49 protein-coding genes and 1 tRNA gene (1 of these 50 running past the window's edge) are annotated in these 57,671 nt (G+C 47.5%); 42 read left to right on the forward strand and 8 right to left on the reverse strand.

Translation table 11 applies throughout. The features are described 5' to 3' along the window. The 8 genes from ACFQ3W_RS22420 to ACFQ3W_RS22455 form a co-directional block, all read left to right on the forward strand. Nucleotides 1-1,903, forward strand: a 1,903-nt coding sequence (locus ACFQ3W_RS22420) for a dynamin family protein (RefSeq protein ID WP_379321466.1), incomplete at its 5' end; no start/stop codon positions are given. Between the two features lie 200 nt (nt 1,904-2,103). Further along, the gene (locus ACFQ3W_RS22425) at nt 2,104-3,873 is read left to right on the forward strand and encodes an ABC transporter ATP-binding protein (RefSeq protein WP_379321467.1); all 1,770 of its coding nucleotides are present in this window, start codon (nt 2,104-2,106) and stop codon (nt 3,871-3,873) included. After that, complete coding sequence (locus ACFQ3W_RS22430) at nt 3,870-5,726, forward strand: ABC transporter ATP-binding protein (protein WP_379321468.1); 1,857 nt, start codon at nt 3,870-3,872, stop codon at nt 5,724-5,726. Before ACFQ3W_RS22425 ends, ACFQ3W_RS22430 begins: the two co-directional genes overlap by 4 nt. Nucleotides 5,727-6,106: 380 nt before the next feature. Then, a complete protein-coding gene (locus ACFQ3W_RS22435) occupies nt 6,107-6,697 on the forward strand; it encodes an RNA polymerase sigma factor (RefSeq protein WP_379321469.1) in 591 nt (196 codons plus the stop codon). Then, nucleotides 6,663-7,835, forward strand: a complete 1,173-nt coding sequence (locus ACFQ3W_RS22440) for a DUF4179 domain-containing protein (RefSeq protein WP_379321470.1) — start codon at nt 6,663-6,665, stop codon at nt 7,833-7,835. The genes ACFQ3W_RS22435 and ACFQ3W_RS22440 overlap by 35 nt, the downstream gene beginning before the upstream one ends. Nucleotides 7,836-7,870: 35 nt before the next feature. After that, entirely contained in the window at nt 7,871-8,842 is a 972-nt protein-coding gene (locus ACFQ3W_RS22445; protein ID WP_379321471.1) for a DUF5643 domain-containing protein, read from the forward strand. Between the two features lie 198 nt (nt 8,843-9,040). Next, nucleotides 9,041-10,222, forward strand: coding sequence for a formate-dependent phosphoribosylglycinamide formyltransferase (gene purT / locus ACFQ3W_RS22450; protein ID WP_379321472.1), 1,182 nt, complete (start codon nt 9,041-9,043; stop codon nt 10,220-10,222). Next, a complete protein-coding gene (locus ACFQ3W_RS22455) occupies nt 10,219-10,680 on the forward strand; it encodes a GNAT family N-acetyltransferase (protein ID WP_379321473.1) in 462 nt (153 codons plus the stop codon). Before purT ends, ACFQ3W_RS22455 begins: the two co-directional genes overlap by 4 nt. Nucleotides 10,681-10,768: 88 nt before the next feature. Here ACFQ3W_RS22455 and ACFQ3W_RS22460 read toward each other — a convergent pair whose 3' ends face one another. After that, nucleotides 10,769-11,371 carry a hypothetical protein gene (locus tag ACFQ3W_RS22460; RefSeq protein ID WP_379321474.1) on the reverse strand — a complete coding sequence of 201 codons (603 nt, stop codon included), beginning with the start codon at nt 11,369-11,371 and terminating at the stop codon, nt 10,769-10,771. Nucleotides 11,372-11,589: 218 nt separating this feature from the next. Here ACFQ3W_RS22460 and ACFQ3W_RS22465 point away from each other — a divergent pair, with 218 nt between their 5' ends. The 10 genes from ACFQ3W_RS22465 (at nt 11,590) to ACFQ3W_RS22510 (ending at nt 23,056) form a co-directional block, all read left to right on the forward strand. Further along, nucleotides 11,590-13,257, forward strand: a complete 1,668-nt coding sequence (locus ACFQ3W_RS22465) for a response regulator (RefSeq protein WP_379321475.1) — start codon at nt 11,590-11,592, stop codon at nt 13,255-13,257. Continuing rightward, nucleotides 13,254-15,044: a sensor histidine kinase gene (locus tag ACFQ3W_RS22470; protein WP_379321476.1), complete on the forward strand. Its 1,791-nt coding sequence runs from the start codon at nt 13,254-13,256 to the stop codon at nt 15,042-15,044. The genes ACFQ3W_RS22465 and ACFQ3W_RS22470 overlap by 4 nt, the downstream gene beginning before the upstream one ends. Continuing rightward, nucleotides 15,044-16,024, forward strand: a complete 981-nt coding sequence (locus ACFQ3W_RS22475; protein WP_379321477.1) for a substrate-binding domain-containing protein — start codon at nt 15,044-15,046, stop codon at nt 16,022-16,024. Before ACFQ3W_RS22470 ends, ACFQ3W_RS22475 begins: the two co-directional genes overlap by 1 nt. A 271-nt stretch (nt 16,025-16,295) precedes the next feature. Beyond that, the gene (locus tag ACFQ3W_RS22480; protein ID WP_379321478.1) at nt 16,296-17,117 is read left to right on the forward strand and encodes an MBL fold metallo-hydrolase; all 822 of its coding nucleotides are present in this window, start codon (nt 16,296-16,298) and stop codon (nt 17,115-17,117) included. 224 nt (nt 17,118-17,341) lie between these two features. Continuing rightward, the gene (locus ACFQ3W_RS22485) at nt 17,342-18,376 is read left to right on the forward strand and encodes a galactose ABC transporter substrate-binding protein (protein WP_379321479.1); all 1,035 of its coding nucleotides are present in this window, start codon (nt 17,342-17,344) and stop codon (nt 18,374-18,376) included. Nucleotides 18,377-18,535: 159 nt separating this feature from the next. After that, the gene (locus ACFQ3W_RS22490) at nt 18,536-20,047 is read left to right on the forward strand and encodes a sugar ABC transporter ATP-binding protein (RefSeq protein WP_379321480.1); all 1,512 of its coding nucleotides are present in this window, start codon (nt 18,536-18,538) and stop codon (nt 20,045-20,047) included. 24 nt (nt 20,048-20,071) lie between these two features. Further along, complete coding sequence (gene mglC, locus ACFQ3W_RS22495; protein WP_379321481.1) at nt 20,072-21,079, forward strand: galactose/methyl galactoside ABC transporter permease MglC; 1,008 nt, start codon at nt 20,072-20,074, stop codon at nt 21,077-21,079. Nucleotides 21,080-21,218: 139 nt separating this feature from the next. Next, complete coding sequence (locus ACFQ3W_RS22500; RefSeq protein ID WP_379321482.1) at nt 21,219-21,740, forward strand: CAP domain-containing protein; 522 nt, start codon at nt 21,219-21,221, stop codon at nt 21,738-21,740. 97 nt (nt 21,741-21,837) lie between these two features. Next, a complete protein-coding gene (locus tag ACFQ3W_RS22505; protein WP_379321483.1) occupies nt 21,838-22,509 on the forward strand; it encodes a PspA/IM30 family protein in 672 nt (223 codons plus the stop codon). Between the two features lie 40 nt (nt 22,510-22,549). Further along, entirely contained in the window at nt 22,550-23,056 is a 507-nt protein-coding gene (locus ACFQ3W_RS22510) for a DUF4178 domain-containing protein (RefSeq protein ID WP_379321484.1), read from the forward strand. 560 nt (nt 23,057-23,616) lie between these two features. On the opposite strand, the gene ACFQ3W_RS22515 is transcribed toward ACFQ3W_RS22510, so the two are convergent. Next, nucleotides 23,617-23,689: transfer RNA gene (locus tag ACFQ3W_RS22515), tRNA-Lys, on the reverse strand. Between the two features lie 170 nt (nt 23,690-23,859). Between ACFQ3W_RS22515 and ACFQ3W_RS22520 the strand changes: the two genes are divergently transcribed. The 5 genes from ACFQ3W_RS22520 (at nt 23,860) to gyrA (ending at nt 31,244) form a co-directional block, all read left to right on the forward strand. Beyond that, nucleotides 23,860-24,666: a GDSL-type esterase/lipase family protein gene (locus tag ACFQ3W_RS22520; RefSeq protein WP_379321485.1), complete on the forward strand. Its 807-nt coding sequence runs from the start codon at nt 23,860-23,862 to the stop codon at nt 24,664-24,666. Between the two features lie 54 nt (nt 24,667-24,720). After that, complete coding sequence (locus ACFQ3W_RS22525) at nt 24,721-25,704, forward strand: ABC transporter ATP-binding protein (protein ID WP_379321486.1); 984 nt, start codon at nt 24,721-24,723, stop codon at nt 25,702-25,704. Further along, the gene (locus tag ACFQ3W_RS22530) at nt 25,697-26,686 is read left to right on the forward strand and encodes an ABC transporter permease (protein ID WP_379321525.1); all 990 of its coding nucleotides are present in this window, start codon (nt 25,697-25,699) and stop codon (nt 26,684-26,686) included. Before ACFQ3W_RS22525 ends, ACFQ3W_RS22530 begins: the two co-directional genes overlap by 8 nt. Nucleotides 26,687-26,806: 120 nt before the next feature. Further along, a complete protein-coding gene (gene parE, locus ACFQ3W_RS22535; protein ID WP_379321487.1) occupies nt 26,807-28,792 on the forward strand; it encodes a DNA topoisomerase IV subunit B in 1,986 nt (661 codons plus the stop codon). Nucleotides 28,793-28,808: 16 nt separating this feature from the next. Then, entirely contained in the window at nt 28,809-31,244 is a 2,436-nt protein-coding gene (gene gyrA, locus ACFQ3W_RS22540; protein ID WP_379321488.1) for a DNA gyrase subunit A, read from the forward strand. Between the two features lie 743 nt (nt 31,245-31,987). Here the strand turns inward: gyrA and ACFQ3W_RS22545 are convergent. Further along, a complete protein-coding gene (locus ACFQ3W_RS22545; RefSeq protein ID WP_379321489.1) occupies nt 31,988-32,860 on the reverse strand; it encodes a LysR family transcriptional regulator in 873 nt (290 codons plus the stop codon). Nucleotides 32,861-33,020: 160 nt separating this feature from the next. Here ACFQ3W_RS22545 and ACFQ3W_RS22550 point away from each other — a divergent pair, with 160 nt between their 5' ends. After that, nucleotides 33,021-34,073, forward strand: coding sequence for a branched-chain amino acid aminotransferase (locus tag ACFQ3W_RS22550; RefSeq protein ID WP_379321490.1), 1,053 nt, complete (start codon nt 33,021-33,023; stop codon nt 34,071-34,073). Between the two features lie 158 nt (nt 34,074-34,231). After that, nucleotides 34,232-34,642 (forward strand): MarR family winged helix-turn-helix transcriptional regulator, encoded by a 411-nt coding sequence (locus ACFQ3W_RS22555; protein WP_379321491.1) that lies wholly within the window; start codon nt 34,232-34,234, stop codon nt 34,640-34,642. Between the two features lie 98 nt (nt 34,643-34,740). On the opposite strand, the gene ACFQ3W_RS22560 is transcribed toward ACFQ3W_RS22555, so the two are convergent. Continuing rightward, entirely contained in the window at nt 34,741-35,511 is a 771-nt protein-coding gene (locus tag ACFQ3W_RS22560) for an RluA family pseudouridine synthase (protein ID WP_379321492.1), read from the reverse strand. A gap of 2 nt (nt 35,512-35,513) precedes the next feature. Then, nucleotides 35,514-36,377 (reverse strand): class I SAM-dependent methyltransferase, encoded by an 864-nt coding sequence (locus ACFQ3W_RS22565; protein ID WP_379321493.1) that lies wholly within the window; start codon nt 36,375-36,377, stop codon nt 35,514-35,516. 278 nt (nt 36,378-36,655) lie between these two features. On the opposite strand from ACFQ3W_RS22565, the gene ACFQ3W_RS22570 reads away from it, so the two are divergent. From ACFQ3W_RS22570 to ACFQ3W_RS22590, 5 genes are all read left to right on the forward strand, one after another. Next, complete coding sequence (locus ACFQ3W_RS22570; RefSeq protein WP_379321494.1) at nt 36,656-37,435, forward strand: ABC transporter ATP-binding protein; 780 nt, start codon at nt 36,656-36,658, stop codon at nt 37,433-37,435. 124 nt (nt 37,436-37,559) lie between these two features. Then, on the forward strand, nt 37,560-38,420 hold the full coding sequence (locus ACFQ3W_RS22575) for a prohibitin family protein (protein WP_379321495.1): 861 nt from the start codon (nt 37,560-37,562) through the stop codon (nt 38,418-38,420). 209 nt (nt 38,421-38,629) lie between these two features. Beyond that, complete coding sequence (locus ACFQ3W_RS22580; RefSeq protein ID WP_379321496.1) at nt 38,630-39,643, forward strand: spore germination protein; 1,014 nt, start codon at nt 38,630-38,632, stop codon at nt 39,641-39,643. Nucleotides 39,644-39,669: 26 nt separating this feature from the next. Continuing rightward, complete coding sequence (locus tag ACFQ3W_RS22585) at nt 39,670-40,350, forward strand: Ger(x)C family spore germination C-terminal domain-containing protein (protein WP_379321497.1); 681 nt, start codon at nt 39,670-39,672, stop codon at nt 40,348-40,350. Between the two features lie 327 nt (nt 40,351-40,677). Further along, the gene (locus tag ACFQ3W_RS22590) at nt 40,678-41,721 is read left to right on the forward strand and encodes an HD-GYP domain-containing protein (RefSeq protein ID WP_379321498.1); all 1,044 of its coding nucleotides are present in this window, start codon (nt 40,678-40,680) and stop codon (nt 41,719-41,721) included. 43 nt (nt 41,722-41,764) lie between these two features. Here the strand turns inward: ACFQ3W_RS22590 and ACFQ3W_RS22595 are convergent, their stop codons facing one another. Further along, nucleotides 41,765-42,472, reverse strand: a complete 708-nt coding sequence (locus tag ACFQ3W_RS22595; protein ID WP_379321499.1) for a L,D-transpeptidase family protein — start codon at nt 42,470-42,472, stop codon at nt 41,765-41,767. A gap of 302 nt (nt 42,473-42,774) precedes the next feature. Between ACFQ3W_RS22595 and sigI the strand changes: the two genes are divergently transcribed. From sigI to ACFQ3W_RS22610, 3 genes are all read left to right on the forward strand, one after another. Further along, nucleotides 42,775-43,497, forward strand: coding sequence for an RNA polymerase sigma-I factor (gene sigI, locus ACFQ3W_RS22600; RefSeq protein WP_379321500.1), 723 nt, complete (start codon nt 42,775-42,777; stop codon nt 43,495-43,497). A gap of 20 nt (nt 43,498-43,517) precedes the next feature. Then, nucleotides 43,518-45,044, forward strand: a complete 1,527-nt coding sequence (locus ACFQ3W_RS22605) for an anti-sigma-I factor RsgI family protein (protein ID WP_379321501.1) — start codon at nt 43,518-43,520, stop codon at nt 45,042-45,044. A 159-nt stretch (nt 45,045-45,203) separates the two neighbouring features. Next, complete coding sequence (locus ACFQ3W_RS22610; protein ID WP_379321502.1) at nt 45,204-46,175, forward strand: HD-GYP domain-containing protein; 972 nt, start codon at nt 45,204-45,206, stop codon at nt 46,173-46,175. A 51-nt stretch (nt 46,176-46,226) separates the two neighbouring features. Here ACFQ3W_RS22610 and ACFQ3W_RS22615 read toward each other — a convergent pair whose 3' ends face one another. Next, complete coding sequence (locus ACFQ3W_RS22615; protein ID WP_379321503.1) at nt 46,227-47,249, reverse strand: N-acetylglucosamine kinase; 1,023 nt, start codon at nt 47,247-47,249, stop codon at nt 46,227-46,229. Nucleotides 47,250-47,254: 5 nt separating this feature from the next. Beyond that, a complete protein-coding gene (locus ACFQ3W_RS22620) occupies nt 47,255-48,550 on the reverse strand; it encodes a 6-phospho-beta-glucosidase (RefSeq protein ID WP_379321504.1) in 1,296 nt (431 codons plus the stop codon). 249 nt (nt 48,551-48,799) lie between these two features. Between ACFQ3W_RS22620 and ACFQ3W_RS22625 the strand changes: the two genes are divergently transcribed. The 9 genes from ACFQ3W_RS22625 to ACFQ3W_RS22665 form a co-directional block, all read left to right on the forward strand. Next, nucleotides 48,800-49,663 carry a MurR/RpiR family transcriptional regulator gene (locus tag ACFQ3W_RS22625; RefSeq protein WP_379321505.1) on the forward strand — a complete coding sequence of 288 codons (864 nt, stop codon included), beginning with the start codon at nt 48,800-48,802 and terminating at the stop codon, nt 49,661-49,663. 210 nt (nt 49,664-49,873) lie between these two features. After that, nucleotides 49,874-50,788, forward strand: a complete 915-nt coding sequence (murQ, locus tag ACFQ3W_RS22630) for an N-acetylmuramic acid 6-phosphate etherase (protein WP_379321506.1) — start codon at nt 49,874-49,876, stop codon at nt 50,786-50,788. Nucleotides 50,789-50,818: 30 nt separating this feature from the next. Continuing rightward, complete coding sequence (locus ACFQ3W_RS22635) at nt 50,819-52,261, forward strand: ABC transporter substrate-binding protein (RefSeq protein WP_379321507.1); 1,443 nt, start codon at nt 50,819-50,821, stop codon at nt 52,259-52,261. Nucleotides 52,262-52,356: 95 nt separating this feature from the next. Beyond that, nucleotides 52,357-53,274, forward strand: coding sequence for a carbohydrate ABC transporter permease (locus ACFQ3W_RS22640; protein ID WP_379321508.1), 918 nt, complete (start codon nt 52,357-52,359; stop codon nt 53,272-53,274). 21 nt (nt 53,275-53,295) lie between these two features. After that, a complete protein-coding gene (locus ACFQ3W_RS22645) occupies nt 53,296-54,156 on the forward strand; it encodes a carbohydrate ABC transporter permease (RefSeq protein WP_379321509.1) in 861 nt (286 codons plus the stop codon). Continuing rightward, a complete protein-coding gene (locus ACFQ3W_RS22650; protein WP_379321510.1) occupies nt 54,156-55,364 on the forward strand; it encodes an anhydro-N-acetylmuramic acid kinase in 1,209 nt (402 codons plus the stop codon). Before ACFQ3W_RS22645 ends, ACFQ3W_RS22650 begins: the two co-directional genes overlap by 1 nt. Before the next feature lie 54 nt (nt 55,365-55,418). Further along, entirely contained in the window at nt 55,419-56,384 is a 966-nt protein-coding gene (locus tag ACFQ3W_RS22655; RefSeq protein WP_379321511.1) for a GNAT family N-acetyltransferase, read from the forward strand. A gap of 3 nt (nt 56,385-56,387) precedes the next feature. Continuing rightward, complete coding sequence (locus tag ACFQ3W_RS22660; protein ID WP_379321526.1) at nt 56,388-57,092, forward strand: PIG-L deacetylase family protein; 705 nt, start codon at nt 56,388-56,390, stop codon at nt 57,090-57,092. A 36-nt stretch (nt 57,093-57,128) separates the two neighbouring features. Next, on the forward strand, nt 57,129-57,671 hold the 5' end (the start) of the coding sequence (locus ACFQ3W_RS22665; protein WP_379321512.1) for an exo-beta-N-acetylmuramidase NamZ family protein. The gene runs 615 nt beyond the window's last position; only the first 543 of its 1,158 coding nucleotides appear in the window; its start codon is at nt 57,129-57,131; its stop codon lies beyond the right edge, outside the window.

A 57,671-nucleotide genomic window follows, 5' to 3' on the forward strand; every position in this document is an offset into this window, starting at 1 on the left:
CCCGGCCCGCGGGCGGGCGCTGCAGGCGGCAGCCTGCCTTGAGGCGGCTGCGCAGCTGCTGGCTCCCCACCCGGCCTTCGGGACCGGGGTGAGGGAGCTGGGCCGCCGGGCCGCCGAGCTGCGCCGCGGCGTCTTTACGGTGGCGCTGTTCGGGGCGTTCAGCGCCGGCAAATCCTCCTTCGCCAACGCCTTGCTCGGCGAAGCGGTACTGCCGGTGTCACCGCATCCCACCACTGCCTCCATTATTCGCATCATGTCTCCTGGAGACGGACAACGCCATTTCACGGCTAACATTAAGTTCAAGTCCGCTGAAGCGATGCAAGAGGATCTGGTCTATTCATTAGGTGCGCTAGGTCTTGAGAACGTAGATAGCAAAGAATGGAAGAGTGCTGTTTTGCGCCTTAATCCTGGTGAGATCCCTGCCGCAGGAAGAGCTCATTTCAGTTTTTTAAAGGCCGCTGCAGCCGGCTGGGAGCAGGTTTCTCCTCAGCTCGGAAGCAGCCTTATAGTCGACTATGCCGAATTCGAGCGTTATGCAGCCGAGGAAACGAGGGCCTGCTTTGTTGCGGAAATCGATTTTTATTACAGCAGTCCGCTCACGGAGCAAGGGATAGTTCTTGTAGACACGCCGGGAGCCGACTCGATTCACGCCCGTCATACAGGAGTCACCTTTCAATATATGAAAAACTCGGATGCGCTGTTGTTCGTCACTTATTATAATCATGCTTTCTCGCGGGCCGACAAACAGTTTCTTACTCAGCTAGGCAGGATCAAAGGCAGCTTTGCCCTTGATAAAATGTTCTTTATCGTTAACGCGGCGGATCTTGCCGCCTCTGAGGATGAGCTTGCCGCCGTAGTGGAGCATGTTAGAGACGGGCTTCGTACTACCGGTATTCAGCAGCCCAATGTACATGCCGTCTCTAGCCGACGAGCGCTGGCTGAAGGGAATACCGATGAATCGGGAGAACCGGGGTTTGAAGGCTTCTCAGCTGATTTCAGTGAGTTTCTGGAGCAGGGGCTGGGAAGTTTGGCTGCGGCTGGCGCTTCGGCGGAGCTGAGGCAAGTGACCGATCGACTTTCGAAATGGACAGATACCGCAGAAGATGCAGCCAAACATGCGGGAGCGAAGCTGGAGTCCTTGCAGCACGAGCGAGCTGCTTTTGAAGCTGCCGTTTCCGAATTTAGAGCGGTAGACATTCGAAGAGCTTGGAGTCAGGAGAACGAGGAACTGCTCTTTCATGTTGTGCAAAGATTAAGACTGCATGCTCTTGATTTATTTGTAGAATTTTTTCACCCTTCCTTGCTTCAGGAAGGATCCGGATCGCTAAAACGAAATTTTGCCATCGCGCTGCGCGGCTGGTTGGATCAGATTTCGGGAGAGCTCGAACGAGAACTTCTCGCGACCTCACTACGGCTTGAACGGAAGGCGGAAGCCCTGCTGCTGAAAGAGGCGGAAATCTGGTGCCGTAAGCATGAAGCTCAGCTTGATATGCCGCTTGTAGTTCCTAATTTTGAAGGGGAATGGAACGCTCCGGCGATTCCAGAGGGATTACTGGATAGCAGTCTTTTTGCGCCTGAGGCGTATTGGCCTTATTTTAAAAATCCCAAAACCTTTTTTGAAGGGGAGGGTAGAAACCTACTGCGGTCCAAACTGGAAGGTCCTCTCCTTGCACACATCAAAGAAGTCGTTCAGCAAATGGAGGGGGTTCTTGAAAGTCATTATGAATCTGAGATCGGGCAGCGGAAAGAGAAAATGGCCGGGTATTTCAGCAGTTTATGGCAGGAGTGGGAAGACAGCATTCGGCATTCGGAGGTATCTGAGCAGGACTTAACCTATTGGAAAGGCGTCACCATGCAAATAGGCAGTTATATTGAGGAAATGGAAGCATTTTATGATAGATAGCACGTATTTTGTGAAACAAAAGGCGATATTTACCAAAACACGAGGAATTCAAGGTTTTCTCCCCTTTGCCGCTTTAAAATCAGGATGATAAACTTCTTTAAACTAAGAACTTAAATTTTGATGGAAGCGACGTTCGAAGTAAGCTTTTTTGTGAAGAGTTCAAAGAAGTTTTGCTACACAAAACTTTTAGGAGGAGAGACATGGAAGTTCTCAGGCAACTGCGGGGATTTTACCAAGCGAAGCTGAATTTTTTGGTGCTGTCGATTGTTTGTTTGGCAGCGGCGACCGGACTGGGCCTCGTTTATCCTATGCTGCTGCGTAGGCTGATTGACGATGTGATTCGGCAGGGGAAGTATGGAGAGGTGTTGTGGATTGCCATAACGGCGGTGTCCGTAGTAGCGGTAAAGGCGTTACTGCAGTTTTTGCACGGATTTTTCGGAGGGCGGCTTGGCAACTACCTCGCCTACCGGCTGCGCAATGCCTGTTACGAGAAGCTGCAATTTCTATCCTTTCGTTATTATGATACGGCGAAGACCGGGGACTTGATGTCCAGGTTAACGGGAGATTTGGAGGCGATCCGAAATTTTGTCGGTTTTGGGTTCGCTCAACTGCTAAACCTTGTTTTGATGGTCACTTTCGGCGGGCTCGTTATGTTTTCAATTCATTGGCAATTGACCCTGATCACCTTGATCACGATTCCTTTTCTGGCCGCAGTTGCTTTGAAATTTGAGGCGCGGATTCATCCGGCTTTTCAGGAGATGCGCAAAGCTCTTAGCTCGCTCACCACGGCGGTGCAGGAAAATGTAACCGGTGTCCGCACCGTCAAGTCATTCGCTCGCGAGCCCTATGAGGTCGAGAAATTTTCACACCGCAATGAACAGTATAAGGATAACCAGATTTTTGCCGCAACGCTGTGGAGCAAGTTTTTCCCGGTCATGGAGCTCCTGGCTTCCATCAGCGTTGCGGTTTTGCTGTCTGTTGGCGGAACGCTCGTGATTCGCGGCCAACTGACGCTTGGTGAACTGGTTGCCTTTTTCAGCTTGATCTGGTTTATCATCGGGCCGATGTGGGGGTTAGGCTTTCATATTAACAACTATACGCAGTCAAAGGCTTCCGGGGAACGGGTGCTGGAAATTTTAAATCAGCCGATCGACGTCCAAGACAGCGAGCATGCCGTAGAACTTGTTCATGATGAGGTACAGGGTGACGTACAATTTGATCATGTTACCTTTTCCTATGGTAATAAAATGCCGGCTGTTGTGGATATTGATTTCAAAGCACCCCCCGGTACAGTCATCGGCTTCCTTGGTGGGACCGGCTCGGGCAAGTCCACCATTATTCAACTGTTGATGCGTGCCTATAATGTAAATCACGGGTATATCCGGCTGGATGGAAGGGACATCAGGGAGATCAGTGTTCACAGCCTGCGCAGTCAAATCGCCACCGTGTTTCAGGAAACGTTCCTGTTCTCCTCCAGTATTCGCAACAATATCGCTTATGGGATGACCAACGTATCCATGGAAGAAATTGTTCGAGCTGCTCAATTAGCCAAAGCGCATGACTTCATTATGGAGCTGCCGGACGGTTATGACACGGTTGTTGGCGAACGAGGGATGGGGTTATCAGGGGGGCAAAAGCAGCGGATTGCCATTGCCCGTGCACTTCTGAAAAATCCCAAAATTCTCATTTTGGACGATGCGACCAGTGCTGTGGACATGGAAACTGAGCAGGAGATTCAGTCTGGCTTTCAAGAGGTTATGCGGGGGCGCACAACGTTTATTATCGCTCATCGTATTTCTTCACTTCGGCATGCCGATGAAATTCTTGTTCTGAATGAAGGACGGGTTGTGCAGCGCGGCAAACACGAGGATTTAATCGAGGTTCCCGGCCCATATCAGGATGTGTATCGGATTCAATATGCGGATCATTTGGCCAGATCGGCTCACCGCGAAGGAGGGGCTGAGGCATGAAGACCGAAGCACTGCCAGTTAATAATCCGGTTAAAACAAAAGACTTCAAAGGAACGAAAATCGAGGATAGATTTGTCTACCAGGACGATGAAATCATCGATAAAGCATTTGACTGGAAGCAGTTCCGCCGCCTGTTCACCTACATGAAACCATATGCCAAGCAGCTGTTGCCTTTGGTAGGGTTGATGACGATTCTCGGTACCGTAACCAAGCTCACGGTGCCGTACCTTACGAGTTTAGCGATCGATAAGGCGATTGCTCCGGCGGATGGGAATACAAGCTTGACGCTGCTATACAGCTTGACGGCGGCTGTAGTTATTTTGTATTTGGTTCAGTGGGCTGCAAGCGTCTATCGGATCAAGTATACCAACATCATTGGGCAAAAAGTTATCTATGATCTGCGTTCCGACTTGTTTAAACATATACAGAAGCTATCCTTTAACTTCTTCGATAAACGCCCGGCTGGTTCAGTCTTAGTACGGGTGACCAATGACGTTAATTCGCTGCAGGAGCTATTCACGAATGGCGTTGTCAACCTGATGATCGACTGCGTGCAGCTCTTAGGGATTGTTGTTATTTTGCTGCTGATTAACTGGAAGCTTGGCCTGGCCGTCATGGTGACGGTGCCTATCATGTTCATTATTTCGACGAAGCTGAGGCAGCGGATTCGGATCGCCTGGCAGGATGTTCGGATGAAAAATTCACGCATCAATTCTCATCTGAATGAATCGATTCAAGGGATTCGTGTTACTCAGGCGTACACGCAAGAACAGCAAAATATGCGCTACTTCGATTCCATGAATTTGACGAGTAAAAAGTCATGGGATAAGGCGTCGGCTATGAACCAGGCTTTTGGTCCAATGATTGAAATAACCGGCGGGATTGGAACCTTTATTTTATTTGTTATGGGCGTATATTTAATTCAAAGCGGTGAACTGACCATCGGGTTGCTGGTGGCCTTCAGCAATTACGTAGGCAATTTCTGGGACCCGATTAACCGCTTGGGTCAAATGTACAATCAGCTGCTTGTGGCAATGGCGTCATCCGAGCGTATCTTTGAATTTATCGACGAAGAGCCGCGTATTGCCGACAAACCTGGGGCTAAGCCGCTTCCGGCGATCACCGGGAATATACAATTCAAGAACGTCGTGTTCGAGTATGAAAAAGGTCGCCCGGCGCTAAAAGGAATTGATCTTGACGTTCGTCAAGGGCAATCGATCGCGCTTGTAGGTCATACGGGGTCTGGTAAAAGCACGATTATTAATTTGCTTAGCCGATTCTACGATACGACGGGCGGGTCGGTTCTCATTGATGGTTACGACATTCGCGACATTACCGTAAGAAGTTTGCGCAGCCAGATCGGTATCGTGCTTCAGGACACGTTCATATTTTCGGGGACGATTCGTGAGAATATCCGTTTTGGACGCTTGGAGGCAACCAACCAAGAAATCGAGGAAGCCGCCAAAGCCGTCAATGCGCACGATTTCATTACGAAGCTTCCAAACGGTTATGACACGCAGGTCGAGGAGCGGGGGAATGTGCTGTCGATGGGGCAGCGGCAGCTGCTTTCTTTTGCCAGGGCTTTATTAGCTAATCCGCGTATTTTGATCTTGGATGAAGCGACGGCAAGTATTGATACAGAGACGGAGCTGAAAATCCAGGAGGCTCTCAAGGTGCTGCTAAAAGGGAGAACATCTTTTATCGTTGCTCACCGGCTGTCAACGATCCGCAGCGCTGACAATATCGTTGTACTGGATCATGGGGAAATTAAAGAATCGGGAACCCACCAGGAGCTAATGAACCGGAAAGGGATTTATTGTGGCCTGGTTGAGGCCCAGTTCCGTTATTTGTAGCATTTCGTTCATTCTTATCAGGCATAAGTTCGGCATCTGTCCCCGCAAAATACAGCGGAGCCCTTCGGCCACGACGGGCTCCAGCGTCGTCAACGGGTTTTGCCGTTGATGGCGATGCAGGAGTAGAAAGGTACCTTAGGCCCAGCCCGGTCCAACAGCGGCTGCGGCTTTTTTTTTGAGAAACCGGACAAGAAGCAAACAGATACATACATCATTTCTGCAGTTTTTAGCCATTTTTCACTTTAAATATCCCCTTCAATGAAGTTAGAAATTTCTACTCCTTCTATATAGGCGTAACAGACAAGCCCCCCTTGCAAATTCATGTCACGAAATGGTCGCTTGAGGTTGTTATATAGGTAAACAGACAAGGAGGTGATTTTTTGCAGCCAAACCTCGGGGAAGCGGAAGAGAAAAAGGCGCAGATCGAAGCGGCAATCGAGAGGGTCCAGTCGGGAGACAAGGACGCCTACAGCCTAATCATTCGGCAATTTGAACGGCAGCTTTATACGTACTGTTACTACATTTTGAAAAATCATGCGGAAACAGAAGATGCGGTTCAGGAGATATTTATTCGCGCTTACATCAATCTTCACAAATACAGCAAGCAAGTCTCATTTTCGGCATGGCTTTACAAGGTCGCTTATCATCATTTAATCAATATGAAGAAGAAGCAGGGCCGATGGATGAAGCTGGTCGGTAAGTACATGGAGGAGCAGCCGGTTCAACAGATTGCGCCGCATAAAACGATGATTGAAGAGTTGTTAACGTATTTGACGGCCGAAGAGCGACACATTCTATTGTTAAAATCCGTGGAGCAGTACAGTTTCGAAGAAATTGGCGAGGTTATGGGAGTGAAGCCAGCCACCCTGCGCAAGAAATATGAACGGTTACGCCGGAAACTGGTGGACCGAGTTCTTGAAAAAGGAGAGTTAACTCATGGGAAAATTGTCGGATCGAGTGGAGTCCGCTGAAATGGAAGCGATAGAGCGAATGATTCGTCAGTCCTCAATGCCAAAGACAAGTTTGAACGATAATATTATGAATCGAATTGGAGGATTGGAAATGTCCAGAACGGTAAAGTTTGCTAAACACAAGTCGAATGTCATGAAACGTGTAGCATTGACCACTGCCGCCACCGCAATCCTCGGAGGAGGGATCGTTGGATCGGGATTCGTGTCTCCGGTTATGGCGGATGCTTTGAAACAGATACCGATGTTCAGCACACTTTTTGAGGGCACCAGCAAAGCGGCGGTGAAGACCGCTATCGATCAAGGTTTGGTCAAAGATCCCAACCTGAGCGTAACGCATGATGGCATAACATTGAAACTCAGCGATTTGTTGTATGACGGAACGAGATTGTCATTTATTTTAGACCGGGAAGGCGTGGACCTGCCGAATACGATCGTTCCTTTCAACCTCCAGGAAAAGCCTGAAGACCAAATACCTAAAGGCTACATTAAAGGGCCAAGACCGTCGATACTTGTGAACGGAAAGGAAATCGAATTCGGGAAAGGCGGGGCCTTGCCGTCCGTATTTGGCGATTTTGGCAAGCGGCAGAATGCCTACATTGCCGAAATACCGAAAGGTGAAGCGAATTGGGGAAATGAGTTTGAGTTGACGATTCGGGCCGAAGTGACCGGGGTTCACGATGTGTTTGAATTCAAGGTACCGGTGAAAACAGAGGACAATACTGTTCTACTCAAGCCTAACGCTACCAAGACCTATGAGGATTTCAGCTATACGGTAAAAGAGCTGGCTATTACGCCTGTCACAACCCGGCTTGTTATTGACAGTACCGGCAAGGTACCGCGTATTCCTGAACAGTCCGGCGATTATATTGCAAGTATGATGTATTACGACATCGTCGATGACCAGGGGAACCTGCTGGATCAGCGCCGGACAGGGTTGTTCTACCGCGAGCCCGATACCAAGTATCACATTGATGAACTCTACTCGCCATTTAAGGTTACACCGAAATCGATCACAATCAAGCCGTACACCTTGACGGTTAATACAAAGACTTGGAAGGCCATCGGGGAGGACCAAGGCAGACTTGGAACCAAAACCTACATCAAGGATATGGAAATGACAATTCCTGTGGAAAAATAAGTGAAAAAAATTAATAAGCACGAATGGAGTAAACGATGAACAAAATAAAAAAAGATATATCCTCTATCGCCCAACTGTTAAAAAAATCCGCACTGACCTTAACCGCGGCAGCCGTACTGGGGGGTGTGATCCCCGGTGCCGGAACACTTCCCGTGGCCAAGGCTGCGGCCTTGAATGACGGCGCAGCAGGGAACGCCGCCGTGACCCATCTCAGCGTAACGCACGATGGTGTGACGCTCCGGGTATCCAATTTGATTTACGACAGAACCCGGCTATTCTTTGTCATCGAGCGTCAGGGCACCAATTTTCCGGATGATGAATCGGTTGTTATTACCGAAGGAATGGAGAAAAATAAAAAGGGAAAAGGGTATATTAAAAAACCCACCCTCTCGATCGACGGTCAGGAGTTAAACGGTTGGGGCAGCTTTGGCGACTATCCGAAAATAAAAAACTCATGTTTTTATGAACTCGGGAAAAAAGCGGAGTGGCCAGACCAGTTTGAACTGACGCTTCGTACTGAGGTGACTGGGGTTGATGATGCCTTTGAATTCAAAATTCCGGTGAAAATCGACAATAAATCGATTCTGGTCAAGCCGAACGCCGTGAAAAAGCACAAACAGTTCAGCTACACCGTCAAGGAACTGTACATGTCGTCTTCCACAACCCGATTGGTTATTGATAGCACCGGCAAGGTGCCGGCGACTTCAAAACAGACCGGCAAATATATCGCCAGTATGATGTATTACGATATCGTGGACGATCAGGGGCACCTTCTACAGCAACAGAATTTGCCCTACTTCAACAGTCAGCCAAAGGTCAATTACCACATTGACGAGTTGTACAGCCCTGTAAAAGGAACACCGAAGAAAATCACGATTAAGCCTTTTACGCTGACAGTTAACAAAAAAAAATGGAGCGTCGTAGGTCAGACGGAGAGAAGTGTGGGCACAAAAACATACTGGAGAGAATTGGAAGTCACTATCCCATTGGATAAAATCAAAAAGTAGGTGGCAGGCTGTCTTTTGAACCTTTTGGTCCGGGGCAGCCTTCTTCGCGTTTGTCTTGGACAAACGTGAAAATGTTGCAAAATTCGATCATTTCTCTAAAACTTAGCTAAATTTTAAAAGGCCTCTTGCAATATTGCCCGTAAAACCTGAAAATAGAAGAGGATTGTTAACTCTGTGTTAAGGGGGATTTCTGTCGTTATGTGGGGTGCTCCTTCATCTCAACGCCCTAAAAGTATCATGCTGCTCGGAAGTGGAGAGCTTGGTAAAGAAGTCGTCATTGAAGCCCAGCGTCTAGGTGTACGAACGATTGCCGTCGATCGGTATGAACACGCTCCCGCGATGGGAGTAGCACATGAGGCGTATGTGATCGACATGCTCGATGAAACCGCCCTTAAGTCGCTTATCACTCAGATTCAGCCAGATCTGATCGTGCCTGAAGTCGAGGCGATTGCAACTAAAGCATTGGTGGAACTAGAGGAAGAAGGCTATAAGGTAATCCCGACCGCCACGGCAACCCGGCTGACAATGGATCGGGAAGGTATTCGTAGATTAGCCGCCGAACAGCTTGGGCTTCCTACAGCGGCTTATCGGTTTGCGAATAGTTTGGAAGAGCTGGAGAAGGCTGTAGCGGAAATTGGACTTCCTTGCGTTATTAAACCGCTGATGAGTTCCTCCGGTAAAGGGCAAAGCGTATGCCGCAGCGAGGAAGATGTTGCGAAATGCTGGCAGCTCGCTATGGAAGGTGGACGCGCGAAAAATACAAGAGTCATTATCGAATCGTTCGTCCCGTTTACGAGCGAAATTACGATGCTGACCGTTCGTTCCGTCTCCGGAACTGTATTTTGTCCGCCGGTGGGTCATATTCAACGAGATGGCGATTATGTGGAATCATGGCAGCCTCATTTTTTAAACGAGAGTCAGCTGCGTGAAGCACAGGATATTGCCAAAGTGATAACTGATGCCCTTGGCGGCTACGGTTTGTTTGGGGTGGAGTTGTTCGTAACAAAGGATGGAATTGTATTCAGCGAAGTATCTCCAAGACCGCATGATACAGGCATGGTGACCATGGTAACTCAGGATTTGTCGGAATTCGCATTGCACGTTCGCGCTATTTTAGGTTTACCGATTACTTCCGTCGAATTATTGACTCCTGGAGCGTCAGCAACGTTAAAGGCGGACCGTGAAGGTGAGGATTTTCAAATCGCCGGAATCGATGAGGCGTTAACTGTACCGAGAACCCAGGTTCGGGTATTTGGCAAACCGCTATGTAAGCCGGGTAGACGGATGGCCGTCGCCCTAAGCAGCGCAGAAGATGTGGAAACGGCTCGCAGCCGCGCCAAAGAAGCGGCAAATCTATTAAAGGTGGTATGGTCCAAGTGAGTATTCAGGTGTGCGCTCCGGCTTTGGTCATTCGAAATGGTTGTTGTAATGATGTCCATCATATGTTGCCGTTAATGCGCCAGCTTCGTTACCCGACAACACCAAGCGTGTTGAAGGAGCGTCTTTCTATGGTAGAAGGTCATCCGTTTCTCAGCAGCTTGGTTGCTGAGTTGGATGGAGTCGTCGTAGGTACGATGTTTTTGAAGCAGTATCAGACGCATGATATGAAAAAACCGGTAACTCGGGTTACTGCTTTAATTGTGGACGAGAAGTACCGGGGCATCGGCATTGGAAAACGATTGGTGCTGGAGGCGGAAGCATGGGGCCGCGAAAGAGGAAGCTCCGATTTGGTCCTGTCGACGGCTCGCGATAGTAATTTCACAGCCAAAACGTTCTATGAGCATATGGGCTTTATCAGCTCCGGCTATCGAATGAGCAAAAGCTTGATTCAAGGTTAACGCGCAGATCTCTGTTGGCTTACTACACATAAAATTGAACGGCTTCACCATTGGTGAAGCCGTTTTTGTGCCTTTTTTGCAATTACTGTTAATTTGCGGCATACATGGGCTGCTGCTCCAAGGATGCCTCTAAAGATGCAGCTATTCTGAGGTTATCACAGTATGTTTCCCGATAGGTTTCCAGATCTCCACGAAATACTAGATTTAGAAAAGAACAGGTGGATAGGTCTGAAGGAGTAGTGAGCGCTGCAGATTTATCGATCAGCTTTATACCGGCCTCCTGAAAGACTGCACTCACAAACTGAGAACAAAAATATGAATTCTCCCCACCAAGTTCCATGTTCAAGACTATACCCAAAATACCTATAAAATTGTAATTGTAGAGCTCTCCGTTTTTTTCGAACATTCTAACATAATCTCTCATTTTTTTGTATGTTTCCTGGCTGACCGAACAACTATAGACAGCGCATGTCGCTTTCTCAAACACGCCGCCGTGAATGTCTTCCTTCACAAATCCCCCATACAAGGGAATTAAAGGGTGCTTTCGACCAAAACTGTATATTTCGCGCAGTTCGGGGTCAAAAGCGATGGAAGCATGGTTGAATGGCGCTCTGGTGTATAATCCAATCATTTTTGCGACGATCGTACGTGGGTTGCTTAATAGAATATAGATTTGCTCTTTTTTTGTCATTTCTTTAACCACCATATGAATTGATGATAGTTCCATTTGATATTAACATGGTATGACGTTTCGGGGAATACGAAAACAGACTGAAGACGGAAATATAGCTGGACTAAGGTCTTGGTTTTTTCCTTTTTTTTGCATCATGGGTAGGCGATTTACTTTTTTTGGACAATAAGATAAAATCGGGGGGGGAAATCTAGGGGGAAGAAGAGGTTGGTCCATCGATGTATAAATTGATATTAGCCGATGACGAAGAAGACGTAAGAGAGGGTCTGCTCTGTCTGATCGATTGGGGTAGCCTTGGTTATCGCATAATGGAAACAGCAGAAAACGGAAGAGAAGCGGCTGAACTGGTGGAAAAGCACGTACCGGATGTGGTCGTTACCGATATACAAATGCCGTTTATGAACGGCTTGCAGCTTGCCGAGTGGATTCGCGAGAAATATCCGGCTACGAAAATCATCATTCTAACGGGATATGAAGAATTCGAATATGCGCAAAAAGCGATTCGACTCGGGATTGACGAGTATGTGTTAAAGCCTTTTTCCGCTGGAGAGCTCGCTGATATTCTGCGAAAGGTTAAGAATCAAATTGATGAGGAAATGGCCGCAAAAGAAAATATTCAGCTGTTGACCGAACATTATCGCAAAAATCTTCCGATATTGCAGAGTCTGTTTCTGTCCTCTTTGGTGTCGCGGCGCCTTCCGGAAGCGGAAATCTGCGAGAAGTGCGAGCATTACAATTTGGATCTTAGCGGGAGCGGGTATATAGTTTCCGTGATTCGCATCGATACGGCACCAGCACGTAGAGCTGTTTCACAGCAAGCATCGGAGGAGGACGATTCAAGTAGCCGCTCTCTGTCACTTAAGGATACGAACGACAAGCAGCTTCAGTTGTTCGCAGTTCTTAACATCGCTGATGAGATCGTGCAGCGGAATCCTTTTGACAAGGCGTTTATCCATCATGATGAGGTCGTGCTCCTTAGCATTAACCGAAATGGGGAGGAGAACATTGCGGACCGTACGCTTCATTTAGTTGAGGAGATCCGGTTCAGTGTGGAGCGTTTTCTCAAATTAACCGTGACAGTTGGAGCAGGCTCAGCTATCTGGCATCTTAGCGAAGCTGTAACTTCGTACGAAGATGCGCAGAAGGCTCTCGATTATCGTGTCATCCTCGGCGGGAACAAAGTGATTTGGATCGAGGATGTGGAGACGCGCCAATACGTACCGTTATCCATCGATGATGTGAGGGAGAAGGAGTTAATTCGGTGTCTTAAGGTTGGAAGCGATCAGGAGCTCGAAAATTTGCTTGAGGAGCTTTTCTCCTCGCTGGCTAGAAGCAGCGCATCGTATCAGGATTTTCAAGTGTATCTGCTTGAAATTTTAACCACTGTGATTAAGGTGGCGAAGGATATTCAAGTTGATCTGGATAAGTTGTTCGGAGACGGAACTGGCTTTCTGGGACAGTTCGCGAAATTTTCCCATGCCGATGAGGCGAAATCTTGGTTTTTGGAAGTGTGCTTAAAGCTGAAAAATTTTATCGCATCGGACCGGCAGTCGAGCTATAACAAGCTGGTCGATGAAGCGAAGGAATACATTATGGCGAATTACGGAGACAACGAGATCTCGATTACGAAAATCTGCCAGCATTTGCATATTAGCTCAGGGTATTTCAGCAATATTTTTAAAAAGGAAACGAAAATGACCTTTGTTAACTATTTGATGGGGGTACGAATGGACGCTGCTCAGGAGCTGCTGACTACGACGGATTTAAAAGCCTTTGAAATCGCCGAGCGAGTCGGGTTTGCCGATCCGAATTATTTCAGCTTTTGCTTCCGTAAAAAATTCGGCGTTTCTCCGAAGGAATACCGTAGCGGAGCGAGGAGTTCATGAGGTTCTGGCAGCTGATCAAACAGTATCTGAAGAGCTTTCATGTCCGGAACATTCAGGTGCTCATTTCGCTGTCCTCGATTGTTGTAACCGTGTTGGCGATCCTGCTGGTTAGCGCGATGTTGTTTAATCGGTTCTCCCGCGCCGCAGAAGAAAACGCCTACCTTAGCCTTGAGCAAATTATCGAGCAGGTCAATTCCAATCTTGAGCTTTATGTTGGCGGCATGCAGGACATTTTCGACCTGGTGGAGCAAAAAATAAACTCCGTTTCCGATCTCTCCACGGATAAGGTTTTGGAAAGTCAGCTCACTACTGTGTTAAACACGCGCGAGGACCTTGTGTCGATGGCGTTATTTACGGCGGACGGGAAGCTGGTACAAAACGTACCCGCTATCCCGATGCGCCAAAATACGAAACTGCAGGAGCAGCTATGGTTTGAAACGGCGATGAAGAACCCCGGCACGCTCCAATTTACGCCTCCCCACATCCAGAATTTGTTCAAATGGCAGTACCGCTGGGTCGTATCCATGAGCAAAACGATTCAGTATCGCGATAAATCTACATTAAAGCAGGGCGTGCTTGCCATAGACATCAATTTCCGCACGATCGATGAGCTAAGCCAGCGAGTAGGTCTCGGTAAAAAAGGGTACGTGTATATCATCGATTCCGTCGGCAATATCGTGTACCACCCACAACAGCAGTTGATCTATGCCGGGCTCAAATATGAAAATTTAGAGCCGGTATTGAACTACGCATATGGTCGCTACTTTGACGAATCAGACGGAGAAAAGCGTATCATTACGATACAAACGGTCAAACCAGCCGGATGGAAAATCGTTGGGGTTGCCTATGCTGATGAGTTTCTGACGACGAGAAGAGATGTCGGTACTTTTTTGGCGTGGTTCCTTCCAGTGGTCATTGTGATCATTCTGGCCATCAATATTTACGTATCTGCGCGGATTTCACAGCCGATCCGTAGACTGGAGCGTTCAGTTAAGATGGTCGAGCAGGGGGACTTCGGGACAAATGTGTACGTGAGTGGAGCTTATGAAGTCGAGCAATTATCCAAGCGGTTTAATTTGATGCTACGGCGTATTCGGGAATTAATGGATCAGATAATTCAGGAGCAGGAAGCGAAGCGAAAAAGTGAGCTGGATGTGCTGCAGTCGCAAATTAACCCTCATTTTCTCTACAATACGCTGAATTCGGTAACCCGTCTTGCCGAGCTCGGAAAAAATGAGGAAGTGGTTACGACGATTACATCGCTGTCTCGATTTTTCCGCATCAGTCTCAGCAAGGGGAACCATATCATAACAGTACAAGATGAGCTTGAGCATGTCCGGCACTATCTCATTATTCAAACGATCCGCTTTAAGCACAAATTCCGCTATGAGATTCAGGCCGATCCGGAAGCGCTGGAGTGCCTGACGCTGAAGCTCATTTTGCAGCCGTTGGTAGAAAACGCGATACATCATGGTATTGAGAAGTCAGCCGAGGCAGGTTTTATTGGTATTGAAGCAAGACTCGAGGGTGATAATCTCATTTTTCGCATTCAGGACAACGGTATTGGTATGACGAATGACAGGTTAGAGAAGCTGATGCAAGGAGCCATCCGCAGCGAAAGCGGATCGGGGGTTGGCGTCAAAAATGTCCAAGAGCGTATAGCATTGTATTACGGTGTGGGGTATGGGCTGCATTTTGACAGTGAACCGGAGGAAGGAACCACCGTAACGATCACCATTCCGGTCGTAAAACCGGACAGCCATTCGAATGATGGGGGGGCGGGATAATGAAGAATTGGCTTTATGGAGGTAGATTGCTTTCCCTAACATCATTGCTGGCCATTGCCTTATCTTCCTGTGTTCCTTCCGGCGACATAAAGAAGGATGAGCAGATGATCGCTATCGATATGATCGTCAAGATGAACCATGGCGACTATTGGGAAACGACAAAAATGGGAGCCGAGGTGGCGGCAAAAGAATTCAATGTGAAGCTGAGTTTCCTTGCTCCAGATAACGAAAACAGCTACAAGCAGCAAATCGCCCTCATGGAGGATTCGATCAAGCGAAAACCGGACGCGATTGTCTTAGCGGCAAGCGATTATGAGGCACTTGGACAAGTCACCGACCGGACGTCTTACTATAATATTCCTGTGATCTCCATGGACTCGGAAGTGGCCTCTACGAAGGTGAAGACCTTTGTCGGAACGAACAATTATGGGGCCGGTCAGATGGCCGCTGAACGATTGCTCAAGCTAACCGGTTCACAAAGCCAAATCGGGATCATTAATTTTGTCAAAGGGGCAAGGAATGCTGATCAGCGGGAGGAAGGTTTTCTTGACTATGTCGCTCGTTTTCCGGGTGTAAAAGTCGTTGACATCAAGTATTGCGGGTCGGATGAAACGCTCGCGTATCGCCAAACGGTAATGATGCTGCATCAATTTCCAGACCTTGACGGTATTGTATCCTTAAGCGCAGAATCGTCAATCGGTGCCGGCGAGGCGGTCGATGAGCTGGGATACGGTGGAAAGGTGAAAATGATTGCCTTTGACAATCCGCCGGAAATGCTTGAACTGCTCCAGGAGGAGAAGGTACAGGCTATGCTTGTACAGAACCCGTTCAACAACGGATATATGGCAGTTCAAGCAGCCGTAAAGGCGGCGCGAGGCGAACGACTGGATGATAAAATACCGACGGACACGAAGCTGATCGATCTCGACAACATGCTGTGGCCGGAAAATCAAAAGCTGTTGTTCCCGTTTGTAAAATGACAGGGTGGTTACGGTTTCGCCTGGGCATATTACTGTATAGGTTGAACTAAAGAAGGAGCGGAACACAGGCAAGAGGGGGAAATGATTCTGAAGAAGCGGAGCGTTCGCCTTTGTTCCCGGATTTCTACCTTACGTATAGTTAATCATAGAAATCCGGGAACAACAGCGATCGTAAGAACATTTCACCCGGCTGCCCCTATTCGTACAATCACTAGTTCAACGTATATAGTATCTAGCGATACAGAGCTTATGCACCTAGGAGGGACAGCTAATGAACGAAAGGAATTTGCTCAGTACAGGCACAATAGATACGATTCGCGTAACCGAAGACGTTTGGAGCGTCCGAACATTGATCGTTAACGCCGTTTTGATCGGAAACGTGGATGAAGGGGAATGGGTGCTGGTCGATACCGGGCTTGCCCCGTTTACCCGCGGGCTGGTGAAAGAAGCGGATGCCATATTTCACAGGCCGCCCAAATGCATCGTGTTGACGCATGGACATTTTGACCATGTGGGCGGAGTGGAAGCTTTGGCCGAGGAATGGGGCATACTTGCGTACGCCCATCCAGCCGAGCTTCCTTTTTTGACCGGGCAGCAGGATTATCCGGAAGGAGACCCGTCGGTTGGCGGCGGGCTGATGGCAGGGGTTGCTCCGCTGTATCCGCACCGAGCCATCGATCTCAAGGAGCGAGTTCATCCTTTACCTGAAAATGGGCATGTTCCGGGGCTGCCGGAGTGGCGCTGGATCGCAACACCGGGTCATAGTCCGGGTCATATTTCTTTATACCGTGAGCGGGATCGCTGCCTGATTGCCGGTGACGCCTTCATTGCCGTCAAACAAGAATCGGCGTTGGCGGTGGTAGCACAGACGAAGGAAGTACATGGACCACCGATGTATTTTACCCCGGACTGGGTGCTGGCCAAACAATCGGTAAGGAAGCTGGCGGAGTTATCGCCAGAGTTGGCCGTGACGGGACATGGTGTCCCGCTTGGTGGAGAAGAGCTGCGCTCTGGATTGAACCGTTTAGCTGAGCGTTTTGATGAGCTTGCGGTGCCAGAGCAAGGAAAATACGTCCCTGGCGGGGCCCGTTGAAGCCTGCCGATTTCAATAAACAGCAAATCCTTCGGATTTTTCCGAAAGATTTGCTGTTTTATGCTGTAGGACATTTTTCAAAACATTCAAATTAACATCATCAGAATTTTGATATAAACATCTTAGAATTTTAGATTCGCACCGAGGCCAAATCCAGGCATAATGAAAACGTATCCAAGAGGATAACACAGAGAAATGATAAATCAGTTCAGGAGGTCATAAAGATGAAAAAAATTACTTCGGTCGTGTTGGCTGCAGCATTGCTCGGCGCTACGGTAGTAGGATGCTCGAATGGAGGTTCGAAAGAAAGTGGTGGTGAAGGGGGTTCCACACCAAAGGTTGGCGTAGCGATCTATAAATTTGACGATACGTTCATGACAGGCGTCCGCAACTCTATCGAGAAAAACTCGAACGGAATCGCAAAAGTGGATATCGTGGATAGCCAAAACTCTCAACCTACGCAGAACGATAAAATTGACTTGTTCCTGACGAAGAAAACAAACGCCCTGATCGTTAACCCGGTTGACCGGACAGCGGCAGGCGTCATCATCGATAAAGCAAAGGTGAAAGAAACGCCGGTAGTGTTCGTTAACCGCGAGCCATTACCGGAAGATATGAAGAAATGGGACAAAGTTTACTATGTAGGCGCGAAAGCGGAAGAGTCCGGTACATTGTCCGGCCAAATTATCGTTGACTACTGGAAAGCCAATCCGAAAGCGGATAAAAACGGTGACGGCGTTCTGCAATATGTGATGCTGAAAGGCGAACCGGGACACCAAGATGCTGAGCTTCGTACCCAATACTCAATCCAAGCGATTGAAGACGCCGGAATCAAGGTTGAAAAGGTCGCTGAAGATACCGCAATGTGGGATCGCGTAAAAGGTCAGGAAAAAATGGCTGCCTTCCTTGCCGCACATGGTGACAAGATTGAAGCCGTCCTGGCTAACAACGACGACATGGCGCTTGGCGCGATCGAAGCTTTGAAAGCGGCAGGCTACTTTACAGGCGACAAATACATGCCGGTTGTAGGTGTTGACGCAACGGCTCCAGCAATCCAAGCTTTGGAGCAAGGCACAATGCTCGGTACGGTACTGAATGATGCCGAAAACCAAGGTAAAGCTGCGATCACACTGGCTTCCTTGCTGGCTAAAGGCACAGCAATCACCAAGGAAAGCGTTGGATTTGACATCACTGACAATCAATTTGTCTGGATTCCTTACCAAAAAGTAACGAAAGACAACGCAGCCGATTTCAAATAAGACACGGCTTGCTTAACACCAGGACTTCTCATCAGAGACAAATGGGAGGTTCGATGCCTAAAGGTACGAACCTCCTTTTTTTGAAATAGGGATAGGGATTCCGGAGGAAACGAAAGCTGTGCCTCTCAAATTAAAGAACAAACCAGGGGGGTAAATCGAATGACTCAAACGCAGTTTATGTTGGAGATGAAGGGCATCTCTAAAGAATTTCCCGGCGTTAAGGCGCTGGATGGCGTAACTCTGCAGGTCCGACCCGGCACGGTCCATGCACTGATGGGCGAGAACGGGGCAGGGAAATCTACACTCATGAAATGTCTGTTCGGTATCTATAAGCCGGATGGCGGCGAAATTTACTTAAACGGTCAAAAAGCGGAGATCAACAACTCCAGCGATGCGCTGAAACTGGGCGTTTCTATGATTCACCAGGAGCTGCATCCGGTGCCTTTCCGCAATGTGATGGAAAATATATGGCTCGGCCGGTTTCCGCTCGTAGGTGCGGGTCCCTTCAAATTCGTCGATCATAAGAAAATGTACCGGGATACGGAAGAGCTGTTTAAACAATTAGATATTGATTTGAAACCGGATACGATCGTCGGCAAGCTGTCTGTATCGAAAATTCAATCGATTGAGATCGCTAAAGCGGTATCGTTTAACTCGCAGATTATCGTCATGGACGAACCTACATCCTCTTTGACAAGCGTAGAGGTTGAGCATTTGTTCCGAATTATTAACGATCTCAAGAAGCGTGGCGTTTCGATCATTTACATTTCGCATAAAATGGAGGAAATTTTGCGTATCTCCGATGATGTAACGATTATGCGAGACGGTAAAAAAATCGGAACCTGGCCGGCAGCGGAAATGACGACCGATCTGATCATCTCCAAGATGGTTGGCCGCGATTTGACCCAACGTTTCCCGGACCGCTACAACGAACCGAACGGGGTCATTCTGAAGGTGGAGAACTTGACCTCCAGCAACCCGAAATCGTTTAAAGACGTCTCTTTTGAACTTCGCAAGGGTGAAATTCTTGGCGTAGGCGGACTTGTAGGGGCGCAGCGAACGGAATTGATCGAAGCCTTATTCGGCCTTCGTGAAATTAAGTCTGGCAGCATTTCGATTCACGGGAAAAAGGTAAACATCCGTAGTGCGGGAGAGGCGAAAAGGCACGGCTTGGCACTGCTGACGGAGGAGCGGCGTACGACAGGGATTTTCCCGGTGCTGTCCGTTCACGAAAACGCTGCCATTGCAAATCTTGACCGGTATGTATCCCCAATCGGATTGCTTGACGACCGCAAGAAAAAGGAAGAGGTCAATAAGATGGTGGAGAAGTTACGGACGAAGACTCCGTCTCCAAAAGCGCTAATTATGAACCTTTCCGGGGGGAACCAACAAAAGGTGCTGCTGGCCAGATGGCTGCTTACCGAACCGGAAATCCTGCTGCTTGACGAACCCACACGTGGTATCGACGTTGGGGCTAAATACGAGATTTACTCTATCATCGCGGAATTGGCTCAGCAAGGTAAAAGCATCATCATGATTTCATCTGAGATGCCTGAACTGCTTGGGATGTCCGACCGAGTTATGGTAATGTCCGAGGGTCATCTCACCGGAATCGTGGATGGAGAGCTGGCTACGGAAGAAGAAATTATGCGATTGGCTGCCCAGCATTAAGGCTAGAGGGAGAGGAGAAAAATCATGAATACAAAAAAACTACAAAACTTTATTACTGAAAACGCCATTTACATCGTTCTAGCGGTTCTCGTTATTGGTATAGCGATTTACGATCCAAGCTTTATCGGTCTTAACACACTCCGCGACATCTTAATTCAATCATCCACCCGAGTAATTATTGCGCTTGGTGTAGCATTTATTCTCATAACCGGCGGTACAGACTTGTCGGCGGGCCGTATGGTCGGTTTGACGGCGGTCATCTCAGCTTCCATGCTGCAGGTGGAAAACTATCCGCGGCGCTTTTTTCCGGATCTGCCGCATCTGCCACTGCTGGTTCCGATTCTAATTGCGATCATTGTAGGTCTTCTCTTCGGTCTCGTGAACGGTGTTATCGTTTCCAAGTTTAAAGTTCCGCCATTTATCGCTACACTCGGTACAATGGTTGCTATTTACGGGATTAACTCGCTGTACTTCGATATGGAACCGAACCAATCACAGCCAATCGGCGGTCTGCGTGACGACTTTACCACGCTTGGTTCCGGTAGTATCGGAAGCGGATCATACTCACTACCTTATATCGTAATCATTGCTATCATCGTTTGTGGTATCGTATGGGTAATGTTCAACAAAACGCGGCTTGGTAAAAACATGTACGCTATCGGCGGAAATGAACAAGCAGCAAAAGTATCCGGGATCAATGTTACTAAATATTTGATTATGATTTACTCGATCGCCGGGGCTCTCTACGGTTTGGCTGGTGTACTTGAAGCAGCCAGAACCGGTGGTGCTACCAATAACTATGGTAACATGTACGAGCTTGATGCCATTGCAGCCTGCGTCGTAGGTGGGGTTTCGACAACGGGGGGGATCGGTACAGTCCCTGGCGTCATGGCTGGTGTACTCATCTTTACGGTTATCAACTATGGTTTGACTTTCGTAGGGGTAGGACCCTACTGGCAGCAAATTATTAAAGGTGCAATTATCGTAGCCGCTGTAGCATTCGACATGCGCAAATATGCAAGCAAAAAATAATAGCACATTGTTTTCTTCCCAAAGGGCGGCTGAATAGCCGCCCTTTCCATTTTTTAGTTCAACATCAGTGCGGCATAATATGTTAAAATGTGACAAGAACCAGGAAAAGGTAATTTTTGTGAAGGAGGAGCAATTCATCATGATAAAATGGAAAAATACCGTTTCAACAGGGCTGCTACTCTCCGTCCTGACAACTATTTCCCTGGCCGGTGTTCATGGAGATGGCGGAGCCGCTTATGCTGCAGCAACAATGAATACGAAAAGTTTGGCTGCAGTATACGCGGCCATTCAAACGCAAAACGCTTCGAAGATCGTTGTATTAGTCAACAAGGAGCGGGTAAGAGCAGGATTAAAACCGCTAACCGTACACACGAATTTAACGAAAGTGGCTAAGGCGAAAGCAAAGGACATGTATCTAAACAATTATTTCAGCCACACATCGCCAACGTATGGTTCTCCGTTCGAAATGATGGATGCGTCCAGCATTACATATCTGTATGCCGGAGAGAATTTGGCCATGGGCCAGCGGTCGGCCGAACAGGCGATGAAGGACTGGATGAACAGCCCGGGGCACAAAAAGAACATTTTGAATCCAAATTACAATTTAATCGGTGTCGGATACTTCAATGGATATTGGGTACAGGAATTTGTCGGAAAATAGATTTTCTCTTTTTTTGAACCGGAAATGAAACCTCTGTTGTTCTGGAGCGTAAACATAAGCATAAAATGAAATTTTATTTCTCGGGAGGAAAACAACAATGTCTATTTTTAAAAGATTGCGCGATTTAACGATGTCCAATATTAACGCTATGATTGATAAAGCGGAAGATCCGATTAAACTGACGGATCAGTACATCCGTGATATGCAGGAAGATTTGGAGGATGCTGAAAAGGCAGTTGCCGCTCAAATCGCCATCGAGAAGAAATTCAAAGGTCTGTATGAAGAGCAAGAGGCCTTGGTTGAGAAGCGTACCCAGCAAGCCCACACGGCAGCACAAGCACAAAACGTCGATCTAGCACGCAGAGCTCTGGAAGAGAAAAGAGCAGCTGAAGCAAAAATGACCGAATACAAAACAGCTTATGACCAGAATAAAGCATCTGCCGACAATCTTCGCGCGAAGCTCGAGGAAATGCGTAAGCAGTTGACGGAAATGAAAAATAAACGTGAAACGCTCGTTGCCCGTTACAATGCGGCGAAAGCACAAAATGAAATCAACAAAGCGATGACAGGCTTTAGCTCCGATACAGCGGTTAACGGCTTGAAGCGGATGGAAGACAAGATGCTCCAAATGGAAGCTCAAGCAGAAGCCAGCAATGAGCTTAGCTCCAAAGGAAAATCTTTGGACGACGAGTTTGAGAACCTGAGTAAGGACGCTGAAGTTGACGCGGAACTCGCTGCATTGATGAAGCAGTATGAAGATAAGAAATAAGAAAAGAATTTAAGTGTATAAAAGTGAGGCATAACCTAAGATGAGCGTATGGAAAAGAATAGGCAACCTGTTTGCCAAGCCAGAGCCGCCTCTCGCTGAGAAGAGCATGCTAGCGCTAGCGCCGGGAGACATCTGTGAAGTATCGCTCGTCTCTTATGAGGTTACTGGACGGGTAAACAACCGCGGGCGTAACGCAGTAGTGTTAACACTTCAGGATGGGAGCAGCACCAGCTATTTGCACATCGAGGAGCGGGAGACGCTCCAATATCAGCTTTATCAGCCGATCGACGGTCGTTTGGATGATCCAAACGAGGTGCCAGGGCAAATGGAGTTGGATGGTACGGAATACTATCTAGAGGAAGAATACGGCGGTTATGTTGCCGTTGTTGGAAGAACTCCATTTATGCAAGGCGGAGACCAGCATGTATGGCAGTATCAGTCCGATGACAGTAAGTTGCTTAGAATCGAATGGCAGAACGGGCGCTTTATGTTGTACGAGGGTGTTAAAGTCATTCCGGCTGACGTTAAGGTGATTCGGGCGAGCTGATAGAATATTAAAGGAAAAAGCAGTGCGACGGCCGCACTGCTTTTTCAACATGCGCCAGAATTTATATAATTTCTGGTGGGAGAGAGCCCCCTTTAACAATATCCAAGTAGTTTTCGATGCCTAATAACTCCTGTTCCTCGTTCTCAGTCCTTGTAGCGATCAGCAAAAGTATAGATCAACGAGTGAAAATGGGGTACCAACAGGACTTTCTGGGATCGTAGAACGTACTAAATGCATTTTGTACAGTTAAACATCGTCTTGCCCAGAGCCTTAAGCATTTAAATGCAGAAAGTGCAGCTAAAAAGGGAAAAAATACCCTTGCCGAGCAAATTAACCCGGTTTAGATGTAGGAAATGCAGTTAAAATCCATAAATTCGCAATTTGCCCGAAAATAGATGCACAAAATACATTTAGTTAAGGATTTGAGAGAGGCATGAAACTAAATGGATGTGTCTAAAAGCAAAAACTACCACCAGCCCGCATTCTCGGACGGTTTTTCGAACATTTGCGATGGAAACAAAAAATCCTTCACTGTAATCCAGTGAAGGATTTTTGTAATATGGGTTATGTAGGGGTCGAACCTACGACCTGCCGATTAAGAGTCGGCTGCTCTACCAGCTAAGCTAATAACCCTTAGTAGTAACTGTCGTGTTTTTCCCGACAAAAAATAGTATACAACGTATTATCTCAGAAAGCTAGTCTTTTTTTAAAAAAATTTGCATACCGAAACAAGAAGTCTTATGTTATTTACATGAGTTGGAGAGCTTAATAAGGAAAGTTGCCAGAATAGGAGGAATATGACGATGAAAACGGCGTCCCGGACATGGCGAATTACAGGCTTCATTTCTGCTATATCGACACTACTGCTGCTGCTTGGCTTCCTATATGCGGTTTTAGATATCGGTTATCCAGCGTACTCCGCTAAAAATCAATCAACCACTACACGAGCGGCGGAGGAACAAACAAAAGTGGGGATTTGGGATGTGACCGCTATCGGAGACTCGCTTGCAAAAGGAACCGGAGACGACACTGGAGCCGGGTTTGCCCGCAGGTCGGTCGATTTGCTAAACAAGCAGGGAATTTCCTCCAAGCTGGTCAACAACTTAGGCATCAATGGCTTGACTACAAAGGAGCTGCTGCCAATGCTGAAGGAGCAAGGTGTGTCCTATGCGCTCAAGCAGGCGGGAATTATCGTGCTTTCGATCGGAGGCAATGATCTGTTCAACGGGACCCAGCATTTACAAACAGGCACAAAGGTACCGTCAGAAGCTGAAATCCAAGCCTCGATCACCGGCGCATCCCCTAATTTTGAAAAAATCATCGCCAAGATTAAAGAGATTAATCCGAAGGCGAAGCTAGTATATGTAAGCTTATATAATCCGTTTTCCGATCTGAAGGATATGCGCGGCATCGGGGACAATGCGGTGGCCCGTTGGAACGAAATGGCCCAGAAGACGCTGAATCGATATGAGGAGACGCTCGTTGTACCGACATATGATTTGTTTACATACAACTATGCGAGATATTTGGCGAGCGACCATTTTCATCCAAATGGAGAAGGCTATCAAGCAATTGCGGAACGGATGGTCCAGAGCATGGCACATAAATGAGTGATAAACACATTTTTCGCAATATGATGAATCAGCACATAGGAGTGGACTGCGATGAACGGAAAGCAAGCAGCCGCGTCGGACCGTAAAAAAGCGGTCTTATCGGTTCAAGGACTAAAGAAGAAAATAGGCCAAAAGTGGATCGTTCATGACGTTAGCTTTCAGGTGAATGAGGGGGAGATATTCGGCTTCCTCGGACCTAATGGTGCTGGGAAAACAACTACGATCCGTATGCTGGTTGATTTAATCCGACCGACCGCTGGCAAGGTAGAGATATGCGGGTATGATGTGCAGAGAGAGCCGGAATCGGCACTGCGTTATGTGGGCTCCATCGTTGAGAATCCGGAAGTTTATACTTATTTGACAGGATGGGAAAATCTCGAACACTTTGCAAGGATGATCCCTGGTGTAGATCGTTCGCGCATTGCTGAAGTGGTTGAAATGGTTGGACTCAAGGGACGGATCCATGATAAGGTGAAAACCTATTCACTTGGAATGCGACAGCGTCTGGGAATTGCTCAGGCACTGCTAGGACGGCCCAAACTGCTTATATTGGATGAACCGACGAATGGGCTTGATCCGAAGGGGATTAAGGAGATGAGGGGCTTTATTCGTCGTTTGGCGGAGGAAGGAATGGCCGTATTCGTTTCTAGCCACCTGCTAAGTGAAATTCAATTGCTATGCGAACGAGTTGCTATCATTAGCCGCGGGCGAGTGCTGGCGGTAGGTACGGTAGAAGAGCTGATTAGTGGCAGTTCAAACTACGTTGTATGGGAGCTGGAGCCGCGAGAAAAAGGCGCCTCCATTTTGAGTGCGGAAGGCATACAGATCATCGAGCATGTGGAAGATATCCTGGACGATGCAATCATGGCAGGAATCAGTGATATTGCAGTGGTCACGCAAATGAACCCTGAACAGATAGCTCGAATAATCCCGGGCCTTGTAGAGCAGGGGGTTCGCGTCGGCGCCGTGCAAAAAGTAAATCCTACCCTAGAGCAGCTGTTCCTGGAGATGACGGAAGGTGAGAGCATTGAATAACATTCTTCCATTAGTAAAAAATGAAACGATCAAGATGATCAAAAAGAAACGGTTTTACGTCATATTGCTCGTTCTGCTTGTTCTTGTCCCTGTGTTTGCCTACGCGCAGCTTAAGGCTGCCGAGGATAAGCGTGAGAAATACGGCACGGACTGGCGCAGAGAAGTTCAACAGGCAATTACTGATAATCAAAATTCACTAGGCAGTGACCGCGTGCCGGAGGAATGGAAAAAATATCGACAAATTTATATTCAGCAGATGAAATACTACTTAGAGCATGACGTTAATCCGAGAGAGCCTGGTGGTGTATCCTTCACTCGGGAGTTTCTGGACAACGCGGCAACGCTGTTTATTCCGCTGTTGATTATGGGTGTCGGCTCCGACATTGTGTCATCCGAACGGACTTCTGGAACGGTCAAAATGCTGTTAACACGCCCTGTAAGGCGGTGGAAAATACTACTAAGCAAGTTGATTACACTACTCATGTTCGTATCGCTTATCGTCGTATCGACGTTCCTGATCTGCTATTTGATATCCGGATTGTTTTTCGGCTATTCCGGGTTTAATATGCCGATCTTCACCGGGTTTCAACTGCACGGTGCGGAGGTTGACATTTCGGGAGTACATGCGGTTCCGCAGTGGCAATATATTTTCATGCAAGCCGGGCTTATTTGGTTTGTTAGTGTAACGGTGGCTTGCCTTGCGTTTATGGTTTCTGTACTCGTGCGGAGTACGGCAGCGAGCATCGTGATCATGATGGCCACGCTGATCGCCGGAAGCATTTTGACCAATATGGCTTCCTCCTGGACGAGCGCGAAATATTTGTTTATGGTCAATTTGGGGCTTACGAATTATTTAGCGGGACAACCGGCGCCAATCGAAGGAATGACGCTCGGATTTTCACTCATTGTACTTGCTGTTTGGGGGGCATGTTCCCTTGTCATTTCATTCCTTGTCTTTACGAAACAGGATATATTGAATTAAAATGGACAGGGACAACAAAACACCTGTTTGCATTTAATGCTTACAGGGTAGTTACAAAAGTCACGATTGAATCATTTACTTAAATCAAGACTACATAAAGCAGTTAAAGGGGGAGCATGAATGGCCGAACAAATCGATTTGTTCGAGGACGCAACTTCGGCGAATTCCGCCAGCTCGTCTTCGGGATACGACGCGGACGACATTCAAGTGCTCGAAGGGCTTGTCGCGGTACGCAAACGACCTGGTATGTATATCGGCAGTACGAGCTCGTCGGGACTTCATCATTTGGTATGGGAGATTGTAGATAACGCTGTCGACGAGCATCTGGCGAAGTACTGCGACAAAATCGACATTTCACTAAATAAAGACGGTTCAGTAACCGTTACGGACAACGGCCGGGGAATACCTACCGGAATGCATAAGACAGGGATTCCGACGCCGCAGGTTGTCTATACGATATTACATGCCGGAGGTAAATTCGGCGGATCGGGCTATAAGAAATCGGGCGGACTTCACGGTGTCGGGGCGTCCGTTACGAATGCGTTGTCAGAGTGGCTAGATGTTCAAATTTACCGAGACGGCAAAATTCACCGGATGCGTTTCGAATATTGGGTTGATGACCAGGGCATTGAACATGTCGGAGAACCGGTTACGGGTCTTGAGGTTATCGGAAATACGCACAAGACCGGGACGAAGGTAACGTTCAAGCCGGATATTCGCGTATTCACCAGCGGAATTGGATTGAACTATGATACGCTCGCGGAACGTTTGCAGGAGATCGCTTTTCTGAACTCGGGCCTGAAGGTAACCTTGAAGGATGAGCGCTCCGACCGTTCCGACGAGTTTTTTTACGAAGGTGGAGCCAGCCAGTTTGTGGAGTTTCTGAATGACGGCAAGGATGTGCTGCATGATGTGGTGCATTTTTATGCGGAACGGGACGACATTGAGGTTGAGGTTGCGCTGCAGTACAATGCAGGTTATACCGAAACGCTGGCTTCGTTTGTAAACTCTATTCCTACTCGGGGCGGGGGAACCCACGAAACCGGGTTTAAAACGGCCTACACAAGGGTCATGAACGACTATGCTCGCAAGAACGGCATTCTGAAAGAGAAAGATAAAAACCTGGAAGGCAATGATTTGCGTGAAGGCATGATGGCGGTTATCAGCGTCAAGATGTCGGAGGTTGAATTCGTCGGGCAGACAAAGGATCAGCTTGGCAGCGCCTCTGCGCGAAGTGCGGTGGATGCTGTTGTTAGCGAGAAGATGGCATTATTCCTTGAAGAGAACCCGCAAGTTGCTCAAACCTTGATTAAAAAGGCTGTGCAGGCCTCCAAGGCAAGGGAGGCAGCGCGTAAGGCTCGCGATGAAATGCGCACTGGCAAGAAGCGAAGTGAAAGCTCCAATCTGGGTGGAAAGCTGACACCGGCCCAATCGAAGGATTTTACGCGTAACGAGCTGTTTATCGTCGAAGGCGACTCTGCTGGCGGATCGGCAAAGCAAGGACGCGACTCTAAAATTCAAGCGATTTTGCCGCTAAAGGGAAAACCGATGAATCCGGAGAAAGCGAAGCTTGCCGATATTTTAAAGAACGATGAATATCGGGCGATTATATCCGCGATCGGAGCTGGCATTGGGACGGAATTTGCCGTTGAAGACAGCAATTATTCCAAAATCATTATCATGACAGACGCCGATACGGACGGGGCTCATATCCAAGTGCTGCTGCTGACGTTCTTCTACCGCTATATGAAGCCGCTTATTGACAGTGGACGGGTATATATCGCCCAGCCGCCGTTATATAAGATCACCCGGCGCTCAGGGAAGCTGGAAACCGTACGTTATGCCTGGAGCGACGAGCAGCTTCAAAATTATTTAAAGGAATTCGGCAAAAATTTTGAACTGCAGCGCTATAAAGGCTTGGGAGAAATGAACCCTGAGCAGCTATGGGAAACAACAATGAATCCGGAAACCCGGACAATGCTGCAGGTACAAATTGAGGATGCAGCCAAGGCAGAACGGCGCGTATCTACGCTGATGGGGGACAAGGTCGATCCGCGCAAGCGTTGGATCGTGGAGAACGTGGACTTTACAGAGTTTGAGGAATAGAAGAAGGTGAATTGATGTGAGCATGCTGGAAAACTTTTTACCGGCCTTTTTAGAAGAGGTTGTGGGTGACCGCTTCGGCCGATATTCCAAATATATTATTCAAGACCGGGCAATTCCTGACGTGCGTGATGGACTGAAGCCGGTTCAGCGGCGGATCCTGTATGCGATGTACGACTCTGGTAATACGCCCGATAAGCCTTATCGCAAATCGGCCAAGACGGTCGGGGATGTTATGGGGAACTATCACCCACATGGTGATTCTTCAATTTATGAGGGTATGGTTCGGATGGCGCAGCCGTGGAAAATGGGTCATGTGCTTGTAGATGGTCATGGAAACTGGGGCTCCCAGGACGATGATCCGGCAGCGGCTATGCGTTATACCGAGGCTCGTTTGTCTCCGATCGCCTTGGAGCTTCTGCGCGATATTGAAAAACGCACGGTTCCGTTCAAAGATAACTTTGACAATACGGCAAAAGAACCCGTCGTATTGCCTTCCCGTTTTCCCAATTTGCTGGTCAATGGGGTTAGCGGGATCTCTGCCGGGTTTGCTACAGAAATTCCACCGCATAATCTGCGGGAAATTATCGATGCCTGCATTGCCGTCATGGAAAAACCGGAAATGACCCTGGAGGAAATCCGTACGTTCGTGAAAGGTCCTGATTTCCCTACAGGCGGAATCATTATGGGCGAAGAAGGTATTAAGGAAGCGTATGAGACCGGAAAGGGCCGTATTTACCTGCGCTCTAAAACGGACATTGAAACGCTTCGCGGTGGCAAACAGCAAATCGTTATCACCGAGATACCGTATCAGGTGGTCAAATCTCGCCTCGTTTCAGCGATGGAGAATATCCGCATTGAGAAGAAGGTCGACGGGATCGCCGAGGTTCGCGATGAAAGTGGACGTAACGGGTTGCGTATCGTCGTCGAGTTGAAAAAGGATGCGGACGCACAAGGGATTCTCGCCTATTTGTTCAAGAAGACCGATCTACAGGTAACATACAACTTCAACATGGTGGCGATCGTTCATAAGGCTCCGCGCCAGCTTGGCCTTAAGGCGATGCTGGAGGCTTATATTGCACATCAGCGCGAAGTCGTAACCTTCCGGACTCAATATGAGCTCGAGAAACTGGAGGATCGTGCCCATGTACTCGAAGGGCTCGTAAAGGCGCTGAACATTTTGGACGAAGTCATCGCCGCGATCAAAGCCTCCAAAAATCGTCAGGACGCGCAAAATAACCTGCAGTGGATGTTCGGATTTACCGAGCGCCAAGCGGATGCGATATTGACATTGCAGCTCTACCGCCTAACGAACCTGGAAATCACCTCTCTGCAAAAAGAACTGGACGAAATCCAGAAGAAAATCGCCGTTTTGCAGGGCATTTTGGATAGCGACAGAAAGCTGGTCGCCCTCATTCGCAAAGAACTGATGGAGATTCGCGAGAAATACGGAATCGACCGCAGATCGGTTATCCAGGACGAAGTAGAGGAGCTGAAGGTGAATCTTGAGGTGCTGGTTGCCCAAGAGGATGTGCTCGTTACGATTTCGAACGAAGGCTACATCAAACGGACCAGCATGCTGTCATTCACCCGCTCCGGCGGTGAGCTGGACGGCTCGGGCGTCAAGGAAGGCGACTTCATCAAGAGTGTGCTGGAAGTTGATACGCTGCAGAATCTGCTCATATTCACGCAGCGCGGCCAATACTTCCTGCTTCCGGTCCACCAGATTCCGGAATTCAAGTGGAAGGACAATGGTACGGCTATCGTTAATGTTATTCCACTCGCCAAGGAAGACCGTCTAGTCAGCGTCATTCCGGTGAAGGGCTTCGAGGAGCCGGAGCTGAGCCTTGTCTTTGTGACGAAACGGGGACAGGTCAAACGAACGGAACTCAAGGATTACGAAACGAAACGCAGTGGCGCGATTGCTGCTTGCAAGGTGGGGGACAACGATGAGGTTATCGATGTTGTAATAAGCCGGAATCGTCAAGATGTACTGCTGCTCACGAAGCAAGGCATGTCCATTCGTTTTTCCGAAAATGAGGTTAATCCAATGGGCCGGGTATCCGCCGGCGTTCGGGGAATAAATCTCAAGGAAGGCGATGAAGTCGTCAGTGCGCTATGGGTAGAAGGTGAGGAAGGAGAAATCCTTGTCTTATCTGATTTAGGTTACGGTAAACGTAGTCTTCTGCTGGATTACCCGGTTCAAAGCCGGGGCGGAAAAGGGGTTCAAACCTTTGAGTTTAAAGAGGGCAAGCGCGTTAAGCCGAACGGCAATCAGCTTGTAGGAGGTATTCACTGTAAAGAGCCGGTTACGTTGCTTGCGGTAACGAAGGAAGGGCAGATGCTTAGCCTGAGCTCGGAAGATGCTCCGCTCGCAGATCGTAAGTCGATCGGTAAGCTGCTCGTGCATACTAATAAGAATGATGATATTGTTGACCTCCTTAGGAGAGGATAGCGTTTAGCTTCTTAGCAAAGGACATCCAAGCCAGCTATAGTGCTGGCTGGAATGTCCTTTTTTAACATATCAGAAAGTATAAAATAGCCGGGGAAAGAATCTTGTTAGCTATGTATGTCCTTGCAGACGATCAGCAAAAGAGTAATATGGCGAGTGAAAAATGGGTGTCGGCCGGAATTGGCTGCCCCCTCTTACTCTTACCATAAAACTTACCGTTACCGTTGGGACTTACTAACTAAATGTATTTTCTACAGTTAAATCCCGCCTATTTAGAACCTTTGAGCATTTAAATGCTCAAAGTGCAGCTAAAATCAGCAAAACGAACCTGCAAAGGCAAGTTGCATCATTTTAGATGTACGAAATGCAACTAAAATTCCAAAAACTTCAAATTTTGCAGAAATAGATGTATAGAATACATCTACTAGCGGATGGTGAGAGAGACAAGAACCAAAAGGATGTGACCAAGAGTAAAACTACCACTAGCCTGCGGTAAATCTCCCCTAAATGTACACCTAAAGAGCGGTGGGATTTTGAAAAAGCTGCAGGGAGCAAGGAGTAGAACAGAAGAGGGAATGGGTATGGGGCGGAAAGTTTACGGCCCGCCTTTAAAGTCGTGTTCTGACCCGGTTGAAACCCCATACCCATCCCTCCAATGTAGAAGTCTAAGCTAACTCAAAGGACACCGTCAGACGTTTTTTCTTACAGTCTTGATTCGGTTAACCTCTTGTTCGCCCGGATAAAGATTAGGTTTTATCTCGGGTCAAATGCTGAATAAATGCTTTTAATGTGGAATCAATAAATGTGTTGCTGCGGTAAACAAGCCCAACGCTTTTTCGCGGAGCCGGATCGGCAAGCGGTATGATCGCAACGCCTGCGACGCTTAAATTTTTCGCATAGGAGTGGGGCAAAACGGTTCCACCTACATTGTGGCGAGCCATCTGTACCTGGGACTCCATTGTAGATAGCTCCATGACTGGGGAAAGCAATATATGAGCTTCGGCGCAAGCTGTGTCTATCATTTGCCGAACGAAAAACTTCGGAGGAAATAGGATGAGTGGGATTTGCGAGAGTTGCTCCAGCGTTACATGCTCCAAAGCTGCGAATGCGTGAGCGGAGGAAACGGCCAGAACAAGCTCTTCATCGTACAGTGGGACGCTAGTGACCTGATCATCTTTAAGCGGCAAAAATACAACTCCAAGATCCAACTGATTATTGAGCAGTCCTGCGTGGGTTTCTTCGGTAGCCAGCTCCGTTACGGTCAGCTCAATTTCAGGAAACTGCTGGTGGAAGGAAATGAGCTCACTCTCCAGCAAATGATTGCCGGAGCAACCGATCCGCAGTTTGCCGCGCTTCATACCGGCTAATTGGCCTATTTCAAGCTTCGCTTGCTCCAGCTCGTGAATGACGCGTCTTGCATGCTCCATCAAAATCTGACCGGCTTGGGTCAGGTGATTTTTTTTCCCAGAACGCTGAAATAAGGGAGTGCCGAGCTCCTGCTCGAGCAAACGAATCTGGTGGCTTAGTGTCGGCTGCGATATGCCCAAACGTTCTGCAGCTTTGGTAAAATGCAGCTCTTCGCCAACGGCGGTAAAATACTCCAGTAGCCGGTGCTCCATCAACAAATCCTCCGTCTATAGATAATTTCTATGATTATAATCGAAGTTATGTTATTGATCAATGATTGAATTATCGGTATAGTAAATGAAACAAGGTTACGAATTCGGATACAAGATCAAACATTATGAAAAGAGGATGGGGAACATGGAGCAACTCCAAATGACAAGAAGCACACAATTAAAAACTAAGCCGGCTACGGATCAACTTGGATTTGGTCGGCATTTTACCGATCACATGCTGCTGATGGATTATTCTAAGGGACAAGGATGGCATGCGCCGCGGATCGTCCCTTACGGACCGCTCACGCTGGACCCTTCGGCTATGGTGTTCCATTACGGCCAGGAAGTTTTCGAAGGAATGAAAGCGTACCGTACACCACAAGGGGAAGTTGTACTTTTTCGACCGGACATGAACTTGAAGCGCCTGAATCATTCCTGTGAGAGATTAAGCATTCCACAGGTTGATGAGAAAGCTTTGCTGGATGCGATTCGCCAGCTGATTGTGCTTGAAAAGGACTGGATTCCTGAAGGTGAAGGAAACTCGCTATATATCCGCCCGTTTATCATTGCGACGGAACCTGGTTTAGGGGTTCGGGCAGCTCATGATTATTTGTTGCTCGTTATATTGTCACCGGTCGGGGCTTATTACTCTGAAGGCATTCACCCAGTACGTATATATGTGGAAGACCAGTATGTGCGCGCTGTTCGGGGCGGTACAGGCGAAGCCAAGACATCCGGCAACTACGCCAGCGGCATTAAGGCTCAAGAAGTCGCAGAAGGCTTAGGTTTCTCACAGGTGCTTTGGCTGGACGGGGTTGAGCATAAATATATTGAGGAAGTCGGAAGTATGAATGTGTTCTTTAAAGTGAATGGGGAAGTGATTACCCCAGCGTTGAACGGAAGCATTTTAGCTGGGATAACTCGAGATTCCGTCATTCACATGTTGAAATCCTGGGGAGTGAAGGTGACGGAGCGGCGGATTTCAGTGGAAGAGCTATATACTGCCTGGCAGGAAGGCAAGCTGGAGGAAGCGTTTGGAACCGGAACGGCAGCAGTAATCTCACCAATCGGATTCATGAAATGGGAAGGCCATGAGATGGAAATCAACGGTGGTGAAACGGGAGATTACGCGAAGAAGCTGTACGACCAGCTTACGGGGATACAACGTGGTGAGCTGGATGATCCATTCAGCTGGCGTTATGTTGTACGATAGAATTTAGACATTAGGTCATTCGTTAGGCGATATTTGCCTAGTACGGATGGCCTTTTTTGCAAAATAAGGGGTCTTTGGCTGCAGTTTCAATCTCTAAAAGGAGGATTTTGCAAGCAAATAGCGAATTGATTTATGATGTTAGTTAGGGAGGGGTAAGGTTGCATACTGCTGAATTTGCCAGATTGCTGGATATCATCGTTAAGGATTATCAGACGCATATGGAGCAGGAGTTGGCTCCAACGTTAACGACCGCCCAACTGACTGTGCTAGAATTGCTGGAACAGCAGGGCAATCTGAAGCCGTCCGATTTGATTCCATTTCTGTCAACGACACCGGCTGCCGTAACGATGCTGCTGGATCGGATGGAACGCGGAGAACTGATTCGACGTGACCGTGATGAAGCTGATCGCCGTAACGTATGGGTTTCAATTACCGATAAAGGCAGGGACGAAGTATTGCGCGGCGTTCAGGCCAGAAATGCTTATTTAAGCAGTGTGCTTGACCGAATCTCTACTCATAATCAGCAGCTGCTGGTCTATCTGCTCGGAAAAATTGCTGGTACAAAATAGATAATGTAAGCTGAAAAAGCGCGAGTCGCGGGTGAAAGAGCCCCGTATACTCGCGCTTTTTATGCATAATGCACTATTCTGCCCTCAGGCAGTTCACTTTAGTTTTCTAATCCGTGTCCGCCGGATTTCACAAGCGCCGCTAGCCGACCGTATACCCCTTCCTCCCACAGGCTCCAAGGATGGATGTGAGGTGGAAGTGAGACTAGGTCGACCTGATCCTTGGTGATCGGATGTGGGAATCCGACATATAGCGACCAGAGGGCGATCTGCTGTCCCGGCTTGTTGTAGGTTGTACCGTATTTCTGATCGCCATAGAGCGGGCAGCCAATCTGGCTCATCTGTACCCGGATTTGATGCGGTCTACCGGTGTGCAGCTCAACCTGGACCAGACTGAGCTGATCCTTAGCTGATGTACCGAGCACTTTATATTCCAGCCGAGCTTCTTTACCGCCCGGCGTTCCTTTTGGCACGACCGACACGGTATTTGTCCGCTCATCCTTTAGCAAGGTGTCCGTCAAACTTCCTTGTCGCTGCGGCGGTATTCCGTGAACCACGGCAACGTATGTTTTGCTGAAGTTGCGACTACGAACAGCCTCAGCAAGGCGCGAAGCAGCTTTGGACGTTTTAGCAAAAATCATTGCGCCGCCCACTGGACGATCCAATCGGTGAACAAGCCCGAGGAACACGTTTCCTGGCTTTTGGTAGCGCTCTTTGAGGTCATTCTTCAGCAGGTTCAGCAGATCGGGATCACCGCTAGCGTCCTCTTGGGTTGGGATGTTCACCGGTTTTTCAACGCCAAGCAAATGGTTGTCCTCAAATAGAATAGCCATAGCCGGTTCACCCGTGATCCGCTTAGCATCGGGATTCATCGCTATTCCTCCCAGCGCCCAAGAATGCCGCAAGGTAGATTCAGCCCCGATCGTGTAATAGGTAGTCCTAGCTCACCAGCCGAAATTCTTCCTCCAAACCGCTGCTTTACGGTCATCGACAACATATTGTGAAGCACGGTTGGTGATATCCCGGTCGTGTAAGAGTTAATCAGGAAGAAAAGCGGCTTGTCCGACAGAATGGATAAACACGATTCTACGAACGGATATAAGCTTTGCTCCAGCTTCCACATTTCACCGCCCGGGCCACGTCCATAAGAAGGTGGGTCCATGATGATCGCATCATAATGATTGCCGCGCCGTTGTTCACGTTGAACGAATTTGAACACATCGTCTGTGATAAAACGGACAGGGCGATCGCTTAATCCAGAGAGAGCAAGATTCTCCTTGGCCCATTGGACCATTCCTTTTGCCGCGTCTACATGCACCACTGAAGCGCCTGCCGATGCAGCCGCTACAGTAGCTCCTCCCGTATAGGCGAACAAGTTCAATACTTGAATCGGTCGTTTCGCTGCAGAGATTTTGTCCATCATCCAGCGCCAGTTGGCCGCTTGTTCAGGGAATAATCCCGTATGCTTGAAATTTGTCGGGCGGATATAAAATTTCAGCCGGTCATAATTAATCGTCCAGCGGTCCGGCAGTTGCTTTTTCATTTCCCATTCCCCGCCACCGGAGGAACTGCGGTGATAGTGCCCGTGAACCTCACGCCAGGTTTTGTCCTCGTTTGCAATTGGCCAAATGATTTGCGGATCGGGACGGCGAAGAATTACATCACCCCAGCGTTCCAGCTTTTCTCCGTTGCCAGTATCCAGCACCTCATAATCTTTCCAGTCGTTTGCTACGTACATATTACGATCCTTCCTTCCGCTCTCGGATACGTTTTGCTATTCCGGGTGCGTTCCTTAGTTCTAATGATTCGCTAGTTATTGTACCTTATTTTTCTATATGCATGCCAGAGATGCTCAAAACTTCTTTAATTGTTCCTTGTATGAAGGTCGGAAACTTCAGTCTACGGTCGCAGTAAACATCGCAAGCAGAAATGCCCTCATGTGTATGCGCTTGACAAAACCAAGGGGAGCGGGGTAGCTTGAGATTACTGTAAACCTACTGATGGAGGTGCCAGAGTATGGCAAAAATTATAGAGTTGAAACAGGTGACTTGGCGCCGGGAAGGTAAAATGGTGCTGAACGGAATTGACTGGGCCGTGGAAGAGGGCGAGCACTGGGCAATGCTCGGCTTGAATGGTTCCGGAAAAACGACGCTGCTGAACATGCTGAGCGGTTATCTCTGGCCATCGTCCGGAGAAATCAAGGTGCTTGGCAACAGATTCGGGGATGTCGATCTGCGAGAACTGCGTAAAACGATCGGATGGGTCAGCTCATCGCTGCAGGAGAAGCTGCATGGCGGAGAAAAGGCCCAGAATTTGGTCGTTAGCGGCAAATTCGCCTCGATCGGACTATACGAGAAACCGACGGATGAAGATTATGATCGGGCTGGCGCCTTAATGGATCAACTACGCTGTAGCCATTTGAAGGATCGCTCATACCAAACCTGCTCGCAAGGAGAGCAGCAGAAGCTACTGATCGCCCGAGCACTGATGGCTTCACCTAAGCTGCTAATTCTGGACGAAGCGACAAACGGGCTTGATTTCATATCAAAGGAGGGCCTGCTCGAAAGCATCTCCCAACTTGCGGAAAAGCCAGGGGCACCGCATATGCTGTATGTGACGCATCATACCGAGGAAATTTTGCCGATCTTCAGCCACACTTTGCTGCTTCGCCGGGGTGAGGTTTTTGCCAAAGGCCGTACAACAGAAGTGCTGAATGAAGAAGGCTTGACCGAGTTTTTCGAAATTCCGGTCAAGTTGAGCTGGAGCCAGCAGCGGGCTTGGCTAACCAGAAAATAATAGGTGTGAGCTTCAATTTGGCAGCGAGGATATTTAGTTTTTTTGCCACCTTTTTCGTGAATGTCCCGTATTACTTGATATAGCTAGCTAGTTGCAATTAGGAAGATCAAGTGGAGGGGTTATAATGGAAGCAGGAACAGGCACGAACACGAACCAAGGTCCGAAGAGGAGCAATGTGTCACTTAGCAAATTAGTCGGGATCGCTGTTACCGTCGTCGTTTTACTTATTGTTGGGATGAACAGCTTTGCGCAAGTCGAATATGGTCATGTTGGGCTGTATAAAACGTTTGGAAAACTGAATGATAACATTTTGTCGCCGGGCATGCATTTGAAAATACCTTTCATTCAAACCGTCATTCAAGTCAATACGCAGGTCACCAAAACGGAAACCGATACGACAGCGTCCTCCAAGGACCTTCAGCCGGTATCGACGCATGTAGCCGTCAACTACTCCGTAAACAAGGAATCTGCTTATAATCTGATGAACAATATCGGGGGTTCCTTTGATACGGTGATTATTAACCCGGCGGTTCAGGAAATCGTTAAGGAAGTTACCGCGCGTTACCAAGCGGAGGATTTGATTGCGAAACGCGATACCGTTGCCGGAGAAATCAGCGATCATCTGACCAGTCGTCTCGCTAAATACGATCTGATCGTTAACGAAATCAACATCGTGAATTTCAAGTTCTCCGAAGCGTTTAACCAATCGATCGAAGCGAAGCAGGTCGCTCAGCAGCAAGCGCTTAAAGCAAGCAACGATCTCAAGCGGATCGAGATCGAAGCGAAGCAAAAGATCGCCCAAGCTCAAGCCGAAGCGGAATCGTTAAAGCTGAAGAAGCAGGAAGTGACACCGGAGCTCGTGCAATTAAAGCAAATCGAGGTTCAAGAGAAGGCATTGGATAAATGGGATGGCAAGCTTCCTCAGGTCACCGGCGGGGCAACACCGTTTATTGATCTTCAATCACTTACGAACCAGCAAAAATGAGTGAGCTGACGTCACGAAAAATTTCAGATTGAGCGTACTAAGCTATTTCGAGAGGACCGTTCCAGCAATGAAGCTGGGCGGTCCTTTTTTGGGATTATTTCCTCCTCAACATGGGAATAAAGGGTAACAAGCTTCAGTACTGTTCGTGTGAGGGTGATATCAGCATGCCAAGATTTTTATTCAGAAAACCCGTAAAAAAACTGAGCCCGTTGAAAAAGAATAATTCATTCAAGGAAAAGAGCAGTCCGTCGTTTTTCTCCCTTCAAGCAAAGGAAAACGTTGATAGAATCGTGCATCTCCTAAACGCTCCGGCTGACCTTGTCACACGCTTTTTTTCGCTGGACGAGGACCAGCATCGGTGCGCTGTTATTAGTATAGCTGGGTTATCAGATACAGAGATGATTAATGAGCAGATCATACACCCTATACAGCAGTCTATTTTCGAGAAGAAGCGGGAAAATTCATGGGCTGGCAGAGATATGCTAGGTAAGCTGCAAAATGAATTTTTAGCGGTGCAGGATGTTAAGAAAACCGAATCGCTGGATGAGGTTCTTGTTGCCCTACTTTCTGGGGATACCGCCATATTTATTGATGAAACAGACGTAGTCCTGCTGATCGAAAGCAAGAAATGGACCGGTCGTAGTGTGGAGGAGCCGCAGACGGAGTCGCTCGTACGCGGTCCGCGTGAAGGATTCAATGAGAGTATCCAAACCAACATGATCTTAATTCGTCGTTCGATCCGTGATCCTAACCTGCGGTTCGAGACTTACCGAATTGGGGAGAGATCCAAGAAACAGTTGATTGTCGCTCATATCGCAGGAATCGCCCATCCCGAAATTGTACAGGAAGTAAAGCGAAGAGTTGAAACCATCCACCTTGACGATGCTCCCGAAAGTGGGTATATCGAGCAGTGGATTGAGGACAGCTATCTGTCCCCTTTCCCCCAAATACTGCATACGGAGCGTCCTGACAAGGTCTCCTCTGCTTTATTACAAGGAAAAGCTGCTATTTTACTGGAAGGAACACCATTCGCATTAATACTGCCTACAACACTGCCATCTTTGATCCAATCTCCAGAGGATTATTACGAACGTTGGCAGATCGGAACGCTGATTCGAATTTTGCGGTATTTGGCTGTAGTCATTTCTTTGACTCTACCTGCAGTTTATATTGCCCTGGTCTCATTTCATCAAGGAATGATTCCTATGATCTATTCAACGTGAGGCCGAAAAACGAAAAACTGCCCATCATGTACTTTGAATCAGTCGCCAATAACTCCATGAAGAGCTCAAGAATATTTCCACCTACGAACATCGGAGAGGTTCAATCTTATATGATCAGTAAACAAAGCTTTTCACTACCGCGAATTACTAAAACGGACGGTGAGGTAACCGTAGCTGGTGCAGCTGTAATTAATGGAGAGCATATGCAGCTTCAAGGATATCTCAATGCTGACGAAACGTCTGGACTTAACTTGATCAAAGGAAAAGCCCCAGATGGGGTGTTGGAATTTAAAATGGGCGGTGATTTTGTTGCTTATGAAATCAAATCGTCTAAGTCGACAATTCGTGCGGATGTTTCGGATCCGAAGCGGATACAATTCTCAATTCATATCGAAATGGAAGGGAATGTTGGGGAAGCGCAGTTAAGTGGAAATGTGATGGATACGAACCAAATTGCCGAAATTGAGCAGAAAACAGAGGAAGAGTTGTCCAGGCTTACCACAGCAACGATTAATAAGTTGCAGCGCGAGTATAAGACGGATGCTATCGGTTTAGGTGTCTTCCTGAACCAAGAACATCATGCCGTGTGGGAACAAGTAAAGGACGTTTGGGATCGGGAAGCTAATTACTTTTCCAGATGCGAGATTAATATAGAAACCAAGGCGAAGGTGATATTGATCGGCTCTGCTGTTGAGACTAGATCTTAACAATTTTGTAAGGAGGATGCACATGTGGAATTTCATACTGGGCCGGATGCCGACCGTAAGCGTTATTATCTGCGCCCTACTCTTGGCCTTCATTCCTTGGTTGGTATATTCCGTGAACCAATCTTTTCATCGATATGGTGATCCCCCTTGGAAAAGGGGTAATTCTAAGAGGGCTAAATGACCTAATTACTACCGTAGTCAGGCATGCCATTACTAACAAATACCGTCTTAAGAACTATTAAGGTTTTGTAAGAAATGATCGATATTTATAGGTAAAGAGGAAAAAATATGCGGCGATGGTAGCAAAAATGTGAGGGGAGGGGAAATATGAAAACACACGTCATGGAGCTCCAAGAAGGAGATCGCCTAAAAGAGGATGTATTTAACCGGGCGGGTCTACATGTTCTCCCAAAGGGGACTAGTATACATACAGAAGAAATTGCTTTGCTGATCCGGCAAAGTATTGATTACGTTGATATAGATTTGCGCGAACATTTGATGGACAAGCCTGAGGTCGAAGATGTGGATTTCGGTCAGCGGCTGCGGGATAATTTCGATTCCACGCTAAAAGGATTTCAATCGATCTTTCTAGAGGCTCTTACGACAGGTAAATTCAATCAGACGATGGTCGATCAGCAACTGGTTCCAATGCTGGAAGTACTTGATCGCAATAGAGATGTTGTTTCCTTATTGATTGCGTTTACCGAAGATGATGTTAATGTGTACAACCACTCGCTGCAGGTGGGCCTTTTATCCTACTACATTGCGATATGGCTTGGTTATTCATCAGAGGAGTGCTACGAAATCAGTAAAGCCGGATATTTGCACGATATAGGCAAAAGTCAGGTGCGTCAATCGCTTCGTAACCGTGAGCATGAGTTGGTTGGCGAAGAACTTGAGGAATTAAAACGTCACACAACTTACGGATACGAAATTATTCATAAATCGATGAATGAAGAGACGACGGCGCTGGTCGCGCTTCAGCATCATGAACGTGAAGATGGTTCAGGATATCCTGAAGGGCTCAAGAAAGAGGAAATTCATCCATATGCCTCGATTGTAGCTGTAGCGAATGCATATGTGGACTTGACAGCCCCGGAAGGTTCTCGATCCAGGCAAGATCTATTGACCGTGCTTCGCAAAATCTATGAGCTTGGTTTCGGCGTATTGAATGAAAAAGCAGTGCAAGCGTTAGCCCATAACCTGCTTCCAAATTTTATTGGTAAGAAGGCTCACCTTAGCACTGGTGAAACAGCGACAATCGTCTGGAACAATCCAATGGATATTTTCAAACCGCTCGTTCGAATCGATGATCGTTTCGTTGATTTATCTAAAGAACGTACTATATCTTTGGAGCAGGTATTTATGTAACCTCTAGCGACCCTTTCACAGATGTGTGTTAAGGGTCGTTTTACTACTCCCAGAGTCCCAGAGATTGGTACACTGCCATTGAAACGACTCCATTGGAGATTAGCTCGTGATCTTTTTGATATCGTTTCAGTGCTGCGGTTGTATCCGCTTGAAACTTGCCATTGCATACTCCGTGGTAATAACCGGCACTTTTCAATCGAGTTTGGATAAGCTGCACCTCCCCGCCTACTTCACCTTCGGCAAGAATTCTCGGGTCATGCCTCATATCTCCCAGTATATGTCCGTAAATCGTTACTTTCGTACCTACCGGGATAATATCAAACAGATCGATAACATCCCGATTGCGCATACGGATACAACCATGGCTTAAGTGCTGGCCGATCGAATCTGGACGATTCGTTCCATGAATGCCATAATAACCCCAGGGAACGTTTAGCCCTAGCCACCTGGGTCCGAATGCTGTCCCCCAATTTTTTCCTTTGTAGGTAATTCGATATTCACCTACCGGCGTAGGGGTAGAGGGGTTTCCTACGGCCACAGGATAGGTTTTTATTTTTTTTCCATGGTTTTTTACGACGAGCTGATGCTGCGGTGGATAAATCTCGATTGAGAACATTCCATCGTCCGCGACGATAGGGAGTGACGGGTCTGCAGCAGCTAGACAAAGAGAAGAAGCTGGCAGTGCAAGCGCTAATAAACAAGTCGTAAGGAACGAGGTTTGCACAAAAAAGCGGACAAAGGTACTCTTCATAGGATTCACCAAATTTATTTTTTGTAGGTACGTCAGTAGTGTATCCGAATCGGGAACGGTTATTCCTTTTTACGCCTTTTTGAAATGAGTACTGGTTTATTCTGAGCCATGCTTTTCACTGCCCGGACGTGCAAACTTTGTTGTTAATATCACGGGTGATGTTATATAATGTGGCAATGGCGTTGGAATACTAGATATGATAGATTCATAGAACTTAGGGTATTTCAACGGTTTTTACATAGTAAACGATTGGCGACCCCCATAAACAGATAAGATATATGCGTAATAGGAAGTGATCCGCTTTGTTAGATAGACCGATCAATCAAGTATTACACCAAGCTCAAGCGGGAAACACAGAGGAGCGAAATTGGCTCATTGACCAATACCGTCCGTTTATCATTCGGGCCGTCTCTCATGTGTGCAAACGTCAGATAGGCTGGAATCATGATGAGGCAAGCATCGGTTTGATTGCTCTTAATGAGGCGATCGACCGATATGACGAATCATGTGGAAAAACTTTCGATAATTTTGCTTATATGGTGATTCACAATCGTCTGGTCGATGAATTTCGAAAACAAGGCAAGATGTTTAGAACGGAAAGTACGGTTTTGGATGATGATCACGATGAATTTGAGCAATCAACTTTTGAAGTTGCAAGTTCTTTGGAACAGTATGATAGGGAGCGAGCCGCTAATGCTTTGGCCGAGGAACTCCTGCTTTACGATGAAACGCTGCAGCAATACGGCATATCCTTGGAGGATTTAGAGGATTGTTCCCCCAAGCATCGGGATACGCGAAAGCAGTTGATCGAAATGGCCAAGCGCTTTAGCGAGCATCCGGATTGGCTGGAAAGCTTGAGGATGACCAAACGTTTACCGGCCAAAGAGATGCTTACTGTTTTTAAAGTGAGCCAAAAAACATTAGAAAGAAATCGAAAGTATTTGATTGCGCTTGTTCTTATTTACTCAAGCAGCGAATTCAAACGAATAAAAAATACGGTCTCTTTTGCGGATCTAGAGGGGTGATGAGGATGCAAGGAACTGTCATGAAAATAACTGAAAATTGTATCGTCGTCCTCTGCCAAGACGGGACCTTTCGAAACTTACCGCTTCCTGCGGAATTGCCGAAGCTCGGTGAAAGCATTAATGTTGACTCGGTCCGCCGTCCGCAAAAGCTAGATAGACGTAGATTTAAGTCATCGATGTGGCTTGCAGCTGCTTCTATATTGCTGATCATCGGTGCGGTTGTTTTGCTGAATTCTTTCACAGGCACAAAGCAACCTCTCACCCTGGTAGCTGTAGATATCAATCCTAGCGTCGAGTTATGGGTTGACCAGAAAGAGAAAATCAAGGAGGTAGAGCTAATCAACGATGATGCCAAATCGTTGGTTAGTGACCAGGACCTACAAGGAAAAACAATCTATGATGCTCTTGGCTTGATCATAGACAAGGCTGAGCAGGGAGGATATTTGGATCCGCGCTCCAATAAGAAATGGGTCTGGATTACAATCGTGCCCCCTAAAGGGGCTGGGAACCCAGTGCTAACCATTGACCGAAATAAATTGCCGGCTTTTAATAAAGACTATTCGCTCGAGGTGTTCACCGCTAACCGTGCGATGGTTGAGCAAGCTAAAAAAGCGAACCTAACGATAAATAAATACGTAGTATACCGGCAAGCGCTTGATCAAGGCATAGACATCGATACGGCCAAGCTTCGAACTCATTCTATTGTCAGCGTACTTGCCTCCGCCGGAATTGAACCTGAAACCTTGTTTAAAAACGCAGCGAATCCGTCTGTAGAGCAGCAGTCAGGAGAAATGAGCGGATCGGCTTCACAGCAAGGTACTGAGCCGGCAACGACCAGCGAGCAGACTGGTGGAAACTCCGAAGGAATCGCCGAAAAGCAGACAGGTAAAGGGGATGTGCAGCTCCCCGCTGCAAACCAGGGCAGCTCGGTCAGCCAGATAGAGCCAAACCAGGGCAAAGCCAAAGCCGCTCCAAAAGGAGAAGACGGTGTGTCAGGAAGCAAGACGAATAGCACGGCAACGTTCAAGAAAAATAGCAATAATAACAGTAATAATAAAAGTAATAATAAAAGCTCTGTACCAAGCGCTGAAGCAGGTAGCAATGCCGCAGCAAATGGTTCCGGGGCGGAAGCAGCGGAAAAGAAGCCGTTAAGCCAGCAAGCGGCCCCTAAAGCTAATGATCAACCCGTGAAGAAAAACGACAAAAAGTCGCCAGAAAACGGTCAGACAAAAAACGACCATACTTCTATGTCACAAGAGCCTGCTAAGGGAAACGGATCCGCTTCGAATCAAACACAGGACAAAGGCCAGGGGATCGATCCAGCCAATACGAGCGAATCCATCAATCACGAAACGGCGAAGCCACACAATGATAATCAGAATAAACCGGAGACGGAAACGGGAAAAGAAACCGAACCAGCGGAAAGTAAATCTAACGAGAGTGCAGGAGGGTCCGGCAACAGTTCGCAAAATCAGACTCCTGCTGAACATCATACTCCGTCAGATAATTCGGGTGGCAGTGGCGGTGGCGGTCATAAAACGAAATAGAGGCGTTTCGAGTCAGAAAACGCAAAACGATGACTTTTTTTCATTGTTTTGCGTTTTTTTATTTTTCACCCCCACAAATGAATATAGTCATTTCGTATTAGGCATAAGGTATTGTAAATTCGGAGAATAGGACTAAAAACACACAAGGGGGCTTCTTGGATGAGATTAATCCCGATTTCAGAATATAACGAAAATACGATGCAGCTGGCGAAGGCTGTTTATGATGGAAGAGGCCGAGTATTGTTGGCGGCAAATCATTCGATTCATCCTAAAATTTTAGACCGGTTTGCTCAAATGGGAATTTCCCATATTGTCATTGAGGACGCTGATTCGAAAGGCATAACGCTCGAGGAAATGCTGGATATCCCTACATGGCTCGACTTGATCGCCTTGATCAAGCAAGGATATGAGGCCACTGCACAATCCCCTAAAAACTTTCCTATACGACAATTATTGCAGGGAGCTGGGATGATCGTTGATGAAGTCAAGCGTCGTCCGATCGCCATATCGGTTCCGGTAACCACGCTCGCCGGCGAACTGCAGCCATATGCCCACACCGTGAATGTAACTCTGTTAGCTATACAAATGGCTAAACAAATTGCCTATAATGATTTGCAATTGCGTGATCTGGCAGTAGGCTGTTTACTGCATGACATCGGCAAAATGCTAAGTGATATTCCAGAGAGACATCCGGAGGCCGGGTTCAACTTTTTGCGGGGCATGCGAGAAATCAATTTATTGTCGGCTCACGTCGCCTTCCAGCATCATGAAACCTACAATGGAACCGGTTATCCTCGTAAAATATCAGGTAAGGATATCCACGAGTATGCTCAGTTATGTGGTTTAGCCGACTTTTACGAAAACCTGACATCAATCAAGCATGTCCCGCCTTATGAAGCGGTGGAGGTCGTCATGGCCTTAAACGGCACCTTGTTCGCGGAGAAAATTGTACAAGCCTTCATTAAAGGGGTTGCTCCTTACCCTCCAGGTACTAAAGTGAAGCTGAACAATGGAGAATCGGCGATTATTACTCGAATCGTTACGCATATGCAGCGCCCTGTCGTGCGTTTTCTCACCTCTGGTGAGGAGATTTCGCTAGCCGAACATCCTACGTTGATGATTACGGTTTAAGGTTAGCATAAAGAAAGAGACCTTGGAGTTATTCCAAGGCCCTTTCTTTCATTAAGTTCTTTGACTCAACTCTTGTTCAATGGCAGTAATAACCTGTTGCCGCAGATCAGGCGATACGGGCTGCCCATGAGCCAGTTCAAGGGCCCACAATACAGCGCCGGTCGCGGGAGGAACCTGCAGCAAAATGTAGCGACAACGATGAGGTGTTAATGAGGCCATATACGTTTTATACTTGTTCAGCAGTAGGGGAGTTTCTGCCTTAACCCAAACGGAGCCGGCCAAGATGACATCGATCTCGCTGTTATTCCCGTCAAAATCAAGGTTATGGATACAGCCTGCAGTGGAACAGGCCAATTGTTTAGCTGTATTATCGATGATGCTAAGAGCTACCAGGTCTCCACGTTCAGCCGCTGCAAACATAATTTTCATTAATTCAGTATTTGGCAGGCTTCGCTGAAGCGTCCCTTGGACGGCATATTCCATGAAGCACTCCTTGCTTGGGACTTGCAACAGTTTCATGACCGGCTCTGTCATTTCCGTTACCGGCCCCATCCTATAGAAGCTGTCATACACCGCACGGAGCACTCTCCGGCCAAGGAAAAAGCCGCCGGCTTCATCTCCCGCAAGCTCGCTGCCAATGCCGCCGATCTGAAGGCGTTGACCCGTTGGAGATATCCCGCCCGTGGCCATGCCTGAACCGTTGATAGAACATATGCCGTATCCTTTTTCGCTACCGGCTTTAACGCCCAGAAAAGAATCATTGTCCATAGCATAATGCGTAAAGCCTATGCGTTCAATCACCTGACATAACTGCTCCTTCTGTGAAGGTATGTCAGCGCCTGCTAAACCGAAGGCCCCGGCAGCAATATGCCCCATCGAGATTTGGTTTCGTGCCAGCAACTGCTGAATGTTCTCGTTCATAACCCGGTAAGCACTGGCATACGCATCCGAGAAGCGTTCATGGCTGCATGTACCCGTATGAATATGATCGATAAAAATGCCCTCGGTATCAAATAGAAAATAATCGGTTTTGCTATTCCCACCGTCAACGCCGATCACATATTGTCTACTCATCGTTGTTATACGTTTTCCGGGAAAAATTGTGGAAGATGGTCTTTATGTGCTTGTTTAAGCTCCTCGAAGCATGCCTTGGCTATGTTATAGTCCCCAACGAGAGGGTTCATCAGTAGTGCACGCATGGCGGCGTCTTCACTTCCGGTTACAGCAGCCTCAACGGTTTCACGTTCATAAGCTTTTACCATACGCATGTAATCGATAATATGACGGTTGTGGAAGTTACTTACTTTAATAGGTTTAGCACCATCCTTACCAACGACCGCGCACACTTCGACGGCATCGTTGTATTCCATGAAGTCAAGCGCGCCATGATTCAGCAAGTTCACCACATGTACTTCTTGCTTGTCGTTATAGATTGCGTCCACGAGGCTGATGGCCACTTCTGAATAATTTGCTCCGCCACGCGAGGACAGCAGCTCCGGTTTCGTATGCAGCTCGGAATCGGAATAGATCTTCAGTAATTCCTCTTCGATTTGCATGCATTTTTCGCCCCGGGTCAGTTCGCTCTCTTTCAAGATCTTAAGTTTCTTCTCTTTGAAATAGTAATACTCGAGATAAGAAGATGGTATGGCGCCGACCATTTGGATTAGCTCTTTGCTGAAACCGCTGGAAGGAATGTTCTTCATTGCTTCGCTGTTTAGACCCATTTCCAGGGCGGTTTTCAAATAATCTTTGCCGTCCTGCTCAATCGCCGTAATCCAGCTCAAATGGTTTAATCCAAGATAAGTGATGTTCGGTCGTTCCAGGCCCAGTGTTTCCCGAATGCTCTTGAACATGTTGAACGGTACGTTGCAGAGGCCGAGCATCTTTATGTCGCTGTGGTTCAGAAGGGCTTCAGTCATGATACCGGCGGGGTTGGAGAAATTTATTAACCAGGCATCTGGGCAAAGCTCTTTCATCCGTTCAGTAATGTGCAGCATGACCGGAATCGTACGCATCGCCTTAAAGAAGCCGCCGATTCCGCAAGTTTCTTGACCGATCAGGTTATACTTCAGCGGAATTTTCTCATCCAATACGCGGGCCGGCAGCTTGCCTACCCGGATTTGACCTAAAACGAAGTCGGCATCCTTCAGTGCTTCGTCCAGATCCTGGGTCATCACAACGCGGCATGGAAGATTTTCAGCTTGGATCATCCGTTCACACAGCTTGCCAACGATTTGCTGCTTGCGTTCATCGATATCCATCAGGACTAATTCGGTAATCGGCAGAACATCCTTACGTTTGATGATGCCTTCAATAAGCTCTGGCGTATAGGTGCTGCCTGATCCAATAATGGTGATTTTAAACTTGCTTTTCAAATTACCCACCCCTTGGTTTATGACGTAAATTTGTGATTTAAAGCTGGCATCATTATAGCATGCTATGTTATAATTCGACAATAATAACCGAAAATAAATTCAATAATGATAGATAAGCTTTGAAATAATATTTTAAACAATAGTTTGCCGATTTCCAAATTTTAATATAATTCAGCTTGTTTTTTATGTTAATAACGCTTAAGATAAGTGCAAGTCGACAATAAATAACATGGTAAGTAGGGAATTTAAATGGCGATTAATGACAATATCTTTATTAAAATTCGGGATATGAAGGAGAATCTGACCCCGGTAGAAAGAATGGTTGCGGAAACCATTTTATCCAATACGGAAGAGATTCCTCATCTCTCGATCAAAAGCTTGGCCAAGCTCAGCAAAACCAGCGATGCCTCTGTTTTACGTTTCTGTAAGACGATGGGGTATAGTGGGTATCGCAACTTTATCGTGAGCATTTCAGCGGCACTCGGATCGATGGATGATGAACGTAAGGATCAGTATACAGATATCCAACCCGGTGACGATTTGTCTACGATCATTGCCAATATTTCTCGAAACAACTGCAAATCTATTGAAGATACGTTAAGCGTTATTGACCCGGAAGAGGTTGCCCGTGCCGTAAAAACGCTTCGTGCGACTGACAGGATCATTTTCTTTGGGATCGGCGCTTCAGGTATCGTATGTGATGATGCGGAGCAGAAGTTTTCCCGTATTAACAAGATGTGTCATGCGTATACCGATGGACACAGCATGCTGACAGCGGCTACATTGCTTAGTAAAGGTAACGTAGCCATCTTTGTCTCCAATTCCGGAGATACGCTAGAAATTTTAGAGGCCCTAGAGATTGCGAGAAAGAATAACGCCTGCACCATAGCGATTACCAAGTACAACAAAAGTGAGCTTGCGGATAAAGCTGATATCTTGCTTGGCATTTCTACGCCTGAGGTTACGATGCGCAGTGGTGCAATGGGATCAAGAATTGCCATGCTCACTGTGATTGACATCTTATTTGCAGGGGTAGCTAGCGCAGAATATCAGAATGTGAAGAAATATTTGTCTAAAACGCACAATATTTTAGCCGGTAAACATCGGAGATAGAGTTGGATTTGCTCGTTTAAAAAGACATTTGGCCGAAAATGGCCAATGTCTTTTTTTTCTGACATGTGGTGTAAAAAAACAAAAATATATTACATCATAAAATTTTATTTCAAAAACTATTGACGATGTCATGTATGCTGACTTAATATAAGACTCAAGAAACAGGTTTTAAAGATATGAAGACCACCCAGTGAGGAGAATGAATCAGCCATGGAAGACTATTTTGCAGGACTGACAACGGAGGGAATAAATCAGAACACGTTAATGATTGACGAGTGCACCACAGAGCAGATGCTGCATTTGCTGAACCAAGAGGATGCCAAGGTTCCTGCCTCCGTAGCTGCGGAAATTCCCCAGATCATGAAGGCGGTGGACATTCTACATCATTTGCTAAAAAATGGTGGAAGAATGTTTTATATAGGAGCAGGTACTTCTGGAAGATTGGGAGTACTCGATGCTTCAGAATGTCCGCCCACCTTCGGCGTTGACCCGACGCTTGTTCAAGGCCACATTGCCGGAGGAGACATTGCTTTAAGGGTAGCCGTGGAGGGTTATGAAGACAGTGCAGAGGAGGGGATAGCATTAATTGAAAGAATCGGCGTGACAAGCAAAGACGCAGTGATCGGAATCTCTGCGAGTGGCAGTGCCAGCTTTGTAATCGCCGGTTTGCAAAAAGCAGCTGAATTGGGGGCCACCACCATCGGCATCGTAAACAACAGAAATTCCAAGTTGGAGGACTGCTGCGATATTTGTATCGCTCCTGTCGTTGGCCCGGAAGTGATTATGGGTTCGACGCGTTTGAAAGCGGGTACAGCGCAGAAGTTGGTCCTCAACATGCTTACGACCTGTACGATGGTGAAACTGGGCAAGACGTACAACAATTTAATGGTGGACTTAAAGGCTAGCAACAAGAAATTATATGACCGGTCCATACGAATTATCAAAATAGCAACTGGTGTAGACAACGACGTGGCGGCCGAACATCTCGAGAAGGCATCGATGAATTGCAAACTGGCCATTCTGATGATCAAAACCGGAATGGATGCAGAGCAAGCCGAGCAAGTGCTGGATGAATGCGAAGGCAACCTGAAGTTAGCCATTCGCTCTCAAAATGAATTAGTTTAGCACGTATATCCCAGGGGGAGGACTTTTCTAATGACGAGAAAAATGCATGTACTGGCGTCTGTACTGGCTTTAGCAATGTCTTTATCGACATTGACTGCGTGTGGAAGCAACTCAAATGACGGAAATGCGGCAGGCTCAAACAAAGCGGGTAATGCCGCGGGCAAGGAAGCGAAAGATACGATTACTGCCCTGCTTCCACCGGTATCTGGCAATTTCCAAAGCAACTTTGCGCAAATGGAAAAAGATTTCAGTGCTCTTTATCCAAATTTGACCTTGAAAATCGAACCTGCCAGCTGGGAAGACATGACGCAAAAGCTCGATACTCAGGTTAATGCTGGCAGCCCGCCAGATATTGCATTTATCGGCTCCGATGGCATTTCCAAATACGTTCAACAAGAAATGCTAATGGACATTAAAGATGTAGCTACACCGGAAATGATCTCTGATTTTGATACAGCTCCACTTGAATATATGAAGAACGGCGAAGGCCTATATGGCTTCCCGGCATATATGGAAATTCATGCTCTTGGCGGAAACAAGCAATACCTCGAAGAAGCCGGCATTGACTATAAGAAAGTACAGAAAGACGGTTGGACCTTCGATGAATTCCGTGAGGCGATCAAAAAGGGTGTCGTTAAAGAAGGCGATAAGACGAAACGCTACGGATTCGTATTTGCAACAGCAGGGGTAACGGCCAAAGATTATTTGAATATTTTGATCAAAAATGCGGGCATGCCTGCTTCATTTACGAAAGATCTGAAGTATGCTTACACCAGTAAGAACTTTTTGGAAGTGTTGAAGGATATCAGAGCTCTGATCGACGATGGCTCGATGCCGAAGGAACTCAGCTCTGTAGATGCAGGCAAGCGTTGGAACATGTTCCTGACCGGGCAAACGATGATTACCGGTAAAGGCTTGGCAACGTTTGAAAACTCGGCTAAACAGAACAATGAAAAGCTGAAGGCTAATGACGGCAGTGCTGTAGCAGGCAGTATTCCAGTTGACTACATCGTGTTGCCGGTACCTACTTTCCTCGGCCAACAACCGGTGTCCAGTGCGGCTGTTGACGGGTATGTAACATTCCGCGGACAAAAGGATCCTACACCTGAACATAAAGCTAACGTAGTGAAAGCCGCATATTTCCTGGCCAGTGGTAAAGTAGCCGCAACGACGAACAACGATCTCTTTGTTGCACAAATTACAAAGAGTGCTAAAGAAGCTGCCAAGAGTATGACAGTTGATAGAAACCCGGATAACGTAGCTGCAGTAGATGTGCTGCTGTCCCATGCAAACCCAGCTCGTCCTGACATTCCGGTAGAACTCGGCGCGAAGGCAATCAAGATCGAGGATGCAGTAATTGTTCCTAAACTTCAGGCTCTATTGGCTAATGAAATCTCACCGGAAGAGATGTATGAAGCAGTCAAGAGCGAAGCGATCAATACGTTTGGCGAAGACGGCGTTGTGAAGGACTAATTCTAAAACTTTCGGATAGTCGTGTGAAACGATTTGATTCATGCGGCTATCCGAGCCATTCCGTGACACACTGAGAGAAAAGGAGTTCGGACATTATGGCCCAGTTGGCAAAAACTCAGTTAGCAAAGGCGCCAAAGCAGCGAAAGATGAAAGGAGACGGGGCTTGGGGTTATGCGTTTATCGCGGTAGCACTGGTTGTTTATGCGATGTTTACGGCATACCCAGTTGTCAGTGCCTTTATTATCAGTTTCCAAGAATATAAACCGCTGGGTTCCAGCTTCGTAGGCTTTGACAATTATGCCGAAACTTTTAAAAATTCTTTGTTTTGGCAGTCCATTAAAAATACGATCGTTTATACGCTATTAACAGTGCCTGTGTCACTTTTTATATCATTTGCTGTAGCTATTTTGATATCACCTCTTAGAAAAGGGCTGCAGACGGCGTTCAAGGCAGTTTACTATTTACCTGCTGTTGCTTCTGGCGTGGCATTGTCCGTGGTTTGGTTGTGGATCTTTGATCCGATGACCTCAGGGATCATGAACCAATTGCTCGCAGTATTCGGTATTCACAATCAGAACTGGTTAGGTTCCAGTGCAACGGCCATGTTCTCCCTCGTCTTAATGGCTTGGCTTTCAAGCCATGGTACAAGTATTATCATTTACCTGGCCGCCTTACTAGGCATTGACGGCAGCTACTACGAGGCTGCGGAACTGGACGGGGCTTCATTTCTGCAAAAATTGCGCTACATTGTTATGCCTTGCCTCAAACCGACAACCTTATTCTTGCTCGTAACCGGGGTGATTGGCTCCTTCCAAGTGTTCCAGAACGCTTACCTGATGACTGGTGGCGGTCCGGATAACGCGACGACGATGGTCGGGCTACTGATCTTTAACAACGCGTTTAAGTACTTCGAGTTCGGTCAGGCAGCAGCACAATCTTTGATCTTATCAGCGATTATTGCCGGGATTTCCTTGATCCAGTTCAAATTCCTAGGCAACGATGTTGAATACTAGAGCGGGGAGGAGGAGAAACCCATGGCGTTGTACAACAATTATAATGGCAATCCTAAAATCAGATATTTCCGTAACGGTATCATTATTCTAATACTATTACTCTTTGCAATTGCTACGCTGTTTCCAATTTATTTCATGATTGTTTCCTCTTTTGGTGACCCCGTTCAGGCTGGAGCAATGAGTTATACACTGTGGCCGACGAAGTTCACATTAGCTTCTTACAAATTTTTCTTTGCATACAGCGAATATTCATACCGTTGGCTACTCAACTCGCTGATTGTGGCAGCCAGTGTCATGGTGTTTAATGTTATATTTGCTACCTTAGCAGGTTATGCTTTCTCCAAAATTAAATTTAAAGGGAGATCCATCCTGTTCGCTGTACTTCTTTGCGCGATGATGATCCCTTATCAAGTAACCCAGGTTCCTCTTTACATCTTGATCGTCAATGTTTTTCATATTCAGAACACGTACGGTGCCTTGATTCTTCCCGGGCTAGTTACCGTCTATAATATCTTCTTGGCGAAGCAGTTTATGTCTTCAATTCCTACTGAAATTATTGAATGCGCTAAGGTGGAAGGCTGCAATCAGCTCCAGATCTTTGTTAAGATCATCATTCCGTTATCCAAAACGGTTATGGCGGTTATGGCCATCCTCACCTTTATGGACAGCTGGAATACGTTCTTCTGGCCATTCCTGGTAACCAACACGATGGATATGCAGACAATTCAAGTAGGTCTTAAGAACTTCCGGTTTGCCAATACGACGTATTTCTCGCCAATGATGGCTGGTGCAACGATATCTGCACTGCCTATGTTTATCCTGTTCTTTAGCTTGCAGAAGTACTTCCTGGAAGGCGTAACGGTTGGAGCGGTGAAGGGCTGATGCACGGTGGAGATTTCAATACAACAACTATCCATAGGCGTTATGCGGTCGGGTTAATGTCCGGCACGTCCGTCGATGGGATTGATGCAGCCGTAATCGAGTTAATCGGTGAGCCGGGCGGGAAGCCTGAGGTCCGGCTCATCGCTTTCGAGAACACTCCGTATCCGGCAATAGCCAGGGAAGAGATATTCGCTCTGTTTGATCCGAAGGTGGCAACGGTTGACCGGGTTGGCCGTTTAAATGTTTGGCTCGGTGAATTGTTTGCTAAAGCGGCTCTGTCCGTCATATCCAAAGCAGGACTAAGTCAAGCAGACATTGCCTTCATCGGTTCTCATGGACAGACCATATACCATGCACCGGATACGCAGACGGTAGAAGGGCTCAACTTGCATTATACAGTACAGCTTGGTGAAGGCGCTGTCATTGCGGCCAGAACGGGTATTACCTGTGTCACAGACTTTCGGGTGGCCGACATGGCGGCCGGCGGGCAAGGCGCCCCGCTCGTGCCATTTACAGAATATTTACTTTATAGGGAAGATAAACGAACCCTGCTGCTCCAAAACATCGGCGGAATCGGAAACATGACCGTGATTCCAGCCGGATGTGCGGCGGAGCAGGTTTTTGCATTTGATACGGGTCCCGGCAATATGCTGATCGACGGCGTGGTGGAACGCCTTACGGAAGGGACAAAGAAGATGGATGTCGGGGGAGAAATGGCGCGGCTGGGCAGTATCCACTTTGGTCTGTTGAAGCAATTACAGCAGGAGCCTTACTACAGCTTACCTCTTCCGAAGTCTACCGGCCGCGAAAGGTTTGGCTCTACTTACGTGGATAGATTGATGGAGTACCAGAATGAATATGACCTCTCAGCTTGTGACCTTGTTGCGACGACTACGATGCTTACAGCCTGGTCAATTGGGGATGCTTACCGGCGTTTTGTTAGAGTCCACAATCCGGCTGATCGAATCATTGTAGGAGGCGGGGGCGGCTACAATCCCGTTTTAATGGATTTTCTGAGACAGGAAATGGAGCCCATGGGCGTAGAGGTACTGACCCAGGAAGAAGTCGGGCAGAGCAGTGACGCTAAAGAAGCGATTGCCTTTGCTTTGCTAGCGGACTATACGCTCGCAAGGAAGCCGAATAATCTGCCCGGTGTCACAGGAGCGCAGAAGCCAGCCGTTATGGGGAAAGTCAGCTATAGCTGCTAGTCTTGCGTACTAAGAAGACTTGCTAAAATTCCGTATAAGTGGGGGTGTCATGGCATGCTCGTGACATGGGACAACAAATATGTGTCCGAAACGATAGATTTATGGAATCGATCCGCGGTGCAAGACGGGTATAAAGAACTGACGGAGCAGACGTTTACCGAAATCTTTTTATCAAGTCCATATTTTGACCTGAAGACGGCATTTGTTCTTATAGAGGAGGACCGGGTGAAGGGCTATGCGTGCGGGTGTACAGGGGATGATTTGCCCCTCGGTCTCGCCGCAGGGTACATCACCTGCATCGTGCTTGACCCGGAGGCTCAAACCGATGACCGTTATGCGCAGCTTCTTACGGCGCTCGAGCAGCGTTTTCAAAGCTTGGGTAAAAAGCAGACGGATTTTCTGTTTTTTAATCCGATGCTGCTGCCTTGGTACATCCCAGGTACACCTAAGCATGAGCATAACAATGCCCCCGGTGTACCGGTGGACAGCAAGCTACATGCTTTTTTGCTGCGTTCAGGCTATGTGGAAAGAGCCCAGGAGTGCGGAATGTATTTGCCACTCGGTAATTTTTCCATACCGGAGGACATCCGGATGAAGGAGCAAAAAGCAGCGCAGGAAGGTTATCGTGTTGGAATGTTTGACCCAGCTCGGCATACCGGGGTGGAGGAAATGCTGGACGGGTTAGATAATCCGCTATGGAGAAAGCAGGTACCTGAATATATAGCAAGCCGCACTCCGATCTTACTGGCGGATCATCAAGGAAAAGCTGCCGGATTTGCGGGCCCGGTGATACGCCAGGACAACGGCAGGGGATTTTTCATCGGCATTGGGGTGCATCCGGCGCATGAGGGACATGGTTTGGGAAGTCTCCTGTTTTTTAAATTGTGTGAGGCTTTTCGGGATGCCGGAACAGAATACATGTCGCTGTTTACGGGAAATACCAACCCCGCTATGCGTATTTATGAAAAGGCCGGCTTTAAAACGGTCAAACAATTTGCGATTATGAGAAGGGTGTTCTGAATGATGAGTGAACAGCGATTAACGATCTTGGCCATCGGAGGCCATGTGGGGGATATGGAGCTGACCGCCGGCGGTGTGCTGGCCAGTCATGCGCTCAAGGGAGATAAAATCGTCACACTAGCGCTAACAGCGGGGGAACGGGGCGTTCCTGCCGGACGGGATATGGCGGAGTATCGCGAGCAAAAAGTACGTGAAGCAGCCGCTTTTGCCGAAATGCTGGGCGGTGAGTCCATCGTCTTCGATATTCCCGATGGAGAGCTTGCAAATAATGAAGAAATGCGTTACCGGGTATGCGATGTCATTCGTAAAGTGCGCCCGAACGTCATAGTCACTCATTTCAAAAACAGTATGCACAAGGATCATATGACGACGCATCTGATCGTCAATGATGCGCGTTTTTTTGCCGGCCTCGGTTCATTCAAGCGGGAGCTGCCCGCCCATTTCGCCTCCAGACTGTACTATGCTGAGAACTGGGAGGATGCTGTTGATTACAAGCCTTACATCTATGTAGATTTCAATCAGGAAGCCTATGATCTCTGGGTAAAAGCGGTGTCCCAGCATTGGTTCGTTACTGGCAGTACTTCTTTCCCTTATCTGGAGTATTACAAGCATCTTTCCAGGGTACGGGGGATTGAGGCCCGTAAGGAGTACGCGGAAACGTTCACGATACCGGAAGAAACGATGCGCGTTCTAAAATCGGAATTGTAAAACTCATCAATCGATTCATCAAGGGAGGCAGCTGCTTTGATCCGAAACGGAATAGACCAAATTATGCAGAATGCTCAGTTGTTCAAAGGAAAACGGATCGGCCTGATTACGACCCCTACCGGTCTGACGTCCGACTTTGTCTCAACGATCCAGGTATTGCACGAACATTTTAATCTAGCGGCCATGTTTTCACCGGAGCATGGAGTGCGTGGTGATCAGGCGGCAGGTGCGCAAATTGAAACTTATGTGGACCCGGCAACCGGCGTTCCGGTCTATAGCCTGTACCGCAAAGACTCAAAACGCATAAGCCAAGAGATGCTGGATCAAGTAGATATGGTCGTATACGACATTCAGGACGTCGGAGTTCGCTATTATACCTTTATTTATACGATGCTGTACGCGCTGGAGGATTGCGCCAAAGCGGGAAAAGAATTTGTAATTCTTGACCGAATTAATCCGCTGGACGGTGTGACGGTGGAGGGCAATGTTCTGAAGCCCGGTTTTGAATCGTTTGTTGGCAATTATCCGCTCTGTGTCCGTTATGGCCTTACGGTCGGTGAGCTGGCGACGATGGTGAAT

Origin of the sequence: Paenibacillus puldeungensis, assembly GCF_042678945.1 — a bacterium.
GTDB lineage: Bacteria > Bacillota > Bacilli > Paenibacillales > Paenibacillaceae > Fontibacillus > Fontibacillus puldeungensis.

What these genes read in the sequence shown, in the direction of transcription:
- ACFQ3W_RS22505 (WP_379321483.1), top strand. Translation starts at nt 21,838, where the DNA reads ATGTCTATTTTTAAAAGATTGCGCGATTTAACGATGTCCAATATTAAC.
- ACFQ3W_RS22585 (WP_379321497.1), top strand. Translation starts at nt 39,670, where the DNA reads ATGTACTTTGAATCAGTCGCCAATAACTCCATGAAGAGCTCAAGAATA.
- purT (WP_379321472.1), top strand. Translation starts at nt 9,041, where the DNA reads ATGTGGGGTGCTCCTTCATCTCAACGCCCTAAAAGTATCATGCTGCTC.
- ACFQ3W_RS22650 (WP_379321510.1), top strand. Translation starts at nt 54,156, where the DNA reads ATGCACGGTGGAGATTTCAATACAACAACTATCCATAGGCGTTATGCG.
- ACFQ3W_RS22460 (WP_379321474.1), bottom strand. Translation starts at nt 11,371, where the DNA reads ATGACAAAAAAAGAGCAAATCTATATTCTATTAAGCAACCCACGTACG.
- ACFQ3W_RS22485 (WP_379321479.1), top strand. Translation starts at nt 17,342, where the DNA reads ATGAAAAAAATTACTTCGGTCGTGTTGGCTGCAGCATTGCTCGGCGCT.
- ACFQ3W_RS22590 (WP_379321498.1), top strand. Translation starts at nt 40,678, where the DNA reads ATGAAAACACACGTCATGGAGCTCCAAGAAGGAGATCGCCTAAAAGAG.
- ACFQ3W_RS22635 (WP_379321507.1), top strand. Translation starts at nt 50,819, where the DNA reads ATGACGAGAAAAATGCATGTACTGGCGTCTGTACTGGCTTTAGCAATG.
- murQ (WP_379321506.1), top strand. Translation starts at nt 49,874, where the DNA reads ATGGAAGACTATTTTGCAGGACTGACAACGGAGGGAATAAATCAGAAC.
- ACFQ3W_RS22655 (WP_379321511.1), top strand. Translation starts at nt 55,419, where the DNA reads ATGCTCGTGACATGGGACAACAAATATGTGTCCGAAACGATAGATTTA.
- ACFQ3W_RS22430 (WP_379321468.1), top strand. Translation starts at nt 3,870, where the DNA reads ATGAAGACCGAAGCACTGCCAGTTAATAATCCGGTTAAAACAAAAGAC.
- ACFQ3W_RS22465 (WP_379321475.1), top strand. Translation starts at nt 11,590, where the DNA reads ATGTATAAATTGATATTAGCCGATGACGAAGAAGACGTAAGAGAGGGT.
- ACFQ3W_RS22560 (WP_379321492.1), bottom strand. Translation starts at nt 35,511, where the DNA reads ATGAATCCCGATGCTAAGCGGATCACGGGTGAACCGGCTATGGCTATT.
- ACFQ3W_RS22525 (WP_379321486.1), top strand. Translation starts at nt 24,721, where the DNA reads ATGAACGGAAAGCAAGCAGCCGCGTCGGACCGTAAAAAAGCGGTCTTA.
- ACFQ3W_RS22440 (WP_379321470.1), top strand. Translation starts at nt 6,663, where the DNA reads ATGGGAAAATTGTCGGATCGAGTGGAGTCCGCTGAAATGGAAGCGATA.
- ACFQ3W_RS22510 (WP_379321484.1), top strand. Translation starts at nt 22,550, where the DNA reads ATGAGCGTATGGAAAAGAATAGGCAACCTGTTTGCCAAGCCAGAGCCG.
- ACFQ3W_RS22550 (WP_379321490.1), top strand. Translation starts at nt 33,021, where the DNA reads ATGACAAGAAGCACACAATTAAAAACTAAGCCGGCTACGGATCAACTT.
- ACFQ3W_RS22625 (WP_379321505.1), top strand. Translation starts at nt 48,800, where the DNA reads ATGGCGATTAATGACAATATCTTTATTAAAATTCGGGATATGAAGGAG.
- ACFQ3W_RS22500 (WP_379321482.1), top strand. Translation starts at nt 21,219, where the DNA reads ATGATAAAATGGAAAAATACCGTTTCAACAGGGCTGCTACTCTCCGTC.
- ACFQ3W_RS22645 (WP_379321509.1), top strand. Translation starts at nt 53,296, where the DNA reads ATGGCGTTGTACAACAATTATAATGGCAATCCTAAAATCAGATATTTC.
- parE (WP_379321487.1), top strand. Translation starts at nt 26,807, where the DNA reads ATGGCCGAACAAATCGATTTGTTCGAGGACGCAACTTCGGCGAATTCC.
- mglC (WP_379321481.1), top strand. Translation starts at nt 20,072, where the DNA reads ATGAATACAAAAAAACTACAAAACTTTATTACTGAAAACGCCATTTAC.
- ACFQ3W_RS22545 (WP_379321489.1), bottom strand. Translation starts at nt 32,860, where the DNA reads ATGGAGCACCGGCTACTGGAGTATTTTACCGCCGTTGGCGAAGAGCTG.
- ACFQ3W_RS22575 (WP_379321495.1), top strand. Translation starts at nt 37,560, where the DNA reads ATGGAAGCAGGAACAGGCACGAACACGAACCAAGGTCCGAAGAGGAGC.
- ACFQ3W_RS22470 (WP_379321476.1), top strand. Translation starts at nt 13,254, where the DNA reads ATGAGGTTCTGGCAGCTGATCAAACAGTATCTGAAGAGCTTTCATGTC.
- ACFQ3W_RS22615 (WP_379321503.1), bottom strand. Translation starts at nt 47,249, where the DNA reads ATGAGTAGACAATATGTGATCGGCGTTGACGGTGGGAATAGCAAAACC.
- ACFQ3W_RS22490 (WP_379321480.1), top strand. Translation starts at nt 18,536, where the DNA reads ATGACTCAAACGCAGTTTATGTTGGAGATGAAGGGCATCTCTAAAGAA.
- ACFQ3W_RS22445 (WP_379321471.1), top strand. Translation starts at nt 7,871, where the DNA reads ATGAACAAAATAAAAAAAGATATATCCTCTATCGCCCAACTGTTAAAA.
- ACFQ3W_RS22595 (WP_379321499.1), bottom strand. Translation starts at nt 42,472, where the DNA reads ATGAAGAGTACCTTTGTCCGCTTTTTTGTGCAAACCTCGTTCCTTACG.
- ACFQ3W_RS22610 (WP_379321502.1), top strand. Translation starts at nt 45,204, where the DNA reads ATGAGATTAATCCCGATTTCAGAATATAACGAAAATACGATGCAGCTG.
- ACFQ3W_RS22570 (WP_379321494.1), top strand. Translation starts at nt 36,656, where the DNA reads ATGGCAAAAATTATAGAGTTGAAACAGGTGACTTGGCGCCGGGAAGGT.
- ACFQ3W_RS22475 (WP_379321477.1), top strand. Translation starts at nt 15,044, where the DNA reads ATGAAGAATTGGCTTTATGGAGGTAGATTGCTTTCCCTAACATCATTG.
- ACFQ3W_RS22425 (WP_379321467.1), top strand. Translation starts at nt 2,104, where the DNA reads ATGGAAGTTCTCAGGCAACTGCGGGGATTTTACCAAGCGAAGCTGAAT.
- ACFQ3W_RS22565 (WP_379321493.1), bottom strand. Translation starts at nt 36,377, where the DNA reads ATGTACGTAGCAAACGACTGGAAAGATTATGAGGTGCTGGATACTGGC.
- ACFQ3W_RS22605 (WP_379321501.1), top strand. Translation starts at nt 43,518, where the DNA reads ATGAAAATAACTGAAAATTGTATCGTCGTCCTCTGCCAAGACGGGACC.
- ACFQ3W_RS22520 (WP_379321485.1), top strand. Translation starts at nt 23,860, where the DNA reads ATGAAAACGGCGTCCCGGACATGGCGAATTACAGGCTTCATTTCTGCT.
- ACFQ3W_RS22480 (WP_379321478.1), top strand. Translation starts at nt 16,296, where the DNA reads ATGAACGAAAGGAATTTGCTCAGTACAGGCACAATAGATACGATTCGC.
- ACFQ3W_RS22640 (WP_379321508.1), top strand. Translation starts at nt 52,357, where the DNA reads ATGGCCCAGTTGGCAAAAACTCAGTTAGCAAAGGCGCCAAAGCAGCGA.
- ACFQ3W_RS22660 (WP_379321526.1), top strand. Translation starts at nt 56,388, where the DNA reads ATGAGTGAACAGCGATTAACGATCTTGGCCATCGGAGGCCATGTGGGG.